Annotated in this window: 44 protein-coding genes and 2 tRNA genes (1 of these 46 only partly in view); 25 read left to right on the top strand and 21 right to left on the bottom strand. The window is 62.9% G+C overall.

The genetic code is table 11. The features are described from left to right. The 5 genes from LZ518_RS13485 to rpsM all read right to left on the bottom strand — a co-directional run. On the bottom strand, positions 1–840 hold an 840-nt coding region (locus tag LZ518_RS13485; RefSeq protein ID WP_283938202.1), incomplete at its 3' end, for an Ig-like domain-containing protein. A gap of 206 nt (positions 841–1,046) precedes the next feature. After that, a complete protein-coding gene (gene rplQ / locus LZ518_RS13325; protein WP_249916455.1) occupies positions 1,047–1,463 on the bottom strand; it encodes a 50S ribosomal protein L17 in 417 nt (138 codons plus the stop codon). Positions 1,464–1,585: 122 nt separating this feature from the next. Then, entirely contained in the window at positions 1,586–2,665 is a 1,080-nt protein-coding gene (locus LZ518_RS13320; protein ID WP_249916454.1) for a DNA-directed RNA polymerase subunit alpha, read from the bottom strand. A 101-nt stretch (positions 2,666–2,766) separates the two neighbouring features. Then, entirely contained in the window at positions 2,767–3,156 is a 390-nt protein-coding gene (rpsK, locus tag LZ518_RS13315) for a 30S ribosomal protein S11 (RefSeq protein ID WP_025502672.1), read from the bottom strand. A 47-nt stretch (positions 3,157–3,203) separates the two neighbouring features. Beyond that, positions 3,204–3,572, bottom strand: a complete 369-nt coding sequence (gene rpsM, locus LZ518_RS13310) for a 30S ribosomal protein S13 (RefSeq protein ID WP_235068418.1) — start codon at positions 3,570–3,572, stop codon at positions 3,204–3,206. Between the two features lie 198 nt (positions 3,573–3,770). Between rpsM and LZ518_RS13305 the strand changes: the two genes are divergently transcribed. From LZ518_RS13305 to LZ518_RS13275, 7 genes are read left to right on the top strand one after another with little or no spacing between them, the layout of a single operon-like run. Then, positions 3,771–4,961 (top strand): dipeptidase, encoded by a 1,191-nt coding sequence (locus LZ518_RS13305; RefSeq protein WP_249916453.1) that lies wholly within the window; start codon positions 3,771–3,773, stop codon positions 4,959–4,961. Then, positions 4,958–5,896, top strand: coding sequence for a bifunctional riboflavin kinase/FAD synthetase (locus LZ518_RS13300; protein ID WP_249916452.1), 939 nt, complete (start codon positions 4,958–4,960; stop codon positions 5,894–5,896). The genes LZ518_RS13305 and LZ518_RS13300 overlap by 4 nt, the downstream gene beginning before the upstream one ends. A gap of 11 nt (positions 5,897–5,907) precedes the next feature. Beyond that, positions 5,908–8,790 (top strand): isoleucine--tRNA ligase, encoded by a 2,883-nt coding sequence (ileS, locus tag LZ518_RS13295; RefSeq protein ID WP_249916451.1) that lies wholly within the window; start codon positions 5,908–5,910, stop codon positions 8,788–8,790. Next, the gene (gene lspA, locus LZ518_RS13290) at positions 8,783–9,286 is read left to right on the top strand and encodes a signal peptidase II (RefSeq protein ID WP_249916450.1); all 504 of its coding nucleotides are present in this window, start codon (positions 8,783–8,785) and stop codon (positions 9,284–9,286) included. The genes ileS and lspA overlap by 8 nt, the downstream gene beginning before the upstream one ends. Further along, the gene (locus LZ518_RS13285; RefSeq protein ID WP_249916449.1) at positions 9,279–9,689 is read left to right on the top strand and encodes a DUF3035 domain-containing protein; all 411 of its coding nucleotides are present in this window, start codon (positions 9,279–9,281) and stop codon (positions 9,687–9,689) included. The genes lspA and LZ518_RS13285 overlap by 8 nt, the downstream gene beginning before the upstream one ends. A 20-nt stretch (positions 9,690–9,709) precedes the next feature. After that, the gene (locus LZ518_RS13280) at positions 9,710–10,261 is read left to right on the top strand and encodes a winged helix-turn-helix domain-containing protein (RefSeq protein ID WP_249916448.1); all 552 of its coding nucleotides are present in this window, start codon (positions 9,710–9,712) and stop codon (positions 10,259–10,261) included. Positions 10,262–10,314: 53 nt separating this feature from the next. Continuing rightward, the gene (locus LZ518_RS13275) at positions 10,315–10,704 is read left to right on the top strand and encodes a hypothetical protein (RefSeq protein WP_249916447.1); all 390 of its coding nucleotides are present in this window, start codon (positions 10,315–10,317) and stop codon (positions 10,702–10,704) included. On the opposite strand, the gene LZ518_RS13270 is transcribed toward LZ518_RS13275, so the two are convergent. Further along, on the bottom strand, positions 10,701–11,534 hold the full coding sequence (locus LZ518_RS13270; protein ID WP_249916446.1) for a sulfurtransferase: 834 nt from the start codon (positions 11,532–11,534) through the stop codon (positions 10,701–10,703). The two genes, LZ518_RS13275 and LZ518_RS13270, sit on opposite strands and share 4 nt — an antisense overlap. Before the next feature lie 90 nt (positions 11,535–11,624). Here LZ518_RS13270 and ung point away from each other — a divergent pair, with 90 nt between their 5' ends. Genes ung through LZ518_RS13255 form a run of 3 tightly spaced genes read left to right on the top strand, consistent with a single transcriptional unit; the run spans position 11,625 to position 13,784 of the window. Further along, positions 11,625–12,317, top strand: coding sequence for a uracil-DNA glycosylase (ung, locus tag LZ518_RS13265; protein ID WP_249916445.1), 693 nt, complete (start codon positions 11,625–11,627; stop codon positions 12,315–12,317). 10 nt (positions 12,318–12,327) lie between these two features. Continuing rightward, a complete protein-coding gene (gene queF / locus LZ518_RS13260) occupies positions 12,328–12,780 on the top strand; it encodes a preQ(1) synthase (RefSeq protein WP_249916444.1) in 453 nt (150 codons plus the stop codon). Then, complete coding sequence (locus LZ518_RS13255) at positions 12,735–13,784, top strand: 2-dehydropantoate 2-reductase (protein ID WP_249916443.1); 1,050 nt, start codon at positions 12,735–12,737, stop codon at positions 13,782–13,784. The genes queF and LZ518_RS13255 overlap by 46 nt, the downstream gene beginning before the upstream one ends. Here the strand turns inward: LZ518_RS13255 and LZ518_RS13250 are convergent. The 9 genes from LZ518_RS13250 to hflK form a co-directional block, all read right to left on the bottom strand. Then, positions 13,781–15,820 (bottom strand): OPT family oligopeptide transporter, encoded by a 2,040-nt coding sequence (locus LZ518_RS13250; RefSeq protein WP_249916442.1) that lies wholly within the window; start codon positions 15,818–15,820, stop codon positions 13,781–13,783. The two genes, LZ518_RS13255 and LZ518_RS13250, sit on opposite strands and share 4 nt — an antisense overlap. A 2-nt stretch (positions 15,821–15,822) precedes the next feature. Then, positions 15,823–16,173, bottom strand: coding sequence for a hypothetical protein (locus LZ518_RS13245; RefSeq protein ID WP_249916441.1), 351 nt, complete (start codon positions 16,171–16,173; stop codon positions 15,823–15,825). A 2-nt stretch (positions 16,174–16,175) separates the two neighbouring features. Next, positions 16,176–17,387 carry a M20 metallopeptidase family protein gene (locus LZ518_RS13240; protein WP_249916440.1) on the bottom strand — a complete coding sequence of 404 codons (1,212 nt, stop codon included), beginning with the start codon at positions 17,385–17,387 and terminating at the stop codon, positions 16,176–16,178. Positions 17,388–17,418: 31 nt separating this feature from the next. Continuing rightward, a complete protein-coding gene (locus tag LZ518_RS13235; protein ID WP_249916439.1) occupies positions 17,419–17,733 on the bottom strand; it encodes a hypothetical protein in 315 nt (104 codons plus the stop codon). A gap of 80 nt (positions 17,734–17,813) precedes the next feature. Next, positions 17,814–18,212 (bottom strand): nuclear transport factor 2 family protein, encoded by a 399-nt coding sequence (locus tag LZ518_RS13230; protein ID WP_249916438.1) that lies wholly within the window; start codon positions 18,210–18,212, stop codon positions 17,814–17,816. Beyond that, positions 18,202–19,854 carry a helicase HerA-like domain-containing protein gene (locus LZ518_RS13225; protein ID WP_249916437.1) on the bottom strand — a complete coding sequence of 551 codons (1,653 nt, stop codon included), beginning with the start codon at positions 19,852–19,854 and terminating at the stop codon, positions 18,202–18,204. Before LZ518_RS13225 ends, LZ518_RS13230 begins: the two co-directional genes overlap by 11 nt. Positions 19,855–20,406: 552 nt before the next feature. After that, positions 20,407–21,981, bottom strand: a complete 1,575-nt coding sequence (locus LZ518_RS13220) for a Do family serine endopeptidase (RefSeq protein WP_249916436.1) — start codon at positions 21,979–21,981, stop codon at positions 20,407–20,409. 79 nt (positions 21,982–22,060) lie between these two features. Next, positions 22,061–22,918, bottom strand: a complete 858-nt coding sequence (hflC, locus tag LZ518_RS13215) for a protease modulator HflC (RefSeq protein WP_249916435.1) — start codon at positions 22,916–22,918, stop codon at positions 22,061–22,063. Next, the gene (gene hflK, locus LZ518_RS13210) at positions 22,915–24,006 is read right to left on the bottom strand and encodes an FtsH protease activity modulator HflK (RefSeq protein WP_249916434.1); all 1,092 of its coding nucleotides are present in this window, start codon (positions 24,004–24,006) and stop codon (positions 22,915–22,917) included. Before hflK ends, hflC begins: the two co-directional genes overlap by 4 nt. Positions 24,007–24,077: 71 nt before the next feature. On the opposite strand from hflK, the gene LZ518_RS13205 reads away from it, so the two are divergent. The 3 genes from LZ518_RS13205 (at position 24,078) to LZ518_RS13195 (ending at position 26,467) form a co-directional block, all read left to right on the top strand. Further along, positions 24,078–25,040, top strand: coding sequence for an Mrp/NBP35 family ATP-binding protein (locus LZ518_RS13205; RefSeq protein ID WP_249916433.1), 963 nt, complete (start codon positions 24,078–24,080; stop codon positions 25,038–25,040). 27 nt (positions 25,041–25,067) lie between these two features. Beyond that, positions 25,068–25,505, top strand: coding sequence for a CoA-binding protein (locus tag LZ518_RS13200; protein WP_249916432.1), 438 nt, complete (start codon positions 25,068–25,070; stop codon positions 25,503–25,505). A gap of 98 nt (positions 25,506–25,603) precedes the next feature. Beyond that, on the top strand, positions 25,604–26,467 hold the full coding sequence (locus tag LZ518_RS13195) for a hypothetical protein (protein ID WP_249916431.1): 864 nt from the start codon (positions 25,604–25,606) through the stop codon (positions 26,465–26,467). A 3-nt stretch (positions 26,468–26,470) separates the two neighbouring features. On the opposite strand, the gene LZ518_RS13190 is transcribed toward LZ518_RS13195, so the two are convergent. Genes LZ518_RS13190 through LZ518_RS13180 form a run of 3 tightly spaced genes read right to left on the bottom strand, consistent with a single transcriptional unit; the run spans position 26,471 to position 29,442 of the window. Beyond that, complete coding sequence (locus LZ518_RS13190; protein WP_249916430.1) at positions 26,471–27,817, bottom strand: TldD/PmbA family protein; 1,347 nt, start codon at positions 27,815–27,817, stop codon at positions 26,471–26,473. An 18-nt stretch (positions 27,818–27,835) separates the two neighbouring features. Next, positions 27,836–28,684 carry a 4-hydroxybenzoate octaprenyltransferase gene (ubiA, locus tag LZ518_RS13185; RefSeq protein ID WP_249916578.1) on the bottom strand — a complete coding sequence of 283 codons (849 nt, stop codon included), beginning with the start codon at positions 28,682–28,684 and terminating at the stop codon, positions 27,836–27,838. A gap of 56 nt (positions 28,685–28,740) precedes the next feature. Beyond that, positions 28,741–29,442, bottom strand: a complete 702-nt coding sequence (locus LZ518_RS13180; RefSeq protein ID WP_249916429.1) for an HAD family hydrolase — start codon at positions 29,440–29,442, stop codon at positions 28,741–28,743. Positions 29,443–29,587: 145 nt separating this feature from the next. Here LZ518_RS13180 and LZ518_RS13175 point away from each other — a divergent pair, with 145 nt between their 5' ends. From LZ518_RS13175 to pip, 5 genes are all read left to right on the top strand, one after another. Further along, positions 29,588–30,328, top strand: a complete 741-nt coding sequence (locus LZ518_RS13175) for a 16S rRNA (uracil(1498)-N(3))-methyltransferase (RefSeq protein ID WP_249916428.1) — start codon at positions 29,588–29,590, stop codon at positions 30,326–30,328. A gap of 70 nt (positions 30,329–30,398) precedes the next feature. Further along, positions 30,399–31,769, top strand: a complete 1,371-nt coding sequence (locus tag LZ518_RS13170; RefSeq protein WP_249916427.1) for a glutamate--cysteine ligase — start codon at positions 30,399–30,401, stop codon at positions 31,767–31,769. 153 nt (positions 31,770–31,922) lie between these two features. Continuing rightward, positions 31,923–34,229 (top strand): TonB-dependent receptor, encoded by a 2,307-nt coding sequence (locus tag LZ518_RS13165; RefSeq protein WP_249916426.1) that lies wholly within the window; start codon positions 31,923–31,925, stop codon positions 34,227–34,229. Between the two features lie 69 nt (positions 34,230–34,298). Further along, entirely contained in the window at positions 34,299–35,303 is a 1,005-nt protein-coding gene (locus tag LZ518_RS13160; RefSeq protein ID WP_249916425.1) for an ATP-grasp domain-containing protein, read from the top strand. 56 nt (positions 35,304–35,359) lie between these two features. Continuing rightward, complete coding sequence (gene pip / locus LZ518_RS13155) at positions 35,360–36,310, top strand: prolyl aminopeptidase (protein ID WP_249916424.1); 951 nt, start codon at positions 35,360–35,362, stop codon at positions 36,308–36,310. 4 nt (positions 36,311–36,314) lie between these two features. Here the strand turns inward: pip and LZ518_RS13150 are convergent, their stop codons facing one another. The 3 genes from LZ518_RS13150 to ku are packed head-to-tail and all read right to left on the bottom strand — an operon-like array spanning position 36,315 to position 41,876. Further along, the gene (locus LZ518_RS13150) at positions 36,315–38,459 is read right to left on the bottom strand and encodes a penicillin acylase family protein (protein ID WP_249916423.1); all 2,145 of its coding nucleotides are present in this window, start codon (positions 38,457–38,459) and stop codon (positions 36,315–36,317) included. 36 nt (positions 38,460–38,495) lie between these two features. After that, entirely contained in the window at positions 38,496–40,991 is a 2,496-nt protein-coding gene (ligD, locus tag LZ518_RS13145; protein ID WP_249916422.1) for a DNA ligase D, read from the bottom strand. Positions 40,992–40,994: 3 nt separating this feature from the next. Next, positions 40,995–41,876 (bottom strand): non-homologous end joining protein Ku, encoded by an 882-nt coding sequence (gene ku / locus LZ518_RS13140; protein WP_249916421.1) that lies wholly within the window; start codon positions 41,874–41,876, stop codon positions 40,995–40,997. Positions 41,877–41,984: 108 nt separating this feature from the next. Between ku and LZ518_RS13135 the strand changes: the two genes are divergently transcribed. The 7 genes from LZ518_RS13135 to LZ518_RS13105 form a co-directional block, all read left to right on the top strand. Further along, positions 41,985–42,314: a hypothetical protein gene (locus LZ518_RS13135; protein WP_249916420.1), complete on the top strand. Its 330-nt coding sequence runs from the start codon at positions 41,985–41,987 to the stop codon at positions 42,312–42,314. 54 nt (positions 42,315–42,368) lie between these two features. Then, positions 42,369–42,442: transfer RNA gene (locus tag LZ518_RS13130), tRNA-Gly, on the top strand. A 168-nt stretch (positions 42,443–42,610) separates the two neighbouring features. After that, positions 42,611–42,697: transfer RNA gene (locus LZ518_RS13125), tRNA-Tyr, on the top strand. 185 nt (positions 42,698–42,882) lie between these two features. After that, positions 42,883–43,458 (top strand): helix-turn-helix domain-containing protein, encoded by a 576-nt coding sequence (locus tag LZ518_RS13120; protein ID WP_249916419.1) that lies wholly within the window; start codon positions 42,883–42,885, stop codon positions 43,456–43,458. A gap of 73 nt (positions 43,459–43,531) precedes the next feature. After that, positions 43,532–43,876 carry a hypothetical protein gene (locus LZ518_RS13115; RefSeq protein WP_249916418.1) on the top strand — a complete coding sequence of 115 codons (345 nt, stop codon included), beginning with the start codon at positions 43,532–43,534 and terminating at the stop codon, positions 43,874–43,876. 52 nt (positions 43,877–43,928) lie between these two features. Next, a complete protein-coding gene (locus LZ518_RS13110) occupies positions 43,929–44,351 on the top strand; it encodes a hypothetical protein (protein WP_249916417.1) in 423 nt (140 codons plus the stop codon). A gap of 33 nt (positions 44,352–44,384) precedes the next feature. Beyond that, a protein-coding gene (locus LZ518_RS13105) for an ATP-binding protein (RefSeq protein ID WP_249916416.1) crosses the window boundary here: on the top strand, positions 44,385–44,450 show its beginning. 939 nt of this gene lie beyond the right edge of the window; only the first 66 of its 1,005 coding nucleotides appear in the window; its start codon is at positions 44,385–44,387; the stop codon falls past the right edge of the window.

Raw genomic sequence — 44,450 nt, 5'->3', positions numbered from 1 at the left:
GCTGTCGCCCACGATGTCGGCCACCGCGTTCACGGTGACGTTGACCGTCGCGGTGTCCGTAAGCAGGCTGCCGTCCGAAACGGTGTAGTTAAATGACGTCGTGCCGTTGAAGTCGGCGTTCGGTGTAAAGGTGAGTTTGCCATCCGCGCCCAGCGTCACAATGCCGCCGGTGACTGCAACCGAACCTCCGACGACGATGGCCTGGCCCTCAACCTTGGTGATCGTCAGGGCGTCGCCGTTACCATCCGTGTCATTGGCGAGGACGTTGATGACGACGGCACCATCCTCATTCGTCGTCGCGCAATCGTTCTTGGCGTCGGGGGAATTTGGATCCACCCCATAGCTCGCGTTCTCGACTGCCGAGACCTTGAGATTGATCGTTTGAAAGGTGAATTCGGTCTGGTCGGCCTGGCCCGTGTTGCGGTTGAGATGCGCCGCGATAAACAGCTGATACTGCGCCCATTCCGCCGTGAACGCGGCCATAAACGAAGCGTTGTTCCACTGGTCATTGCTCAGATAGACGACGAGAGTGTCAAGCTCGGTCCCGGTGGTCCCGGCCTTCACCGCACCGTTGCCGCCGTCATAGCGGTCATAGGAAAGGTAGGTGCCGGTTGCGCTGCCCCAGAGATTCTCCCAGGCGCGATAGATCAGCCGATCCGCACCCGAGCCGCCGAGCACAGTGTCTGCGCCTGAACCGCCGTCGAGCGTATCGTTGCCCGAGCCGCCGTTAAGATTGTCGCTGCCCGCCCCGCCGCTAAGCAAATCGTTGCCAGAGCCGCCAACCAGATTGTCATTGCCCGACGTCCCAGACGACGTCGTCGTGCCGCTTGCGCCTGCCATGTCCGTCCCCCCAAAATACTCACACAAGGGCTCAGCGCGACTCGCCGTTGCGTTAAACCCGCGTTAACTATGTGTGATAATAATGGGTTAGGAAAGCATCACGGCGAAAAACCGTCCCCTTTTGGGACAGTCAACTTGCCGGACGCAAGAAAAAGGGCCCGCAAGCGATCCGCCTGCGAGCCCGAATTTCTTCGGTTGATTGAAGCTTAGGCCTCGGCCTCGTCCTCGATCATCTCCGGGCCGCTGTCCTGGCCCTTGGCGCTGACATCGCGGTCGACGAATTCGATGATCGCCACCGGCGCCGCATCGCTCGAGCGGATGCCGGCCTTGATGACTCGGGTGTAGCCGCCGTTACGGTCGGCGTAACGCGGACCGATGACGTCGAACAGCTTCACCAGCTGCGTATCGTCCATCAGCCGCGCATGGGCCAGGCGGCGGTTCGAAAGACCGCCCTTCTTGGCCAGCGTGACCAGCTTCTCGACGTAGGGGCGCAGCTCCTTCGCCTTGGCGGTGGTGGTGGTGATCTGCTCATGCTTGATGAGCGCAGCCGCCATGTTGCGGAACATGGCCGCGCGGTGGCTGGAGGTGCGCTGCAGCTTACGGCCGGCGACTTTATGACGCATTGTTCTTTTCCTTCGTTCGTAGGGGGCCCGTATGAGGTAGCCCGATCCAGGCGGTGTTTACGGGCACCGCCCAAACCCGAGAGGCACTCGCCTGTCCGGGGGACAGGCGAGCGCCGGACAGTTTAGCCCAGGAGCTCCTGCTCCAGTTTCTTGGCCATCTCTTCAATATTCTCCGGCGGCCAGCCGGGGATGTCCATGCCAAGGCGCAGGCCCATCGAGGCAAGGACTTCCTTGATCTCGTTGAGGCTCTTGCGACCGAAGTTCGGCGTGCGGAGCATCTCGGCCTCGGTCTTCTGGACCAGGTCGCCGATGTAGATGATGTTGTCGTTCTTGAGGCAGTTGGCGCTGCGGACCGACAGTTCCAGCTCGTCGACCTTCTTCAAAAGGTAGCGGTTGAGCTGGTTGGTGTCGGCGGCGGTGCCTTCGACCGGAGCGCCGCCCATGCCGGGGGCGCCGGCCATCGCCGCGGTCGGGATGGCACGGATCTGGCTTTCGTCGAAGTGGACGAACAGCTGCAGCTGGTCCTGCAGGATGCGGGCCGAATAGCCAAGCGCATCCTCCGGCGTGACGGTGCCGTCGGTCTCGATGGTCAGCGTCAGCTTGTCGTAGTCCAGCTCCTGGCCGACGCGGGTGTTTTCCACCTTATAGGCGACCTGGCGGACCGGGCTGTACAGCGCGTCGACCGGGATCAGGCCGATTGCGGCGTCGGCCGGGCGGTTGGCGGCGGCCGGGACATAGCCCTTACCAACGTCGGCGGTCAGCTCCATGTTGAGCGTCGCGCCATCGTCGAGGTGGCAGATGACCAGCTCGGGATTGGTGATCTCGATGTCGCCCGACGTGGCAATCTGGCCGGCGGTGACTTCGCCCGGACCAGTAGCCGACAGCTGAAGCCGCTTCGGACCCTCGCCCTCCATCTTCAACGCGATCTGCTTCACGTTGAGGATGATGTCGGTAACATCCTCGCGGACCCCCGCGAGGCTCGAGAACTCATGCAGCACGCCCTCGATCTTGATCGAGGTCACCGCCGCGCCCTGCAGCGACGACAGCAGCACCCGGCGCAGCGAGTTGCCGAGGGTCATGCCGAAGCCGCGCTCCAGCGGCTCGGCGACGAACGCTGCCTTGCGGCGCACGTCGGTTCCCGGCTTGCGCTCCAGCGCGTTCGGCTTCTTGAGTTCCTGCCAGTTCTTTGCGTTGACGGCCATTTTTCTTCCTTGGCAGAGCGGAGTTGCGGCGTCCCGCTAAACTCCTGATTTTGAAACTTTCTTCCTGAAACTTCGGCCAAAGTGAGACTTTGGCCGGAACTTCAGACGCGGCGGCGCTTCGACGGGCGGACGCCGTTGTGCGGGATCGGAGTGACGTCACGGATCGAAGTGATCTGGAAGCCGACCGCCTGCAGCGCACGAAGAGCGCTTTCGCGGCCCGATCCGGGGCCCTTGACCTCGACCTCAAGGGTGCGGACGCCATGCTCGGCGGCCTTGCGGCCGGCGTCTTCGGCTGCAACCTGCGCCGCGTACGGTGTCGACTTGCGGCTGCCCTTGAAGCCCATCATCCCGGCCGAGCTCCACGCGATGGCGTTGCCCTGGGCGTCGGTGATGGTGATCATGGTGTTGTTGAAGCTGGCGTTCACATGCGCGACGCCGGCGGTGATGTTCTTGCGCTCGCGACGGCGAAGGCGCTGGGGTTCACGTGCCATTGGAAATCCCTAATCTCTCTAAGTCGAGGAGAAGTAGCCCTGGGGGCTTACTTCTTCTTGCCGGCAATCGGCTTGGCCTTGCCCTTGCGGGTGCGCGCATTGGTATGCGTGCGCTGACCGCGGACCGGCAGGCCCTTGCGATGACGCAGACCGCGATAGCAGGCGAGGTCCATCAACCGCTTGATGTTCATCGCCGTCTCGCGGCGCAGGTCGCCCTCGACGGTGTAATCAGCGTCGATCGCCTCGCGGATGTGCAGCACTTCCTGGTCGGTTAGGTCCTGGACGCGGCGCTCCGGCGCAATCGACAGCTTCTCGGTGATTTCCTTGGCTTTGGCCTGGCCAATGCCGTGGATATATTGCAGCGCGATAACCACGCGCTTGTTGGTCGGCAAGTTAACGCCGGCGATACGTGCCATTAAGCAATTCTCCTAGCTCCACAGGGCGGCGGGCACCCGACCGCCCCATCTCAAAGCGTTAGCCCGTTCCAACGGAAAAACGGCGCGCGCAAGGAATGCGCCGCCGTGACCGATAAAACGGGATGGCGGCCATGTAGGTTCGGGCAGGATCAGAGTCAAGCGTCTGGACTTGCAACTGAAGTTCGCTACCGCTTGGCCATGCGCAAGCTGGGGTGGGCACTCGCCATAGTCGTCATATTGGTCGCGGCCGCGGCGTTAATGCTGCCCGGCTATATCGAGCGCGGACAGAACCAGATCGACGGCAACCGGCTGATCCCGGTCAGCCCGCAGGCAAAGCAGCTGCACGCAAGCCTGACCATTGTCGATCTGCACGCCGACACGCTGCTGTGGAAGCGAAGCCTGCTTGACGGCTCGGACAGGGGCCACATCGACCTGCCGCGCCTGCAGCAGGGCAATGTCGCGCTTCAGGTCTTTTCGTCGGTGACCAAGTCGCCCAAGGGCCTCAATTACGACCGCAACAGCGCCGATGCGGCCGACGACATAACCTTGTTGTCCATCGCCCAGGCGCAGCCGGTGCGAACCTGGAATTCGCTGCTCCAGCGCTCGCTGTGGCAGGCGCAAAAGCTTGACCGTGCGGTTGCCGCATCCAACGGCCAGCTGAGGAGCGTCGGCAATGACGCTGACCTCGACGCCCTGCTTGCCGATAGGGTGCGCGCGAAACCCATCGCCGCCATGCTCAGCATCGAGGGGCTGCACGACCTGGAGGGCAAGGCGGAGAATCTCGACAAACTCTATGCCGCCGGTTTCCGCATGGCCGGCCTGACCCATTTCTTCGACAACCAGCTGGCCGGATCGATGCACGGCGAAAAGAAAGGCGGCCTCACCCCCTTCGGCCGCCGGATCGTCCGGGCGATGGAAGCCAAGGGCATGATCGTCGACATCGCCCATTGCAGCCACAAATGCGTCGCCGACATCCTCGGCATGGCCCGCCGCCCGGTCGTTTCCAGCCATGGCGGGGTGCAGGCTACCTGCAAGGTCAACCGCAACCTCACCGATGAGGAGATACGAGGAGTTGCACGGACCGGCGGAGTGATCGGCATCGGCTATTGGGACGCCGCGGTGTGCGACATTTCTCCGCGCTCGATTGCCAAGGCGATGCGCTACGTTCGCGACCTGGTTGGCGTGTCTTATGTGGCGCTGGGCAGCGACTTTGACGGATCGACCACGACCCGCTTCGACGTCGCGCACCTCGACCAGGTCACGCAGGCGCTGCTCGACGAGGGCTTCACGCCGGATGAGATCCGCGCGGTGATGGGCGGCAACGCGCTGCGCGTGCTCCGCGCCGGGCTGGTGCCGATGCCAGCGCCTGTGCCATTGGCCGCGCGATGAAGCGACTGTTCCATGACCAGCCGATCCCAGACGATCTTAAGGGCGCGATCATTGCGCTCGGCAATTTCGACGGCTTTCACCTCGGTCACCAGGCAGTGGTCGGGCGGGCCGTCCAGCGCGGCGCACATGAACGCCGTCCGGTAATCGTCGCCACCTTCGATCCCCATCCGGTCCGTCACTTCAAGCCCGATACGCCGCCGTTCCGCCTCACCACCCTCGAGCAACGCCAGCGGCTGTTCGACCATGCCGGCGCCGACGCCATGCTGGTCTTCAACTTCGGCGCCGAACTGGCCTCCATGACCGCCGAGGACTTCATTGCCAGGCTGCTCGCCGGCCATCTCGGTGCGGCGGGCGTGGTCACTGGCGAGGACTTTATTTTCGGGAAAGGCCGCGGCGGCAACATCGACGTGCTGCGTGAGGTTGGCGCAAGTCACGGAATTACGGCCGAAACCGTCGGCGCGGTCGAGCTCGACGGAGTCCGCATTTCCTCCGGCCGGATCAGGGAGGCGCTTCAGGCCGGCGATCCGCATGCCGCAACGCAGCTGCTGTCGAGACCCTTCGCGATCGAGGCCGAGGTGATCCACGGCAACAAGCGTGGCCGCGATTTCGGCTGGCCGACCGCCAACATGAAGCTCGGCCCCTATCTTCGCCCGGCATTCGGCGTTTACGCGGTCCGGGTGCGCTTGCCGGACGAAAGCGAATATGATGGCGTCGCCAATCTCGGCCATCGCCCGATGTTCGAGCCGGACGAGCTGCTCGAAGCCCATTTGTTCGGCTTTTCTGGAGACCTCTACGGTCAGAAGGCCGAGGTTTCGCTGCTCCATTATCTTCGCCCGGAAGCGGCGTTCGATTCCAATGACGAGCTGATCGCCCAGATCGGGCGCGACGCGGAGGAGGCAAAGCGGCTGCTTGCCGCTGGCGCGACCCTCGCCTAAGGCCCGCCGAAATGTCCGACGCCCCCGATAACAAACCCGACTACCGTTCGACCGTTTTCCTGCCCAGGACCGACTTTCCGATGAAAGCCGGCCTGCCGCAGAAAGAGCCGGCGATTGCCGAGCGCTGGAAGGCGGAAAACCTCTACGGCCAAGTGCGCAAGTCGCGTGCCGGCCGGGACAAGTTCATCTTCCACGACGGTCCGCCCTACGCCAACGGCGACATCCATATCGGCCACGCACTCAACAAGACGCTGAAGGACATGGTCGTCCGCACCCAGACTTTGCTGGGCAAGGATGCGCCCTATGTGCCCGGCTGGGACTGCCACGGCCTGCCGATCGAATGGAAGATCGAGGAGCAGTATCGCAAGAAGAAGCTCAACAAGGACGAGGTTCCGGCCAGGGAATTCCGCGCCGAGTGCCGCGCCTATGCCCAGCATTGGGTCAATGTGCAGAGCGAGCAGTTCCAGCGGCTCGGAATCACCGGCGACTGGGACAAGCCTTACCTGACGATGGACTTCGCCGCCGAGGCGACGATCGTCAACGAGCTCTACAAGTTCGCCGAAAGCGGCCAGCTCTATCGCGGTGCCAAGCCGGTGATGTGGTCCCCGGTCGAAAAGACCGCGCTGGCCGAGGCCGAGATCGAATATGAGGATATCGTCTCGACGCAGATCGACGTGGCGTTCGAGATTGTCGAAAGCCCGATCCCCGAGCTGGTCGGCGCCCATGCGGTAGTGTGGACGACAACGCCGTGGACGATCCCGGTCAACCAGGGAATCGCCTACAATCCTGAGGTTGAATACGTCGTCTACTCACGCCAGCAGCTAGACGACCCGAGCAATCGCAAGAATTACCTGATCGCTTGCGATTTGAGGGAAGCGTTCAGCGCTCGTGTCGATAAAGCGCTTGGTGAACAAGGATTGTGGGCGTCTGAATTTTTCGTCGGAGGCAAATCGCTCGCCGGCACCATTGCCCGCCACCCGATGCACAAGCTCGGCGGCTTCTTCGCCAAGCCCCGCCCCTTCCTGCCCGGCGACTTCGTCACCACCGACAGCGGCACCGGGTTGGTCCATATGGCGCCCGACCATGGCGAGGATGATTTCGAGCTGTGCAAGGCCAATGGCATCGAACCGGTGTTCGCGGTCGAGGGCGACGGGAAGTATCGCGAGGATTGGCTGTGGCTTGGCGGTCAGGGCAGCGTGATCAACCCTAAGTTCAACGCGCCCGACGGCCCGATCAATTCGGACCTGCGCGAGGCGGGCGCGCTGCTCGCCGCCTCGACCGATTACCAGCACAGCTATCCGCACAGCTGGCGTTCCAAAGCCAAGGTCATCTACCGCTGCACCCCGCAATGGTTCATCGCCATGGACAAGCCGCTTGGCCACCAGCACGCCAAGACCCGCGCCGAGAAAAGGTGGGAGAATGAGGGCGGCGCGCTGGTCAATGGCGCACACCTGACTGACGACGAAAATGCGACCCTTCGCCAGCTGGCGATGAAGGCCATCGCCGAGACCCGCTTCGTCCCCGACAAGGGCCGCAACCGCATCGGGTCGATGGTCGAGGGCCGCCCCGACTGGGTACTCAGCCGCCAGCGCGCCTGGGGCGTGCCGATCGCCGTGTTCGTCGAAAGGAAGACCGGGCAATTGCTGGTCGACCATGACGTCAACCAGCGGATCGTCGCCGCGATCCGGGCCGAAGGCGTCGACGCGTGGGACGAGGTCCGCGCCCAGGACTATCTCGGCAACGGCTTCAAGGCCGCCGACTATGAGATGGTCACCGACATTCTCGATGTCTGGTTCGACAGCGGCTGCACCCATGTCTTCACGCTGGAAAGCGGCCACTGGCCCGAACAGCGTTGGCCGGCTGACCTCTACCTGGAGGGCAGCGACCAGCATCGCGGCTGGTTCCAGTCGTCGCTGATGGAAAGCTGCGGCACCCGCGGCCGCGCGCCCTACGACCAGATATTGACCCACGGCTTCACCATGGATTCGAAGGGCATGAAAATGTCCAAGAGCCTGGGCAACACCATCGACCCGCTGAAGGTGATGGAGGTGAACGGCGCCGACATCATCCGCCTGTGGGCCCTGTCGGTCGACTTCACCGAAGATCACCGCATTGGCGACGAGATATTGAAGGGCGTCGGCGACCAATATCGCAAAATTCGCAACACTTTCCGCTATCTCTTGGGTGCCCTCGACGGGTTCAGCGCGGAAGAGCGGGTGCGGCCCGAGGAAATGCCCGAGCTGGAGCGCTACATGCTGGCGCTGACCGCCCAGCTCGATGCGCGCCTCAGGAAGGCCGTCGATGATTACGACTTCAACGACTACACCCGCGCGCTGACCGATTTCTGCAACGAGGACTTGAGCGCCTTCTTCTTCGATATCCGCAAGGACAGCCTCTATTGCGATGCGCCTTCGGACGCGAAGCGCCGGGCCTATCGCACCGTGCTCGATATCCTGTTCGAGGCCCTGGTCCGCTGGGCCTCGCCGGTGCTGGTGTTCACCGCCGAGGAAGTGTGGGGCACGCGCTATCCCGACTCGGGCAGCGTCCATTTGCTCGAATGGCCGCTGATCGACACCGATTGGCGCGAGGATAGGGGTCTTTTCGCCAAGTGGAGCGAGCTTCGCTCCCTTCGCGAACAGGTTACCGAGGCGATTGAGCCGCTGCGCCGCGACAAGGTGATCGGTTCCAGCCTGGAAGCCCAGGTGACGGTGCCGAGCGACGCCGATCCGGCCTTGCTCGCCGAGCTGTTCATCGTCTCGTCAGTGAAGCGGGGCGATGCGCTGGCCGTGACCAAATCGGGCTTCCACAAATGCGGCCGTTGCTGGCGGCTTCTGCCCGAGGTCAGCCAGGATGGAGATCTGTGCGCGCGTTGCGACGAGGTGGTGAATGGGTAACCGGGCAAGCGCCTATCTGTTCGCGCTGATCATCTTCGCGGCCGACCAGATTTCCAAATGGTTCGTCACGGGCCCGCTCGGGCTGGTACTTGAGGGGCAGCAGTTGAAGCTGATCCCGATTTTCGACCTCACCCGCGTCCACAATTACGGCATCAGCCTCGGCCTCGCCCAGGCGCAGAACGACACACACCGCTGGCTGCTGGTCGCGGTCACTGCCGCCATCGCCCTCGGCGTCGCTTGGTGGATTCGCAAGGAGGAGCAGCGCGGCGACCAGCTGGCGCTGGCGATGATCCTCGGCGGAGCGTTGGGAAACATCGTCGATCGGGTGCAATTCGGCTATGTCGTCGACTTCCTCGACTTGCATTTTGGTAGCTGGCGGCCCTTTTATGTCTTTAATGTCGGCGACGCGGCGATTAGCATTGGCGTCGTCATCTTGCTGCTCCGCGCTTTCCTGCTTCGAGAGAAGGCGCCTGAAGGAACGAACGAACATGCGTAAAGCCCTGATCCTCATCGCCCCGGCGATCCTGCTGGCCGGCTGCGGCGCCTTTGGCGGCAACAAGCCCAGCAAGCTCGATGAGTTCGCCGTTGCCCGCAACGCGCCGCTGGTCATCCCGCCCGACTATTCGCTGACCCCGCCGGTGTCTGGCACCGTCAGCATGTCGGCGCAGGACGCGCAGACCCAGGCGGTCGAGGCGCTGTTTGGCGGCCCGGCTCCCCGCAGCGCGACCGAAACCTCGGTGCTGGAGCGCGCCGGACGCGACCGCGCAGCGCTCGGCGTCCGATCGACCGTTGGCGACCCCGACACCCGGGTGGTCGACAAGGGACAGACGACGCAGACGATCCTGTCTGCGCCGGAATCAAGCACCGCGGAGGCGTCGGCCCAGACGCCCGGCCAATAAGCCGCTACGGAAGGGGGAGCATGAGTTCGGACAATCTATCTGCCCGACTGGTCGAGATTGAAGCGATGCTCGACCGCTCGCGCCGCCGGTTCGAGGAAGGCACGCGCCTGGTCGAGGAAGCTCACCAGTCGCTGGCCGAGATCCAGCAGCTGCTGATCGGCTCTCCGGTCACTCTGTCGGCCGAAGACAATGAGGAAGCGGCTTCGCGCCTGCTCGCCAGCCTCAAGGCCAGCGGCAGCGAACTGCCCGAAACGCTGTGCGGTGGCCGGCTGGCGGTCGATCCCGTCCAGCGGCTGATCCGCATCGATGGCCATCCGATCGGCATTACCGAGATGGAATATCGCGTGCTCGAGCTGCTGGCCTTTGCCCGCAACAATGTCGTCACCCGGCAGATGCTGCTGAAGCATCTCTACCGCCGCGCCGACGACCAGCCGCAGCCCAAGATCATCGACGTGTTCATCTCCAAGCTCAGGAAGAAGCTGCGTTCGGCCAGCGGCGGAGCGGAATTCATTGAGACGATCCCGCAACGCGGCTGGATTTTGCGCGACATCGAGACGGCGACCGCGGCGTAAACCTTTTCCGTTCAAATGGAATGATTCACCGAAGATTTACCGTCTCATGGCAAATGGGTCGGATGATTCACTTCATCCCCGAATCGCCCGAGACGGCGCAGGAGATGCAGGCAGCGGAAGCGCTTGGGCCCTATGCCGAAGCGGTCGCGCGGCTTGCTTCAATCCGCCAGGCACTGGCCTGCATCGAGCAATATGCCGGGGACGAAGCCTCCGACAGCATGGCCGAGGCCAAGCTGGCCGCCGGCTGGCCGGCCGCCTCGCCCGCCAAGCAGCGTGTCTATGATGCGCGCTCGGCAAAGGTCACAGCCGCGGCTGCCGCGGGCCTGGAACTGGTCGCGCGCAGCCAGGAAGCCGGCAAGGAGCCCCATCCGGCCGCGATCGAGCGACTGAAGCGCGAACTGGGCGACGGCATCGGTTCGATCGACCAACTGTTCAGCCTCTAGGCGGGACCCTTCGCTTTCGGAGTTTCGGGGTCAGCCCCCCATTCGCTCCAGCTGCCATCATAAAGCTTACCGTGCCGGCCGCCGAGGCGGTGGGCGACGAAGATGATCGAGTTAGCGGTCACCCCCGATCCGCAGCTGGCGATGAACGGCGCCTCGGGGTCGATGCGCAGTGCGTCGAACGCTTCGCGCAGCTCGCTATCCGGCCTCAGCGTGCCGTCCTCGCGATAGAAAGTGGAGAACGGCAGATTCCTCGCTCCTGGAATATGGCCGGTGGCGACATTGGGCCGGGGGTCGGGCTCGCTCCCCTCGAACCGCGCTTTCCCTCGTGCGTCGAGTATCGGCATCTCAACGCCGGCCATGATCTGCTGCTTGGCGATCACTTCGCCGCTTTGTTCCCGGGCATCGAACCGCCCCTGGCGAGGTGTCGCCTCTCCGCTTTCGACCGGCCGGCCCTCGCTGCGCCATTTCTGAAAACCGCCGTCGAGAATGGCGACCCGCTCCGCACCGAAGTGGCGGAACATGAACCAGCCGCGGGCAGCGGTCCGGAGCGGGCTATTGTCATAGACGATGATCCGGTCGTCGCGGCCAACGCCCAGCGCCGCCATCGCCTCGCCGAACTCGGCGGCGCTGGGCAGCATGTGCGGCGTGGGGCTTGACCGGTCGGCAACCTGGTTGATGTCGAGGAAGCGGGCGCCGGGAATATGGGCCTCGGCGAATTCGGCGACCGGATTGCGGCCATCAGTGGGCAGGAAGGCGCTACTGTCGACAATCGCAATGTCGGCTTGATTGAGGTTGCGGGCCAGCCATTCGGTGGTCACCAGCGTGTCCATAGTCCCTATTCCTGTCATTGCGAGCGGAGCGAAGCAGTCCAGCGGGTTTCTGGATTGCCACGGGCTTCCAGCCCTCGCAATGACGGTTGAATGAGCATCAAGCTTGATTCCAGCTGGCTGGAGCCGCTCCAGACCGAGTTCGACCAGCCTTATATGGCCGAGTTGAAGCGCTTCCTCCTGACGGAAAAAGAGGCCGGGAAGCACATCTTCCCTGCCGGCTCCAACTGGTTTCGAGCCCTCGACCTGACCCCGCTGGACAAGGTCAAGGTCGTCATCCTCGGCCAGGATCCGTACCACGGCCCCGGCCAGGCGCATGGCCTCTGCTTTTCGGTGCCTGGCGGAGTCCGTCCCCCGCCGAGCCTGGTCAACATCTACAAGGAACTGCTGAGCGATCTTGGAATTCCCGCGCCCGCCCACGGCTTTCTCGAGCATTGGGCCAGGCAGGGGGTGCTGCTCCTGAACAGCGTGCTCACTGTTGAAATGGGCCAGGCCGCATCGCATCGCGATCGCGGCTGGGAGCGTTTCACCGACGCCGTCATCCGGCTGGTCAACGCCAGGCAGGAGCCGGTCGTGTTCATGCTGTGGGGAAGCTACGCCCAGAAGAAAGCGGCTTTCGTCGATACGTCGCGCCACCTGGTCCTGAAGGCGCCGCACCCCTCGCCGCTGTCGGCGCACAACGGCTTCCTCGGCTGCAGGCATTTTTCCAAGGCCAACGCCTTCCTGGAGGGCCACGGTCTCGCCCCGATCGACTGGGCGTTGCCCGAATGCGCCGTCAGCGACTAAGAGGCGCCGCATGTCCACGCCTCCAAAACATCTCGGCCAGGCCAGTGCCCTCCCCGCCTCACCGGAGGAAGCCGAGCTCGATTATGTGCCCAACCCGCGCCCGGGCTCGCTCTATCTGGTGCGGTTCGCGGCGCCGGAATTTACCTCGCTCTGCCCGGTCACGGGCCAGCCGGACTTCGCGCATCTGGTCATCGACTATGCGCCCGATGAGACCATCGTCGAATCCAAAAGCCTCAAGCTGTTCCTCGGATCGTTCCGCAACCACTGCGGCTTTCATGAGGATGTGACGGTTGGCATCGGCCAACGTCTTGCCTTGGAAATGAAGCCGAAATGGCTGCGGATCGGCGGCTATTGGTACCCGCGCGGCGGAATGCCGATCGACGTTTTCTGGCAATCTGGCCCGCCGCCCGAAGGACTATGGTTGCCGGACCAGGGCGTGGCCGCCTACCGGGGCCGCGGCTGAGCAGGGTCACCGTCCTCGGCGCCGGTTCGATCGGCTGCTTTGTCGGCGGCTGTTGGCAGGCCGCCGGGCTCGACGTCAGTTTCATCGGCCGCCCTAGTTTCGACCGCGACATCGCCGACCATGGCCTGACCCTGTCGGACTATAGTGGCTGGGCCGCCAGCCTGCCGCCAGATCGGGTCGACTACCGTACCCGGCCCGATACGTTGGCCAGCGCCGATATAATCGCACTTTGCGTCAAGAGCGGCGCAACCGCCGACGCTGCCCGGGAAATCGCGACCAATGGCAGGCCCGGCACCACCGTCATCAGCTTCCAGAACGGCATAAGCAACGTCGACGTTCTCGAACGTTTGCTGGGCGACCGCTTTACCGTTGTCCGCGGCATGGTGCCTTACAATGTTGCTTACCTAGGCGATGGCCGCTTCCACAAGGGCGTCGCCGGCGTACTCTACGCCGAGGACTGTCCCGAAACGCGCAGCCTCGCAGCCGCTATCGGCCAATCTCCCGCCGCCCTGAAACTGTCGGATGATATGCTAGGCATTGCCTGGGGCAAGCTGCTGATCAACCTCAACAATGCAGTCAATGCATTGTCGGGGCGGACGCTGATCGAGCAGTTGCGCGAGCGAGATTACCGTCGGGTGGTCGCCGCCTGCCAGCGCGAGGGTCTGCGCCTGTTGAGGCGCGCCGGGATCGAACCTGCCAAGGTCGGCGCGGTCGGCCCCGGCCTGCTGCCTTGGGTGATCGGATCGCCCAACTGGCTGTTCCGCAACATTTTCATGAAGTCGTGGAAGATCGACGCCAGGGCGCGCTCCTCGATGGCCGACGACCTTGCGGCGGGGCGGAAGACGGAGGTCGACTATATCAATGGCGAACTGGTCAAGCTGGCCGACCGGCTGGGCATCAGGGCACCGGTCAACGGCAGGATCGTCGAGCTGATCCGCAACGCAGAAGGCGGCGCGCCTCCGCTGGCCCCCGCTGCCCTCCGCGCTGCCGTGCTGGGTAACTAGCGCACAGTAGCCTCTGTCGGCGGGAATGCGGAGTCGCCCGGGGCGGGCGCATCCGTCGCCCGGCTCTTGGTCCAGTAATAAAGCGCCCCGATGGCCGCCGCGAAGACAACCATGCTGACCAGCATCACGGACGAATAGGGCTCGACCAGCGCGAAGACATTGGCGCTATCGGGCGATCCGGCCTTCTCCGCCCCGGCGACGGCCGCTGCGAACACCACGCCCATCAGGCTCTCACCGACGATGAGGCCCGTCGCCATCAATACGCCCATCCGTTCGGCGAAGGCCGGGCTCTTGGATTGCATTGCCCAGCGATTGTAGAACCATCCCAGCACGGCCCCGAGCGGGATCAGCAAATCCGCTTCCAGCGGCAGGTAAATGCCCATTCCGATCGCCAGCGGCGGAAGGTGCAGGCGCTTGCCCGACGAACGTTTCAGCAGCTCATCGACGATCACAGCGACGACACCGATGATCGCACCCTGGCGGATCAGGCTCCAGTCGAGGCTGCCGCCGAGCACGCCCTGCGCGATCGTCGAGATGATCGCTGCCTGCGGGGCTGCCAAGGCGGTTGCCTTCGCGCCCGGCGCTCCTTCGAATGTGAAGGCGGTGTTGAGGAGGTCGAGAATCGGCGGAATGACCAGCGCTCCGAACACCACACCGAGGACCAGCGCGACTTGCTGCCGCCACGGCGTGGCATCGACCAATTGACCGGTCTTCAAGTCCTGCAAATTGTTGTTGGAGATGGTGGCGACGCCGAAGATGATCGCCGTCACGAACAGGGCGAAGGCGACCAGGGCCTTGGTCTCGTCGCCGCTCACGCCCGGGAACAGCGCGACGAGGATCAACGAGATGCCCAGTACCGAGAGAATTCCGACGCCGGAGATCGGACTGTTCGACGCGCCGATCAGGCCGGCCATGTAACCGCACACCGCAGCGATCACCACGCCGGCGATCAGCACGTAGAAAACGCTGACGATGATAGTTGTGGTCGGTTCGGCCGAGATGGGCGCCGTGTTGCCGAAGGCATAGAGCAGCAGGCCGATGGGAATCATCGACAGCAGGATGGTTCCGGTCACAATGCCGATCGGAATATCGCGCTCGGTGAGCGGCAGCTCGGCGCCGCGTCCGGCTTTGCGCTCCTGATTGGCGATCAGGGCCGAGCGAATGCCCGCGACGATCGGGCCGATAATTTTCAGCAGCGTCCAGATCGCGGCAACGCCGATGGTGCCGGCGCCAACCATCCGGGCTTTCTGCCGGAATGCCGCGCTGACCAGCGCCTCCAGGTCGCCGCCGATCTGGGCGGCGAATCCGGCATCCTGGGTCCAGTGCGGAACGATGACTGCCCAGGTGATCAACATTCCGACCACCATCGCCGCACCGACTGCCACGCCGACCAAATGTCCGACGCCAATCAGAGCCATCGACAGGCTGGCTGAAATCGCCGAGCCGCCTGTGCCGACCTTGAACACCTTGCCGACGGTATCGGTCAGCAGCCGTGTCTTGGCGACGATGAAATAGAGCGCGGCAACCACGGTTGAACCGCCGATCAGCACCAGCCCGCGCCGGTTTTCCTCGGCGCCGCCGACGCCGCTGCCGACCTTCAGCACCTCGGCCGCGGCGACGCCCTCGGGATAGGGCAGGTCAGTGCCGGTGACCAATGCGCGCCTCAGCGGCACCGAGTACATCACGCCCAAAATGCCGCCGATCCCGATGACCGCCACCGACAGCCAGTAGGGAAAGCCGGTCCACCATCCGACCATGATCAGGCCAGGCAGCACGAAGATGATCGCCGACAGCGTGCCTGCCGCCGACGCGATCGTCTGGACGATGTTGTTTTCCTGGATGGTCGCGTCGCGGAACGCCTTGAGGATCGCCATGGAAATTACCGCGGCCGGGATCGAGGTCGCAAAGGTAATGCCGATCTTGAGCCCGAGGTACACGTTGGCGGCGGTAAACACGACGGTGATGAGTGCGCCGAGGATGATCCCGCGAAGGGTGAGTTCCTTGATGCCGCTGGTCGTTGCTGCCGAGCTCGCCATCCCTACTTCTCCAGATTCTTATTCTTGTTGGCGGGCGCGGGAAGCTCCTCGCGCTCGAAACGGATTACTGTGTCGTAACGGCTGAGCAGCAACCGGTCACCATCGATTTTGAGCGGCTGCCGGGTGAAGTTGGGCGACTTGTAGGCACCCACCATTTTGGTCGCGGTCAGGTAGACGTTTGCGCCATCCGACGACCAACTGCCCTCGGCACTTTCGGACACCGCGCCATAGTCCAGCTGGTATTGAAACTTGCCATCGGAATCGAGTTCCAGAGCGGCGCCGATTTCCATCTGGTTGGAAACATAGAAACCGGCTGGTGGCGCGTCAGCCGCGACCAGCAACAATGCAGCCAAAATCATTCCCACCCTCTTTCCAGAAAACGCATCGCAAAGGCGCAGTGCATGGCAACTCCGCGCGGCAGCACGGCTTCGTCCACCATCATGCTTGGGTTATGAAGCGGTGCCCGTTCGGCGGCATCGCTCCCCGGCGGTGCGACGCCAAGAAACGCCATCGCTCCTGGCACTTTTTGCAGCACATAGGAGAAATCCTCGGCGCCCATGATTGGCGCAGGCATGTCGAAATAGGCGGCTTCGCCAAATTCCTCGGCTGTCAGTTGGCGAACCATGGCGACCGCGCGCGGGTCGTTGATCGTCGGCGGATAGCCTTCCTCGATCCAGGCCCCCGCGGACGCCCCATGAGCTTCGGCAATCTTGGTAACGATCCGCTCGAACGCCTCTCCCAGCGCCTGGCGCATCTTGGTCGAAAGCGTGCGCATGGTGCCCAGAAGCTCGACGTCGTCGGGGATGACATTATGTGCGGAACCGGCGGAAATCTTGGTGATCGACAGGATCGCCGGATCGGTGAAGGTCGTCCGCCGCGCAATGTAGGATTGCAGGGCAACCACGGCTTCGCAGGCTATCGGCACCGGATCGATCGCATCATGCGGCATGGCCGCGTGACCGCCCTTTCCGCTGATCATCGCGCCGACCTTGTCGGCCGAGGCCAGCATGGCGCCGGGGCGGCAGGCAATGGTCCCTCCCGGCAGCGCATTTGGGAAGACATGCAGGGCGAACGCGGCCTCCGGCGCGGGATCGTCGAGCAGACCCTCGTCGATCATATACCGTGCGCCGTGCATCCCCTCTTCGCCGGGCTGGAACATGAACAGGATCGTACCGGCAAATTCGTCGCGGCGGCCGCACAGGATCCGGGCCGCGCTGGCCAGCATCGCCGAATGGGCATCATGGCCGCAGGCATGCATCTGCCCGTGCAGATGCGAAGCAAAGTCCAGCCCGGTTTCCTCGACGATCGGCAACGCATCCATATCGCCGCGCAGCAGCACGGTCCTGCCGGGCCTGGCGCCGTCGAGCCGGGCGATGAAGCCGCTGGTGCTTTGGCTGTCGCTGATTTGAAGCGGAAGGCCGGCAAGCGCCGCCTTCAGCTTCTCCGTCGTTCGCGGGCAATGAAGCCCAAGTTCCGGCTCGGCGTGGATCGCCCTTCGGAGCGTGACCAGTTCATCCAGTCCGGCTTCGGCGACGGTCGTCCATCTGGTAGGCGTGGCGACATTCATCGCCCGAGCCTAGCGCCCGATCCCGCCAACCTCAATTGGACATCAGGTCGCGGTATCGCTCGTCGCTGGTGAGCCGATAATCTTCGACGTCGCGCTGGGCGTTGGCGAGTGCTGCCGGTCGCTTTGTTCCCATTGCCGTGTCGAACTTGACCAGCGCGTCTTCCAGGGCCGCTGCTTCAGGCTGGCAGGCCGACTTGACGGCCGTCGAATAGCTATCGGCGGCAACCTTTGCCTGGCGCTGGTTGGTTTCAAAGCTCCGAAGGCAATCCTGGAATGCCTTGCGCGGAGCGTCGATTATCGCCGGATTGGGCGCTGCCAGGGCAAGCGCTATTACAAACGCGATCATACCCGTCCCCTCTTACGGACATATCAACGTCTTGGCAGAATGGCTTATCCCAACAAAAAATCAACCGTGACGCGAAATTGTCAGTCGATTTTCACTCCGGCGGGCACTGGCGAGCTGTGGCGACGGATAACCCGCCACGTTTCACCCTCGCGCACCCAGACATCGGTCAGGAGCACGCGCTCGTCGATCAATTGTCCAAGGTAGCGAACCTTCCATTGGGCATCGACCGTGGCGACGATTGTGTTTTCAAGCGCCACGCATTCCGTAACGCGCACTTCAAGGCTGGCAATGTCCATCCGATTGAGGGCGTCAATCCATTGCGGCAGGTCGACCGCAACCGAACCGGTCGAACGAACTCCGACCAGCTTGAATTGCGGATGGATCAGGCGGCGGAGGACATCCTCATCCTTCGCGATCAGCGCGTCGCGCCATTCGCGCTCCAGGTCCCGGACGTCGAGGCAGGGCGCGTCAGCGGCCACGTAGCAAGCCTCCGAAAATGCCGCGGAGCAGCGAATTGCCGAGCTGACGCCCAACCGACGAGGCAATCGAGCGGCCGGCCGATTGAATCATCTTGTCGGCCATCGTCGGCTTGGCAGCTTCGCGGGCGCGGCGGGCCTCCTCGCGTTCAAACTCGCGTTGCCGCTGGGCCTCAAGCCGGTCGGCCTCGCGCTGCTGGCGTGCAGCCTCCCGGTCGGCGGCAACGCGCTCCCGGGCCGCTGCCTTGTCGGCGATCGCCTGCTGCCGCGCGGCCTCAGCTGCCTCCTTCTGCGCCTCGGTATCGGCCTGGACCTTGGCCGCCGCGGCTGCCGCCTCATCGCCCTTGGCCTTCAATATCTCCTCAGCGCTGTCGCGGTCGAGCAGCGTGTCATATTTGGCGCCGATCACGTCGGTCTGGATCAGGATCGCTCGCTCCTGCGCGGTCAGGGGCCCTACCCGAGAACGCGGCGGCTTGATCAGCGTGCGCTCGACCGGAGACGGCGACCCGTCGGGCAACAGCAGCGACACCAGCGCCTCACCGATCTTGAGCTCGGTGATCGCACTGGCGACATCGATTTCCGGGTTGGGCCGGAAGGTGTCGGCCGCCGATTTGACCGCCTGCTGGTCGCGCGGCGTGAAGGCATTGAGCTTGTGCTGCACCCGGTTGCCAAGCTGTCCCGCGACCTTGTCGGGGATGTCGATCGGGTTTTGCGTAATGAAGTAGACGCCAACGCCCTTGGAACGGATCAGCCGGACGACCTGTTCGACCTTTTCCTGCAGCGCCTGCGGAGCATCCTCGAACAGCAAATGGGCTTCGTCGAAAAAGAAGGCGAGCTTGGGCTTGTCCGGGTCGCCAACCTCGGGAAGCAGCTCGAACAGCTCGGACAGCAACCACAGCAGGAAGGTCGAATAGAGCCGCGGGGACGACATCAGCTTGTCGGCCGCGAGGACGTTGATGATCCCCTTATTGGCCTCGTCAAGCTTCAGGAAATCCTCGAGATCGAGTGCCGGCTCGCCGAAGAAATGGTCGCCGCCCTGGGCCCGAAGCTGGAGCAGGGAGCGCTGGATCGCGCCGACGCTCATCTTCGAAACATTGCCATATTCCAGCGTCAGCTCGTCGGCCCGTTCGCCGCAACTGACCAGCATGGCCTGCAGATCGTCGAGATCGAGGAGCATCAACCCCTCCTTGTCGGCGACGGTAAAGGCGATTTGGAGAACGCCTTCCTGGACATCGTTGAGGTTCATCAGCCGCGCCAGCAGCAACGGCCCCATTTCGCTGACCGTAGTGCGTACCGGATGCCCAGCCTCGCCGAACAAGTCCCAGAACTGGACCGGGTAACCGGCATAGGACCAGTCGGTATAGCCGATTTCCTGTGCCCGGGCGGTGAAGGCCTCGTGCGGCTTGGCGGTCGCGGCGCCGGGCATGGCCAGGCCGGCAAGGTCGCCCTTCACGTCGGCGACAAACGTCGGCACGCCGGCGTCGGACAAGCCTTCGATAATGCCCTGCAGCGTGACCGTCTTGCCGGTGCCCGTAGCCCCGGCGATCAGGCCGTGGCGGTTGGCCCGCTTCAGCTCGAGTTGCTGGGGTTTTGCGCCGCCCGGTCCCGCGCCGATGAAGATGCTCGTCGTCGGATTACTAGCCATGCGGTTACGAGACTCCCTCAAGCCAAGCAGCAGTAACTAGGCCGAAGGAGTGTCAGCAACAAGACGGGCTTTTACCGACTGCTAATGGCGACCCCGAAGAACGCTTCGGGCGTCTGTTCGGGCCACAAGGGCAACGCGATGGACTCTTCGCCATTTTGGATGGCGACAGTAGCTCAGCAATTGCCAATATTCAATTTGCCGAAATGCCAAAATGGAGCGTTCGATGCGTACACCAGGATATCTAGCACTCGCTACAATGATTGCGTTTCTTCCAAGTTCCTCAAATGCCAGAACTGTATTCAGATGTCCAAACAGCTGTGTTTTACTATTTACTGGAGTGTGCAGTTGTACTGCCTCGACGCCAACAAGCTCAAAATCATGCAACGACGAGCCGATTTCACGCTCAGTTCGGCCGGACTACAAGCCCGCATTAATCGTACAAACCGATTTGGGTAAGGATTCCGTAGAGCCACGGCAGCATTCGAACATGGATAATATTCAATAACGAAAGGCAGGCCGGCTGTTCTAACGCCGACCTGCCAAACAGTTTACTTAATTTGTGATTTTGATCCCCACAAATCTTTCCGGTGCGGTGCCGCGCTTGATTAGTACCAAAACACTTACTCGGCCGGCCTTTCGCGCCGTGTCGACTGCCGCAAGCACCGCTGCTGGAGTGGTCACCTGCTGGCGGTTGATCGACAGGATCACGTCGCCACGGCGAATGCCCTGCTCCGCGGCGTCGCTGTTCGGGTCGACCGAAGTGATCACTACGCCGCGAAGCGTTTCGGGCAGGCTGAGCGCCCGCGCGATCTGCGGATTAACTGACTGTAGCGATAAGCCGAGAGCAGTTCCCGGCGCCACCGGCGATTCCTGGCCCAGCGCCTGGTCCTGGTCCTGGCCGCCGCCAGACTGCTTGGCGAGGTCCTCCTCGGTCGGCCGCTGACCGACCTGCGCCTGTAGAGTCATTCGACGTCCATCGCGGATGATTTCCAGCGGAACCCGACTGCCGACCGACGTATTGGCGATGATGTAACTAACGGTTTCGTCCAGCGTGACATCACGGCCGTTGACCCGCAGGATCACGTCACCCTGCTGCAGGCCGGCCTTGGCGGCGGCCTGACCGGGCACCACCGAACGTACCAGCTCGCCCCGGTCCTTCGGCAGGCCCAGGCTGTCGGCGATGCTCTCGTCGAGCGGTTGGAGGCCGACGCCCAAATAACCTCGCTGTGGCAATTGCCCGCGACGCAGGGAATCGATCACCGGCTTGGCCGCCTCGGCGGGGATGGCGAGGCCGATGCCGACGCTGGCGCCGGTCGGCGAGATCAGTGCCGAATTGATGCCGATGACGTTGCCGGACATGTCGAACATCGGTCCGCCCGAATTGCCCATGTTGATGCTGGCATCGGTCTGGATGTAGCGGTCATAGGCGCCGCCGCCAGTGATCCCGCGATGGAGCGCGGAAATGATGCCCGCCGTAACCGTGCCGCCAAGGCCGTAGGGGTTGCCAATGGCGACGACCCAGTCGCCGACCCGCGCCTGGCGTGAGTCGCCCCAGTTGACGTACGGCAGGTTCGATCCTTCGATCTTCAGCAAGGCGAGGTCCGATGCCGTATCGCGGCCGATGATCCGGGCCGGATATTCGCGGCGGTCGGCCAGTATCACAGTCACGCTATCGACCGTGCCGGTGCCGTTGACGCCCTGGATAAGGTGGTTGTTGGTAACGATGTAGCCGTCCGGAGACACCAGAAAGCCGGAGCCGAGCGAGCCCGCCTCACGGGTCTGCGGGCTATCCTGGCCCTGCCCCTGCCCCTGGCCCTGCCCTTGTCCCTGGCTGTCGGGAACCTGGCCGCCGAAGCGGCGGAAGAATTCCTCGAACGGGTCGACCTGGCGGCGGACCGGGATGCGCTGCTTGGTCGAAATGTTGACCACCGCTGGCGCGAGCCGCGCGGCAAGGTCGGCGAACGATGTCGGCGCGCCGGCCCGCGGGGCGATCGTCGAGGGCGCGTTCTGCGCCACCTGAGCTCCAGCCTCGCCGGTCGCAACCGAAAATGCGGTTCCTCCGAGCAGCAGGGCCATGGCGACCCCATAGGCATAACGCACGGGTCGAAACTCCTTAGTCGGCTTCATTTACATTCCTCGCTTGGCTTTCGCATCCCGCGGCGACGCTAGGTCAAGCGCATGAACGCGAATTGAACAGGGCTGGCTCCTATCGTCCAGTAAATTCCTTCAAATATTCATCGTTGGGCGACAGGATTATGTTGGTTGCCGCAGGCTTGCTTCCGTTGACGCCCAGGAAGGTCGTCTCATAGCTCTGCATTGCCCGGTAGAAATTATAGAATTCAGGGTCCCTGCCGAACGCTGCGGCATAGGTCCTCGCTGCCTCCGCATCCGCCTCGGCGCGAATGATCTGCGCATTTTTGAGGCCGGCGGCCTCGATCGAGCGAGCCTCCTGCTGCCTTGCGGTCCGCATCCGGTCGAACGCCGACTGGAGCGGGGTTCCGTCGGGCAGATCGGCTTTCTTGATACGCACGTCGATAATCTCGGCGCCATATTGACGCGCGACCCGATCGAGCCCGCGGCGGATATTGCCCATCACGCCTTCGCGCTCCGGCGAAAGCAGCGAGGCAAACGGCCGCTTGCCCAGTTCATTGCGTAGCTGCGATCCGAGGATCGGCGCCAGCGAGCGTTCGAACTGATCTGTCGAGCGAGCGCGGATATACATCCGCAGCGGATCGACCACCCGGTAGCGGGCAAAGGCGTCGACCTCGAGCCGTAGCTGGTCGGTCGACAGCACTTGCTGCTTGTCCATCTCGATATCGCGGACGCGCTTGTCGATCCAGTCGATGCGATCGACGAACGGGATCCGGATGGCCAGGCCGGCGCCGACCTGCCCGATCTGCGCGCCGTCCTTGTAGCGGTTGATGATCCGGACCGGCTTGCCGAAGCGGGTGATGATCCCCTGCTTGGTCTCGGGCACGATCGAAATGCTGCTGACCAAAGTCATCAGCAGGAAAAAGCCGATCAACAGGGACATGATCGGATGGCGGCGAATGGCGTCGGTCATTGCTCGGTCGCCTTTGGCGTGCTGCGCCGAAGTTCGCCGAGCGGCAAATAAGGCGTCACCCCCGGCGTCTCGACGATGGTCTTGTCGACGTTCTGCAGGATTCGCTCCATCGTTTCATAATACATGCGCCGCTTGGTCACCCCCGGCGCCAGCTTGTACTGCTCGTAAACTTTCTCGAACGCGGTCGCGTCACCCTGCGCCTTCTGCCGCAACTGCAGCGCATAGGCATTGGCCTGGTTGATATAGCTCTGAGCCTTCTGCTGGGCGGCATTGACCTCCTTGAAGGCGTCATTGACCGCCGCCGGCGGATCCGCCTGGCGAATTGCGATGCCCTGGATCACCACTCCGGACTGATAGCCGTCGAGGGTTTGCTGCATCTCTTCCTGCACCCGCGATTCGATGTCGCCGCGCTTGACGCCGATCGCGTCCTGCAGGGTCACCTGGGCGACGATCTGCCGCATGGAGCTTTCCGCCACCTGCCGGATCGTCTCCTCGGGTTCGGCCAGCTCGTAGAGAAATTGCTCGGGGTCGCGGATCAGCCAGCGGACCTGGTAGGCGATGTCGATGATGTTCTGGTCGCCGGTCAGCATCAGCGTTTCCTCGGCGGCCGAACCGATGTCGATGTTACGGGTCTCGCCGACGTTGACCTTTTGCACCCGGTCGATCGGCGACGGCAGCGTCAGGCCTATACCGGGCGCCAGCGTATGGCTGTAACGGCCGAAGCGAGTCACAACCCCGCGCTCCTCCGGGGCAATTCGGTGCATTGTGGTCACCAGCATCCAAAGCGCCGCCAGGGCAACGGCGGCCCAAAATATCAGCGATCCGTTTGGCCGGCCGCCGAAGCTGATGCCGCCGCCTCCGGGTCCTCCGCCGCCCAACCGCCCCCGGCTGCGCTTCAGGAAATCGTCGAGCGAAGTCACCGGCGCGGGACGGCCTCCTCGCTTCTTGGGCGGCTCGCCCCAGGGTCCTGCCGGCTCGTCGCCGGGAGGCGGATCGTCACCGCCAGAGCCCGGAGGCGAACCCCATGGACCCTTGTTGTCGCTGAAAAAGGCACGCCCGCGGGCGCCCCACCCGGATAAAATCGACATGGCCCCATAATAAGTAGGGTTTCGCCGAAAAACAGTGCCGCCTGTCGAAAAGGCGATTAAGGGCGCCCGACATGGCCGCTGACGAACTTCTAAATAGCTTGGACGATCTGCCCGACGCGGACCGAATCCGGTCTCGAAAGCTGGTCGGCGACATTGTAACAATCGTTGCGGATGCGTCAGGACTTAATGATCCTGAACGCAGCGCTTTGGAAAAAAGGCTAAAAGACGGAGCTGTGTCGCTGCCCGGCATTCGCGAAGCCCGGGTAGCACTGACCGCTTCCAAACCCGGCCGAACCTATATTGCGATCGGATCGGGCAAGGGCGGCGTCGGCAAGTCGACGCTCACGACCAATCTCGCAATAAGCCTGGCGCGGATGGGCAGGAAGGTTGGGATCGTCGATGCCGACATCTATGGCCCGTCGCAGCCGACGCTGCTCGGAACGAACGAAAAGCCCCACGCCGAGAATGACAAGCTGGTGCCGATCGAAGTCCAGGGGGTAAAGCTGCTGTCGGTCGGGCAGTTGGTGCCCCCCGGCCAGGCGCTGGCGTGGCGCGGCCCGATGGCGTCGGGCGCACTCAATCAGCTGGTTGAGGGCGACTGGGGCGATACCGAAATCATCCTGATCGACCTGCCCCCGGGGACCGGCGACGTTCAGCTGTCGCTGGTCCAGAAGTCGCGGCCCGCGGGCGCGGTGATCGTCTCCACGCCCCAGGACCTGTCACTGATCGATGCAACGCGGGCGATCGACCTGTTCGGCAAGACAAGCGTGCCGGTGCTTGGCGTGATTGAAAATATGGCCGGCTACCAATGCCCACATTGCGGTGAGAGCAGCGATCCCTTCGGGCACGGCGGTGCCGAGACTTCGGCTGCCAAATTGGGCGTTCCCTTTCTTGGTCGCCTGCCGCTTTCGCCCAGCCTGCGCGAGGCCTCTGACGCAGGCCGGCCGCCGGCTGCCGAGCACGGACCGGCCGCCGACGCCTTTGCAGCCCTGGCCCGCCGCCTGCTTGAAGAGCTGGAGAAAGTTGCCACCTGAAGCATTGATGCATTCAGGAGGACTGCCATGCCGCTGACCGCCGACGGGGATATTGCGGAGCTTTTGCTTGGCGCCCGCACCATTGCGATGGTCGGGGCATCGGACCGGCCCAATCGCCCGTCGAACCGGGTGATGAGCTTTCTCCAGGGCCAAGGTTACCGGGTCATCCCGGTCAATCCGCAGATCACCGGCGAGCATATCCACGGCGAATATGTCTGGCGCGAGCTTGCCCAGATCGGCGAGCCGATCGACATCGTCGACATCTTCCGCCGGTCGGAATTTGCCGGCGAGGCGGTCGATCAGGCCATCGCGGCCGGGGCCAAGGCGGTGTGGATGCAGCTTGGCGTGGTCGACGATGCCGCGGCCGCCCGCGCGGAAGCGGCGGGGCTCAAAGTGGTGATGGACCGCTGTCCGGCGATCGAAATCCCAAAACTGGGAATTGCTCCTTTAAATCCAGTCGCTTGACTCAAAAGTAGATTCGGCAGACCTTCCGCTCGGATGCGCGGCCTATCGGGGGCCGGTCAGGGCGGCGCAGGGGTCATTCACCGGCCGAGGGGCAAGCGATGAAACGACTGATCGTGCGTGCCGCGCTACTGTCGGGCGCGGTGGTGGCTCTCAATCCCGCATTCGCCAACCATAGTTGGGGCGGTTATCATTGGGCTCGGACCAGCAATCCCCTCAAGCTGGACGTCATGACGGCGATCACGACTTCGAAATGGGGATCCTCCGTCGGAACGTCGGTCAGCGACTGGGAACAATCCCCTGTGCTTAGCCTGACGCAGAAGGCCGCAACCGGCGTCATTGCCAAGAAATGTACCGCGATCCCGGGCAAAATTCTGGTCTGCAACGCGGCCTATGGACAGCGCGGCTGGCTTGGCATCGCCAGCATCTGGCTAAATGGCAGCCATATCACCCAGGCCACGACCAAGCTTAACGACAGCTATCACGACCTGGCGCCGTACAATACTGCACCCTGGCGCGCGCTCGTCGCCTGCCAGGAAATCGGACATGATTTCGGGCTGGCCCACCAGAACGAGCAGTTCGATCCGCCCAATCTGGGCAGCTGCATGGATTATACCAATGATCCCGACGGCGGCGGAGCCTATGGGCCCAGCAACATGCATCCGAACCAGCACGATTATGACCAGCTGGCCGCGATCTACTCGCACGTCGATTCAACCAACACTTCCTCGGCGCAGACCACGAATTTCGGCGCGCGCGTTCCGGGCCGGGCGCCGACGACGCCGCCCGGATTGGAAAATGAGCCTGGCGACAGCCCGGCGGAATGGGGCTCGGCGATACACTATGACGGCAAGGGCCGCCCGGATGTCTTCGTCAAGCAACTGGCAAAGAGTAAGAAGGTCACCCACGTCTTCTGGGCACCCGGCGAAGGTCCGCCGGGCCAACAGAAGCATCACGACGACTAGGCTTCAGCCACTTGCCACCGTCATTTGCGGCACCAGTAGCGTCGGGCTGTCGACGCCGCGCCGGAAACGCAGGTCGTTAGCGGGCTCCAGGATCGCGAACATCTGCTTGAGGTTCGAGGCAATGGTGATCTCCCCGACTGCCGGACCTATTTCGCCATTGCTGATCAGGAAGCCCGCAGCCCCGCGCGAATAGTCACCGGTAACCCCGTTGACCCCCTGCCCGATCAGCTCGGTGACCAGGATGCCATGTTTGATATCGGCAATCATTTCTTCGCGGCTACGTTTGCCGGATTGGAAATAAAGATTGGAAGGCCCCGCGCCCGGAGCACCCGACACTCCGCGCACCGCATGGCCCGTGGGCTCAATCCCGAGCTGGCGTGCCGACGCGCTTTCCGCCAGCCATGTCGTCAGAACCCCGTCACTGACCAGGTCCATCGGTTTGACCGGCAGCCCTTCCCCGTCGAATGCGCGGCTTCTGAGGCCGCGCTGACGGAACGGATCGTCATGGATGGTGACTCCAGGGGCGAATAGCTGAGTTTCGAGCGCGTCGAGCAGAAAGCTCGATTGGCGGGCGATTGCGGCGGCGCTGATCGCGGCGACGAAATGACCAAGCAAGGTCGTGGCGACTCGCGGATCGAACAGCACCGGCATTGGGCCCGCCTTGATGCTGACCGGCGCAAGGCGCGCCACGGCACGCTCACCTGCGCGGGTGCCAATCTCATTGGGCGCTTCAAGATCGTCGCAGTGACGCGCGGAGTGCCAGGCATAATCGCGCTGCATCGCCCCCGCTTCCCCGGCGACCACGCTCGCCGAATTGCTGTAGCCGGTTGCACGGGTCGCGCCTGAGAAACCGGCGCTGGTGGCGATCGCAAAAATCGAGGCCGACGCCGAGGCGCTGGAGCCGTTGCTGTTGGTAACGCCGTCAATCGATCGAGCGGCGTCCTCCGCGGCCAGCGCCCGCTGCTTTAGCTCGGCGGGGTCGGGATCGCCGCCGTCATCGAGATCTAGGTCGATGGGGTTGCCCCGGAACAGAAGTTCTTCGGGCGCCAGCCCAGCATATTGGTCCTCGGGCGCTTCACCGGCCATCGCCAGCGAACGTTCGACCAGCGCCGCCAACGCATCCGGCGACAGGTCGGACGAGGCGATGGTTGCGCTCCGCTTGCCGACGAACACCCGAAGGCCGATTTCCTCGCCCTCGCTGCGGTGGACATCCTCGAGCGCGCCGAGACGGACGCTGACGCCTTGCGATCGTTCGCCGACATAGACTGCATCGGCCGCATCGGCGCCCTGCTTGCGTGCCTGTTCGATGAGTGAGACGGCCCGGTCACGGGCAGCTGCGGGGGAAAGCATGGCGGTGCGGTTAGGCGCTCAACCGGCCGACGACAAGCCGACGACGAGGAAGCCGGCGAACAGAAGAAGCCCCGTGAACCGGTTCGACCGGAACAGGGCGAGCGCCTTGGCTCCATTGTTGGGATTGGCCCTGGCGACTTGAACAGCAAGATGGATTGCGCCGGGCAACAGGGCCAACAGGGCGAACCAGTCTGGCCGGACCAGCCAGAGCGCAGCCGCCCAGCCGGCCACGGCCAGAAGATAGCAGACTCCGACACCGATCCTGGCGTTCGAGCCCAGTGCGCGAGCGCTCGACTTTACGCCGACCAGCTCGTCGTCCTCGATGTCCTGGATCGCGTAAAGCGTGTCATAGCCAATCACCCAGAAGATACTGCCGAGCCACAGGACGAGCGCGGGAAGCTCGAACCTTCCGGTTACGGCCGGCCACCCGACCAGCGCGCCCCAGCTGAACACCAGCCCGAGCCAGGCCTGCGGCCACCAGGTGATGCGCTTCATGAAGGGATAGGCCGCGACCGGGAAAATGCTGATCAGCGCGACGGCCTGGGCGACCCGCGGCAATTGTAGAAGCACGACCAGGCCAATCAGCGACAGTCCAATGGCCAGCACCCAGGCCGCCGCGGGAGAGACCCGCCCCGATGCCAGCGGCCGCAGCCGGGTCCGCTCGACCCGCCGGTCGAGGTCGCGATCGACGATATCGTTATAGACGCAGCCCGCCGAGCGCATTGCAAAGGCCCCGAGAAGTAGCCAGCCATAGAGTATCCACTCGCCCTGCACGCCAGCGAGCGCCACGCTCCAGGCGCAGGGCCAATAGAGCAGCCAGGTTCCGATTGGCCGATCGATCCGCATTAGCGATGCGTAGGGCCGCATTGCCGTCGGCAATGCGCCGATGAGTCCCGTCCGCTCGCTATCCGGAACGAGGTCCGTCACGCCGCCTCGGCGCGATCGAGCCAGTTCACCAGCGCAGCCAGCGACGGCAATTCGATGAAGCGCGGATGGTCGGCAGGCGCGGGCCGCTGCTCATGGCTCCAGCCGAGCGGCTGCGGGATATAGGCCGCCCAGGCACCCACCTCGAGTGCCGGGAACACGTCGGATCTCATCGAATCCCCGGCCATCAGCGCTTCCGACGGTTCGACCCCGTTGCGCTGGAAAATTCCGGCAAAGGTGGCGGCCTGCTTGTCGCTGACGATCTCGATGCCCGAGAAATGGTCGCCGAGCCCCGATGCGGCGAGCTTTGCCTCCTGATGGAACAGGTCGCCCTTGGTCACCAGCACCAGCCGCGCCCGGTCGGAGAGCGCAACCAGCGTCTCCTCGATGCCGTCGAACAGCTCGACCGGATGGGCGTGAAGCGCTTTACCCGCATCCAATATGTCGCGGATGACGGAGGCCGGCACCTCATCGCCGCCAAGCTCCAGCGCCGTCTCGATCATCGACAGGGTGAATGCCTTGGCTCCGTATCCGAACAGGTTCAGGTTACGGATCTCGCAAGCTTCCAGTGCGGACCGGGCGATGCCGGCGTCGGCGAACGGCTCAAGCATCCGCACCAGCGCGTCCTGAGTCTCGTGGAAGAAACGCATATTGTGCCAGAGCGTGTCGTCGGCATCGAGGCAGATGAGGTCGATGGGCATGGGTCTAACTAACCCGCTTCGTCATCGCCGCGAAATGATGAAAACGGACCATGCCCCACATGGCCCTGGTTTTCATCATGGGACCTAGCGCGAGCAAAGAAAAATCTGGGTTCCCGCTTCCGCGGGAAAGACGATAGTGAGGGAAATGCCCGCCACTCCCGCCTGGCCGCCAAAAAGCTTGCCACGCCTTTATGTCGCGGCGCCGCTCGGCGCCGGCGCGAGGGTCGAGCTTGACGCTGCCCAATCCAATTATCTTGGCAATGTCATGCGCCTCAAGGAAGGCGACCAACTGCTGTTGTTCGACGGGATGTCCGGGGAATGGCTAGCCGCAATCGCCGAGGCCGGAAAGAAACGGATGACGTTACTGGTCGACGAGCCGACTCGTCCGCAAGAGGCGGTGCCGGACCTTTGGCTGGCCTTCGCACCTGTCAAGAAAGGCCGGGTCGACTGGCTGGTCGAAAAGGCGGTCGAGCTTGGTGTCGCGCGCCTGCTTCCCGTTGTCAGCCAACGGACGATCGTCGACAAATTGAATCTCGACCGGATGCGCGCTCACATCATCGAGGCGGCCGAGCAGTGCGGCCGTACCGCGCTGGCCGACATCGACGAGGCGATGAAGCTGGACAGCTTTCTCAAGGTGCGCGACCCAGCCCGCACGCTCTACTTTGCCGACGAAACCGGCGGCGAGGCCGCTTCCAAAGCGTTCAAGCCCGGCCCGGCGCTGGTCCTCGTCGGGCCCGAGGGCGGTTTCACCCCCGGCGAAGCGGCCGCGATCCGGTCCGCGCCCAATGCCTTGCCGGTCAGCCTTGGCCCACGCATCCTTCGCGCCGAAACCGCAGCACTGGCTGCGGTCGCCGCCTGGATGGCCGCTGTCGGAGATTGGCAATAAGCCCGGCTGGGCCAACCATAAGCAGGAAGGGCTGGCGCGGGTTCCGCCGCGCCGCTAAGCCCGCCGCCGCATGACTACCCGCACCGACCTTTCGGCGAGCCCGCTGATCGAAAGCCGCGACGATCTACTCTCCGTATTTCAGGGCGGAGAGAAGCAGCGCGAGGCGTGGCGGATCGGCACCGAACATGAGAAGTTCGTCTATCGGCTGAGCGATCACCGCGCACCGAGCTGGGACGAGCCCGGCGGCATCCGCGATCTGCTTGTCGGCCTGACCGAGTTCGGATGGCGACCGGTCGAGGAAAATGGCAAGATCATCGCGCTGACCGGCGTGGACGGCACCATCAGCCTGGAGCCAGCCGGCCAGCTCGAACTGTCGGGCGCGCCGCTCATGGATCTTCACCAGAGCTGTGCAGAGAGCGGCCGGCACCTCGAACAGGTCAAGGCGGTCGGAGACCGGCTCGGCCTCGGATTCCTCGGCCTCGGCATGTGGCCCGACAAGGCGCGAAGCGACCTGCCGATCATGCCCAAGGGCCGGTACGAGATCATGCTCCGGCACATGCCCCGGGTCGGTACGCTCGGCCTCGACATGATGCTTCGGACTTGTACCATACAGGTGAATCTGGACTATTCATCTGAAGCCGATATGGTGAAGAAGTTTCGGGTTGGCCTGGCTCTGCAGCCGGTCGCGACAGCTCTCTTCGCCAACTCGCCCTTCACCGAAGGCAAGCCTAATGGCTACCAGAGTTTCCGCAGCCACATCTGGGAGGATACGGATCCCGCGCGAACCGGAATGTTGCCGTTCGTGTTCGAGGATGGGTTCGGTTACGAGCGCTACTGCGACTATGCGCTCGATGTGCCGATGTATTTTGTCTTCCGGGACGGCAAATATATCGATGCAGCAGGGCTCAGCTTCCGCGATTTCCTGGATGGAAAGCTCTCCGTCCTGCCGGGCGAAAAGCCGACAATCGCCGATTGGACCGACCATCTCTCGACCGCCTTCCCCGAAGTGCGCCTGAAGAGCTTCCTTGAGATGCGCGGCGCCGACGGCGGCCGCTGGGGTCGCATCTGCGCCCTCCCCGCCCTGTGGGTTGGGCTGCTATATTCCTCGACCGCGCTTGATGCTGCGTGGGACCGCGTGAAGCATTGGTCGATCGAGGAACGCGAAACGCTTCGCCACGCGGTCCCGCGCCAGGCGCTCGACACCCCGGTTCCCGGCGGTGGCAATGTTCGCGACCTGGCAGCGGAAGTGCTCGATATCGCGTCTGCGGGATTGACCGAGCGGGCCGAACTCAACGCCGCCGGAGACAATGAGGGCGGCTTCCTCGATCCGCTGCGCGAAGTGGTCGCCAGCGGCAAGACTTTCGCTCAGAAGATGCTCGACCGCTACCATGGCGAGTGGAACGGCGATGTGAGCCAGGTCTACGGCGAGTTCAGCTTTTGATCTCTGTGGCGATTCCGCCGCAACGCTCGTGAAAAAATCGCGTAACGGCCCCGTCACATTGACTCGGCTGTAAGCACGCGTAGAGGCGCCAAGGCATAGGGGGGCGGGGCGAGAGAAAAGGCCCGTCCAAAAGCCTTTTCAAGAAAGACGCCCATGCGCCGCACCTCGCAAACCTCGCTCATCGCGTTGGCCACAGCCAGCGCCTTCGCCCTGTTCGCCACGCCGGCATTCGCCCAGGCAACCGGTGACACCGACACGCCCGCCGCCGATGCAACGCAGGCTGCGGCGGAGCCGACTGGCGGGGTTGGCGAGATCGTCGTCACGGCCACCCGCCGGAGCGAGAACCTGCAAGACATTCCGCTGTCGGTCGCGACGATCGGCGACGAGACACTGGCGGCGATCAATACCGGCGGTGCCGACATCCGCGGCCTGTCGGGACGCGTCCCAAGCCTCAACATTGAAAGCTCATACGGACGCACCTTCCCGCGCTTCTACATCCGCGGCCTCGGCAATACCGATTTCGACCTTAACGCATCGCAGCCGGTCAGCCTGGTCTATGACGATGTCGTCCTCGAAAACCCGATCCTGAAGGGTTTCCCGGCATTTGATGTCGACCGGATCGAGGTGCTCCGCGGACCGCAAGGCACGTTGTTCGGCCGCAACACGCCGGCCGGCATCGTCAAGTTCGATTCGGTTAAGCCCGGCCAGGGTCGCAACTATGCGCGGATCAGCTGGGGCAGCTACAATACGATCAACGCCGAAGGCGCGGTCGGCTATCAGTCGAGCGACGAGTTCGCTGTCCGCCTGTCGGGCCTTTGGCAGCACCGCAGCGACTGGATCGACAATCTTGACGAGCCGGGCGACAACGATCTCGAGGGCTATAACGATCGCGCTCTGCGTGGTCAGATCATGTGGAAGCCGGCCGAGGATCTTACGCTTCGGCTGTCTGGACAATATCGCAACATGGACGGCAACGCCCGCATCTTCCGGGCGAACCTGTTCGCGACGGGCTCCAACGATCTCGTCGGTATTGACGAGAACGGCGATGCAGGCGGCAAATTCCATCGTGACGAAGTCCGCGCCGACGGCATCAACTTCCAGCATTTGAAGACATGGAATGCCGCCGGCACCATCGAATATGATTTAGGGCCGGCCACGATTTATTCCGTCACCAGCTATTGGAATGGCGAACTCACCAGCCGTGGCGACATTGATGGCGGCTTTGGCTGCAACGTAGGGCCATTTTGCCCTGGTGGCGGACCGGGAACCATCCCATTCTCCGCGCATACGCAGGACAATGTTCCGAGCCTTGACCAGTTCACCCAGGAATTGCGGATCGCGTCGAACAATAGCACTGGCCTAGGCTACCAGGCCGGCATTTTCTACTTTGACGAAGATCTCGACATTGAATCCTTCGATTTTACGGGACCACAGTCAACGACCGTCTGGGCCATTGCGACGCAGCGCCAGGAAAGCAAGGCGCTGGGGATCTTCGGATCCGTCAATTACAAGTTTGAGAATGGTCTGACCGTCCAGGCCGGAGCCCGCTACAATCACGACAAGCGGAAGATGGTGGCAGCCCGGCCGCTCGACACGCGCCCATTCTTCCCGGGCTTCCCAGTCGACCCGGTCGAAGAGAAAGTCAGCGCCAGCGTTCTGACCTGGGACTTGAGCGCGATCTACGAACTCAATCAGGACGTCAACGTGTTCGCCCGCGTTGCCAAGGGCTATCGGGCGCCTTCTCTGCAGGGACGCTTGCTGTTCGGTAGCGAAATTTCGGTCGCCGACCCCGAGAAGACCATGTCGTACGAGGCCGGGTTGAAGTCGATCCTGCTCGACCGCCTGCTGCGCTTGAACGTGACGGCTTATTATTTCGACACCAAGGATCTTCAGCTGACCGCGGTTGGCGGCGCTTCAAACTTCACTACCCTGCTCAATGCTGACCATGTAAAGGGTCACGGTGTCGAAGCCGAGCTCGAAGCACGTCCGGCGACTGGCCTGACCCTGACCGCCGGCGTCAGCTACAATTACACCAAGATCGATTCTCCGGGCCTCGGCGTTGCGATTTGCGGCGCCCCTTGCACGGTAACCGATCCGATCATCGCGCCGGGGATTGCATCGATCGACGGCAATTCACTGCCTCAGGCGCCCAAATGGACGCTCAACTGGACCGCGGGTTACGAGCATCCGGTTGGCCCAGGTTCGGTCTATGTGTTCACCGACTGGTACTATCGCTCGAAGGTCGACTTCTTCCTCTACAAGTCGGTCGAATTCTCGGACGACCATTTGCTCGAGGGCGGCCTGCGCATCGGCTACAAGACCGATCGCTACGACATTGCCGCCTTTGCCCGGAATATCAACAACGACAAGAGCGCCGTCAGCGGCATCGACTTCAACAATTTGACCGGAATGGTCAACGAGCCGCGGATCTTCGGCATCGAGGCCGGCATCAAGTTCTAAAGGTCGACACTTCGAACTTCAGACGGGCGGCGGGCTTCAACTCGCCGCCCGTTCGTTTATCGTGGCGCCATGCCCACTTCGCTTCCGATCACCGACGCCAAGTTGCTGCTCGCATTCGGCGCCGATCGCGAAGACCAGTTCAAAGCCAGGCACGGACGAGTCAGGCTAGACGGGTCCACGGACCTGTTCGAGCTGATCGACCCTGCCACTCCGCACCATCGACTGCAGGTTACCCGCCAATTCCTTCGGCAGAAGCGGCGGCCCAACCTTACGCCCTACCGCCACATCCTGAACCTGATCACCGAGCCCGAGCGCAATGACAAGGTGCTTGAAGTCCTCCGCCTCCTGTTGCGCGGCGTGCCTGGGAAGGTGATCAACCGACCCGAGGCCGTGCTTCGGTCGAGCCGCGACCAAATGGCCAAGCGGCTTGCTGATATTCCCGGCCTGCTGGCGCCAAAGGTTGTTCGTTTGAAGGGATTGGCTGCCCCGGCCCGTATCGTGGATGCATTGGAACGGGCGGGCATTGAGTTTCCGCTGATCTTGCGCCAGCCGGGAACTCATTTGGGAACCACCCAGGCCCTGGTCGACGACCTCGAGCAACTGATCGCAGCAATGGCCGGCGGCGCCGAATTCTTCGCGACCCAGTTTGTCGACTATCGAAGTGGTGATGGTCTATATCGCAAGTATCGCGTGTGGTTCATCGGCCCGCACACCATCTTCAGACACATGTTTGTTTCCGACCATTGGAACGTCCACAACAAGGACGGCATCCGGTTCATGGCCGATCGACCCGACTTGCTGGCGGAAGAAAAGGCGCTGTTTGCCCAGCCAGACGGAGCCTTCTCAGCGGACATCCGGCAAGTGCTGGTGGCGATGCGCGAACGCGTCGATCTCGATTTCTTCGGCCTCGACTTCGGAATCATGCCCGACGGCAGGATGATTCTATTCGAAGCCAATGCGACGATGAACTTCTTTTCGACCTTGCCCAACGAACAGTTCGCCTATGTGCGCGCCTGCGTCGCTCCGGCGAGGGCGGCATTTCGCGAGCTGATCGGCCTTACCAACGAACCCTAGTCGCCAAGACCTCAGCCATACGGTAGGGCAGCCGCGCATATTTTCCGGAGATGCCGATGACCGAGCGCCGCACCCTTTATCCTGAAGTCGAACCCTATGCGTCCGGGATGCTCGACGTCGGCGATGGCCATTCGCTCTATTGGGAGCGCAGCGGGACGCCGGGGGCCAAGCCGGCGGTGTTCCTGCATGGCGGCCCGGGCGGAGGCATAAGCCCGAACCACCGCCGCCAATTCGACCCGGCAAAATATGATGTGCTGCTGTTCGATCAGCGCGGCGCGGGGAACTCGACGCCACATGCCGATCTCAACGCCAACACCACCTGGCATTTGGTCGAGGACATCGAGCGCCTGCGTGAAATGTGCGGCGTCGAGAAATGGCTGGTGTTCGGCGGAAGCTGGGGTTCGACGCTGAGCCTTGCCTACGCCCAGACCCATCCCGAGCGCGTGACCGAGCTGGTGCTGCGCGGTATCTTCCTGTTCGGGCAGAGCGAGCTCGACTGGCTCTATCGCTATGGCGCTTCCGAGCTGTTCCCCGAAGGCTGGGACGAGTTCCTGGCACCCGTTGCCCAGGAGGAGCGCGGCGACCTGGTCGGCGCCTATCGCCGGCTGCTGACATCGGATGATTTCGCAACGAAGCTCGAGGCAGCCAAGGCATGGAGCAAATGGGAGGGGTTGACCGTCACGCTCCTTCCCGATCCCGAGATGATGGCCGAGTTCACGGAGGACCAACATGCCATCGCCATCGCCCGCATCGAAAACCACTATATGCTGCACAAGGGATGGCTTGAGGAAGGACAGTTGTTAAAGGGGGCCGAGAAGCTGCGCGGCATTCCGGGTGTCATCGTCCAGGGTCGCCACGACTGCTGCACTCCGCCCCGCGCCGCCTGGGAGCTGAAGCGCGTGTGGCCCGAAGTCGAGCTCAACATCGTCCCCGACGGTGGCCATTTGTACAGCGAACCGGGAGTGCTCGACGGCCTGATCCGCGCTACCGACAAATTCGCCGGGTGATCGCTCACTCTCCCGGGTGATAACGGCGCTCGATATGGCCCAGCAGGTCCTCGGGATAGAAATAGACCGGCCGCAAGTCGCCGGCAGCATAGCGGCCGGCCTGGTCGTTGAAATGTTTTGACGACGGATCGCCGCTCTGGCCCCCGGTGCTTACCGCCCGGGCTGTAACGCGGTCGCCGAATTCGACTACCGCGACGAAACTGTTGCCGCTGGTCCCGTACCAGCGTTTCGACCCGTTGCGCGGCGCAGCGTTGGACGACGCGAGCGATCCGTAGATGCCATAGGCGAACGGCACCGGCAGGCTGGGCGCGGAGTCACTGAACGGCTGGGCGATTGCCGGTGAAATGCGCTGGTAGCGGTTGATTTCGCCCCACGGCACCTGCCAATTTCCGAAGTCCCGCTGAAGTCGCGCAATCGCCTGTTCCAATGCTGCCAGCTTCTGTTCGGCGCTAGTGTCGCGGCCGAGCCGCATCATCACCTTGTTGCTTGGCTCGCTTTCCGGCGCGTTCAATGCCTTGCGCAGCGCCTCGCCCCAGAAGATGGCGAGACTCTGAGCCTCCGACTGGCCGCTCCATCGATAATCCCATTGGCGTAGGCTATTGACCGGCTCCGCGAGCGCTTCCTTACGCGGCCCCTCCGCCAAGCCGTCCCAGGCGGCAACCAGTTGCGGCACAAGCACCGCAAAGCCCGGCTGATCGCTGTCATATGCCGCGCGTTGCAGCCCCTCCAAGGTCCAGCCGCGGCTCCTTTCAAGCAGCTTCTGCGCATGAATTCCCCGATAATTTTCGCCGAAGCTATCCATGTATTTGGGAAACATCTGCGGCTTGGCGCTGAAGGCGCCAGCAGCCGAATAGGGCCAGTTGTTGCTGTTCGTGACCCAGCCATTGGGCGGACTGATCACGCTCGGCAAATCGGTCAGCCCATGCAGGCCGCCCCAATCGGTTGCCGGGTCGCTGCCATCGACCACCTTCGTGTAATCGAAACGGTCATTTCGGGTCGGCACGAACTGCGGGTGAAGATATGCGACGCGGCCATCGGCATCGGCATAGATTGTGTTGTTCGAACTATTGGCCTGAAGCCGGGCAACGCTGAGGAACGAGCTCAAATCGGTCGCCCTTGTCCGCAAGAAGCTTTGCTGCAGAGCCTGGACCGGCCGATCCATCATCGCGAAAGCGATCCAGCGGCCATTCTCAGCCCTGACGATTGGCCCGCGATGAGTCCGCCAGCTAGTGAAGCTGCGGCTGGCCAGCTTGCCATCGGCCAGACGGTACCGGATCGTGACCGGTCGCGCCGACATCGGCCGCCAGACATTCCCGTAGCGGTAGCGGGGCTGCTTGCCCGGGCTCACATCGAAAGCGAACTCATCGACATTGTCGACGCCACTCGAGGTATGCATCCACCCCGCCCGGCCATTGAACCCCTGATAGATGAAGAATTGTCCCCAGGTCGCTGCGCCATAGGCGTTTAGTCCCTGCCCGCTGGTGACCTGCTGCTCCGCGCGGAAAAAGAAGCTGGTGTGCGGATTGATCAGCAGCAGCGCCTTGCCGTCCTTGGTTAGCCCCGGAGCAATGGCGATGCCGTTGGAGCCGCGCGGGTCGGGGTCGAACGGCACCGCCGCGGTCTTCGCGGTCCCACCGTAAAATCGTTCAAGCTGTTGAAGATCGATCCGCTCAATGTCGCCGCCGATGCTGCCTTCCGTGAATGACAGTGCCATCCACGGTTCGAACCGGGTTAGCACCCGCGGTTTCACCGTCGGGTGCGTTGCAAGATAATAGTTGAGGCCTGCGGCCCAACTATCCATCAGCTTCTTCAACCAATCAGGGCTAGCCGAATAATCCGCCTTCAGCTCTGTCTCGCTAACGTACAGCCGCACCCGCAAATCCTGCCAGATAGCGCCCTCACCATCCGCTTCGGCGGTCCGGCCCAGCGCGGTAAGGTAATTGGCCTCGATCCTCGGAAAATCATCCTCTGCCTGCGCATAGATCATGCCGAACACCGCATCGGCGTCGGTCGGACCTTCGATGTGGGCAATGCCCCAGTCGTCGCGAACAATTGAAACTCGGGCGGCCTGCTCCTTCCAGAGGGAGGCCTCCGGCGCAGGCGCGGCGGCGATGAGGAGAAAGGCTGAGGAAATAAGGAGCGGGCGCATGCTCACTTGCTAAGCAGCACCAGCCATGAAGCCAAGTCAGGCTTTTGGTAGTTTCTGTTTGGCCTGACCCCAGCCTGCCAGCAGCTTCGAGCCGGCGCGATCTAGTAGTTCATCTGCGTCACGGATCGAATAGGCGGCACCGCTCCTGATTTTGTCGAGCTCTTCCCAGGCGATCGGCGCCGCCACTGGAGCACCTTCACGAGCGCGTGCCGAAAAAGGCATTACCGCCGTCGCCCCGCGCTGGTTTCGTAGCCAGTCGAGGAAGATTCTGCCCTTGCGCTGATTCTTGCGGATATTGGCGGTGAACATTTCCGGCTCGGCCGCTGCGACGGCCCGGCTGAACCGTTCGGCAAAGCTTTTCACCTTTTGCCAATCTGCCGTTGCATCGAGCGGCGCAATTACGTGGATGCCCTTGCCTCCGGTCAACATCGGGAAGGTGACGAGGCCCAAATCGGCCAGCAACGCACGGAGCCGAACGGCGGCAGTTTTCACTTCATTGAAATCGAGTCCCTCGTCGGGGTCGAGGTCGAACACCAGTCGGTCTGGAAATTCCAGCTTGCTCGCCCTGCTGCCCCAGCCATGGAATTCGATCGTCCCCATTTGCACGCAGGCGAGGATGCCCTTCGCGTCCTGGACATATAGATAGTCCTGGACCTCCCCGTCGCTTTCTTCGACCGGCACATGTTTGACGTGCGGGCCCATCGCGCCGCTGTCGTGCTTCTGGAAAAAACATTCCTTGGCCCGGCCCTGGGGACAACGGACCAGGCTGATCGGGCGCTTGGCCATGTCGACCAGCATCAGTCCTTCGATCGCCGCATAATAGTCGGCGAGATCCCCCTTCGTCAGGCCATTCTCGGGATAGATGACGCGGTCGCGGCTGCTGATCTTTATGCCGAAGGGGTTGGTTGAATCCTGCTTGGTCGTATTGGCCCTGGCCGTAACCTTTGACAGCTTTTCGGGCTTTTCCAGCACCACCTCCCTGGCCGGCTTGTCCTCGCGCAGCGCGACGAAGCTCGGGTGGCGGAGCGTAGCATCCCTGGTGAACTCCGTGAACGCAACTTCGCCGACTAGCTTGGGCGCGATCCAATGCGAGCCGCGCCGTGCGGTGAGAGGCACTTCGACCGCAGGCTCAGCAATCTCAAGCGGCCGCATTCGATCGGCAAGGTCGTGAATCGTCTTCAAATCGAAGCCGGTCCCAACCTTGCCGGCATATTTGAGCTTTCGGCCCTCCTGCGCCGCGAGATGCAATGAGCGAAATCCGTGCCGCTTGTCGCTGTCCTGCCAGCCGACAATCACGAATTCCTGGCGTTGGATGCATTTTGTCTTCAGCCAATTTTTCGTCCGCGTGCCCTTGTACGGGGCCTTGGCCTTCTTGGAGATGATCCCTTCGCCGCCCTCCTTGCAAACAGCGTCGAACAAGGCTTCTCCCTTGCCGATGACATGATCGCCGTAGAGGATCGGCGGGCTGGCGGCCTTGAGCAGCGCGGCCAATCGCTCCTTTCGCTCGATGTTGGGAAGGGCGGTTATGTCTTCGCCCTCATCAACCAGCAGGTCGAACGCATAGAAGGCGAGATCGCCATCGCCGCCCTTCAGCAATGTCTGCAGCAATTGAAAGCTCGGCTTGCCTTGCTTGTCGAGCGCGACCGCCTCGCCGTCGATCAAGCAGCCGGCCGGAAGCCTCGCAGCTGCCCGAACGATCGAGCGGAACTTGTCGGTCCAGTCGTTGCCGTTGCGCGTCCATGCGGTCGCGGCGCCGCCAGCCGTAGCGATCAACAGCCGGTATCCGTCATACTTATACTCATGCAGCCAGTCGTTGCCGCTTGGAACGGCATCGACCAACGTCGCCTTCTGGGGTGGCCGGAATTTTGGGGGACCAACGCCGGCTTTGCGCTTGGCGCGGCCCGTCTTGCCGGTAGCTTTGCGATTGCTGTGCCAGACGTCAGCGCCGGCAGCGATCTCGGCCATGCTGCGGTCGGTCGCGACACTGGTCACGCAATGTTCGACCAGTGCATCACCCTCGTCGGGCTTGGCGAATTCGTCGTCGACCTTTTTGAGCATCCACGGTTCCTGCCGCTCGCCGGGCTTGCCATTCAGCCGGAACATTACCCACTCACCCTTCATCCGCTCGCCTTCGAGCGTGAAGTGCAGATGGCCCTCCTCTATGGTCTTGCTGGGGTCCTTGCCGGGCTCCGGGTCCCAGTGGCCCCGGTCCCATAGCATCACGGTGCCACCACCATATTCGCCCTTGGGGATGACGCCCTCGAACTCGCCATAGTCGAGCGGATGATCCTCGGTGCGGACCGCGAGTCGCTTGTCTTCCGGAGCAAGCGATGGCCCCTTCGGCACCGCCCAGCTTTTCAGCACACCATCTAGTTCGAGCCGAAAATCCCAATGCAGCCGCGAGGCATCATGCTTTTGGACGATGAAGCTGTCGCCCTTCCCCTTGAGCTTGCGGCCCCGTGGCTCCCCGGTTTTCGAAAAGTCGCGCTTGCGGTTGTATGTCGCGATATCGAGCTTGGGCTTGCGGGCCATGGCTCAGGCCCGCTTGCGTGCCCGGGTCGCGGCCTTCTTCGCCGGAGCGCGTCGTGGCGCCGGCTTTGCGGAAGATCGCCGCGCAGCAGGTTTCTTGTCGTCGCCGAGGCTCTTTTTCAGAGCAGCCATCAGGTCGACGACATTGGAACCCTTCGGGATCCGATCCGGCTCATCGTCCTGGATGACCCGCTTGCCCTTCTTCTTCTGTTTCTCGGCGATCAGCTTTTTCAGCGCATCAATGTAGCGGTTCTCGAACTCCTTGGCATCGAATTCGCTGGTCTTCTTTTCGATCAGCGTCTCGGCCAGGTCGAGCAGGTCCGGATCGGGCTTGGCATCGCCAATGTCGCGGAAATAGCTCGCCGCACGATGAACCTCGTCGGCATAACGAAGAGTTTCCAATACCATGCCGCGGCCGCAGGGTTTCAGGCTGACGACATATTCCTGGCCGCGCATGGCAAGCTGGCCAATGCCGACCTTCTTGGTCTTCTTGAGCGCGTCGCGCATGACTACGAACGCTTCCTCGGCGAGGTCGTCTGCAGGCGCGACGTAATATGGCTTGTCGAAATAGATGGGATCGATGTCGGACAGCTCGACGAACTGGGTCAGCTCGAGCGTCTTGCGGCTTTCCAACTTGACCTTCTCAATCTCCTCGGGGTCGAGCAGCACATATTCCCCCTTGGAGACTTCGTAGCCCTTGAGGATCTCGTCGCGATCCACGGGCCCGATCCCGGGCACGACCTTTTCGTAGCGAACACGCTGCCCGGATGGCTCGTGGACCTGGTGGAAGGCGATCGACTTGCCAGCCTTGGTCGCCGGATAGATTTCGACCGGGATTGATACCAGCGCCAGCTTGATCACCCCTCGCCACGTGGGCCGCGCCGCCATTCATCGTCTCCATCTTCGAATTGCCGCGGATTCAATCGACAGGCCACTGAGTCGTTCCGTTGGCAGGGCCGAACCTGATGGTTAGGATGATGTTCAAGGAGTTGAAGGATGTTCAATCCGGCAATCACCGCAGCCTTGCAGGTGGCATCGAACGACGAAGAGTCCGAGGAGTTTATCCAAACCCGGCTCAAGGAAGCGAAGGCCCTGGGCGCCTCCGCGGCCATTTCACTGGACCTTAATGAGAAGCAGCAAAAGCTGTTGGACAAGGCGCTTTCCAGTGGCACCGTCGTCAAGACGGTCGACGGCCGCTTCTATCTTAACGAGCGCGCGGTCTCCGATCGAAGGGAAGGCAATGGGTTCATGGCCTTGCTGATCCTGCTGGTAGCCGCTTCAGTGATCGCATCGGGAGCGATTTTGGCGGCACGGGCCGGCGGCTGACCATTGACGTAGCGCGCCGGCCAATGGCAAAGGCGCCCGGCCCAGCGCTGATGGGCGGGTGTAGCTCAATGGTAGAGCAGCAGCCTTCCAAGCTGAATACGAGGGTTCGATTCCCTTCACCCGCTCCAAATTCCAACAATCCGGGGGATTGATGGAATTTGGGGCGCGCCGAGCGTTAGCGAGGCGGCGACAGTAGGCGTGTCACGTCGGTTGACAGCAGCCCTACGGGCCGCCATTGGCGCGGCCTGCCCGCCATGCTCGACCTTCCCCCGGATGGTCTCAGCGTGGCAACACCTGGAGAGGTGGCCGAGTGGTTAAAGGCAGCAGACTGTAAATCTGCCGGGCTTCGCCCTACGCTGGTTCGAATCCAGCCCTCTCCACCACTTTCATACGTGATCCCGCCGCCGGGCCCGTTCGCGATACATCCAAAATGGAAGTTTTCTGCCAACCATGCTTGACGATAGGTTAGCCAAACGGATTTGAGGAAAGGCGCGCTTTCCGCTAAATGCGTAAAAGTAAATGCAGTTTGCGCAACATTCCGTGCTCGGAAGGAATGACGTTGCAGCCGATGCCATCTCGCGAGGCTAACAGTGCGGCAACCGGGATCGACCCGGCTTCGCCAGTGGCGCGGCTGAGCGATGGCCAGATCGAATGCCTGCTGCTGGTTGACCAGCATCACAACAGCAAGGAAATCGCCGCTCGCCTGGGCATTAGCCCGCATACCGTCGACCAGCGCATTCGCGGAGCTTTGGAGAAGCTTGGCGTGGAGCGTCGTGGCGAAGCCGCACGGCTGGTCGTCGCCGCCTTGCCACTTGGTGAAGCAGCATATCAACGTTTGATACATCAATCACCGTACATCGACCGCATCCCGCCAACCGGACAGCAAGAGGGCACGGTCCGCACTTCGATTCGGCACGCTGACCGTGCAGGGGAGGTCAATCCTCCCGGTCACTTGACCGAGCAAAGCCCGGTTGGAATTGGCTCTCCCCTGCAACTGCCGTTTGCAACGAGGAGCCATCCCAGCAACGAGATGAGCGTCGGTCTCCGGCTGCTCTGGATCGTACTCATCGCCATGGGCGCGACATTTTCGGCGGGGATGTATCTCGCTGGACTTGAGAGTCTCTCCAGGATGATCAGCGGCTAAACCGCTCGCTCGCAAGACGACATTGCCGGCAATAGTTCCTCGCGGGTCTACCCGCGCCAAGGGGAGAAAAGTCATGCGCAAACAATTGATCGAATCCGCCGCATTTGAAGTTGCGACCCAAGTCCGCGCTGTCGAAGACGCGATCGAAGCAGCACTGGCCGAAATTACCGAGCTCCAAAGCCGTATGATTCGGGCCCGCGCGACCTGCGGGATCGCCACCGCCACAGGCCATGAAGCGTTCGAACAGCTGGCCGACGCCACCAGGCGCCTTGTCCAGGCGCGCGGCGGGATGGCCCATTGCCATCTGACCCTTAAACAAACCACGCAACTCGTGCCTGGTCTTCGGACGACAGCCTTCGGCGATGCTCAGGAATGCCCGCCGCAGCAAGCGCGCGCCGACCTGCGCGTCGTTGCCTGAACTGAAAAGGAATTGACCGGGCCACGGTCTCCGTGGTCCGGTTTCCAGCCCCATGCTAGGCGCCACCATCTTCATTCCGCTGCTTTTCGCAGTGTGCTTCTACGCCTGGCTGCGAGGCGGCGGCGACGAACGGCTCGTGGCGGCCACCTGCCTGGCCGGCACTGCCGCAACCCTCTTGGTAGTTTCGCCGCTCCGGCAGCGATACAGTGGCGTCGAAGGCGGATTGATGCTGGTCGACCTCGCGGTACTGGCGGGATTCGTCACGGTCGCCCTGCGATCGAAGCGCTTCTGGCCGCTGTGGGTTGCGGGCCTGCAATTGACCACGTCCCTTGGTCATATTCTAAAGGGAGTCGACCAGGACCTGCTGCCGCGGGCCTACGGCGCGGCGCTGCAATTCTGGAGTTATCCCATCCTGATCATCTTGGCGGCTGGAACGTTTCGAACGCATCGCCGCCTGAAGCAATCCGCGGCCTAGCGTGTTGTCCGCGCGCGGATTAGGTTCCGCGCCGTGTCCGACAACAACCACCTTTCCCTTTCCATCCTCGAAGCAATCGAAGAGCCCGCCTTGATCATT

Origin of the sequence: Sphingomonas brevis (assembly GCF_023516505.1) — a bacterium.
Lineage (GTDB): Bacteria > Pseudomonadota > Alphaproteobacteria > Sphingomonadales > Sphingomonadaceae > Sphingomicrobium > Sphingomicrobium breve.
The sequence above is the reverse complement of the archived record's forward strand: the minus strand, read 5'-3'. Positions and strand labels throughout refer to the sequence as shown.

Coding starts and splice junctions, on each gene's coding strand:
- ung (WP_249916445.1), top strand. CDS start 11,625: ATGAGCATCAAGCTTGATTCCAGCTGGCTGGAGCCGCTCCAGACCGAG.
- LZ518_RS13180 (WP_249916429.1), bottom strand. CDS start 29,442: ATGCCCATCGACCTCATCTGCCTCGATGCCGACGACACGCTCTGGCAC.
- LZ518_RS13320 (WP_249916454.1), bottom strand. CDS start 2,665: ATGGCCGTCAACGCAAAGAACTGGCAGGAACTCAAGAAGCCGAACGCG.
- LZ518_RS13285 (WP_249916449.1), top strand. CDS start 9,279: ATGCGTAAAGCCCTGATCCTCATCGCCCCGGCGATCCTGCTGGCCGGC.
- ligD (WP_249916422.1), bottom strand. CDS start 40,991: ATGGCCCGCAAGCCCAAGCTCGATATCGCGACATACAACCGCAAGCGC.
- LZ518_RS13175 (WP_249916428.1), top strand. CDS start 29,588: ATGCCCGCCACTCCCGCCTGGCCGCCAAAAAGCTTGCCACGCCTTTAT.
- LZ518_RS13270 (WP_249916446.1), bottom strand. CDS start 11,534: ATGGACACGCTGGTGACCACCGAATGGCTGGCCCGCAACCTCAATCAA.
- LZ518_RS13110 (WP_249916417.1), top strand. CDS start 43,929: ATGCTAGGCGCCACCATCTTCATTCCGCTGCTTTTCGCAGTGTGCTTC.
- LZ518_RS13115 (WP_249916418.1), top strand. CDS start 43,532: ATGCGCAAACAATTGATCGAATCCGCCGCATTTGAAGTTGCGACCCAA.
- LZ518_RS13170 (WP_249916427.1), top strand. CDS start 30,399: ATGACTACCCGCACCGACCTTTCGGCGAGCCCGCTGATCGAAAGCCGC.
- queF (WP_249916444.1), top strand. CDS start 12,328: ATGTCCACGCCTCCAAAACATCTCGGCCAGGCCAGTGCCCTCCCCGCC.
- ileS (WP_249916451.1), top strand. CDS start 5,908: ATGTCCGACGCCCCCGATAACAAACCCGACTACCGTTCGACCGTTTTC.
- LZ518_RS13205 (WP_249916433.1), top strand. CDS start 24,078: ATGGCCGCTGACGAACTTCTAAATAGCTTGGACGATCTGCCCGACGCG.
- LZ518_RS13250 (WP_249916442.1), bottom strand. CDS start 15,820: ATGGCGAGCTCGGCAGCAACGACCAGCGGCATCAAGGAACTCACCCTT.
- LZ518_RS13275 (WP_249916447.1), top strand. CDS start 10,315: ATGGGTCGGATGATTCACTTCATCCCCGAATCGCCCGAGACGGCGCAG.
- rplQ (WP_249916455.1), bottom strand. CDS start 1,463: ATGCGTCATAAAGTCGCCGGCCGTAAGCTGCAGCGCACCTCCAGCCAC.
- ku (WP_249916421.1), bottom strand. CDS start 41,876: ATGGCGGCGCGGCCCACGTGGCGAGGGGTGATCAAGCTGGCGCTGGTA.
- LZ518_RS13150 (WP_249916423.1), bottom strand. CDS start 38,459: ATGCGCCCGCTCCTTATTTCCTCAGCCTTTCTCCTCATCGCCGCCGCG.
- LZ518_RS13195 (WP_249916431.1), top strand. CDS start 25,604: ATGAAACGACTGATCGTGCGTGCCGCGCTACTGTCGGGCGCGGTGGTG.
- LZ518_RS13135 (WP_249916420.1), top strand. CDS start 41,985: ATGTTCAATCCGGCAATCACCGCAGCCTTGCAGGTGGCATCGAACGAC.
- hflC (WP_249916435.1), bottom strand. CDS start 22,918: ATGACCGACGCCATTCGCCGCCATCCGATCATGTCCCTGTTGATCGGC.
- LZ518_RS13190 (WP_249916430.1), bottom strand. CDS start 27,817: ATGCTTTCCCCCGCAGCTGCCCGTGACCGGGCCGTCTCACTCATCGAA.
- hflK (WP_249916434.1), bottom strand. CDS start 24,006: ATGTCGATTTTATCCGGGTGGGGCGCCCGCGGGCGTGCCTTTTTCAGC.
- LZ518_RS13280 (WP_249916448.1), top strand. CDS start 9,710: ATGAGTTCGGACAATCTATCTGCCCGACTGGTCGAGATTGAAGCGATG.
- LZ518_RS13160 (WP_249916425.1), top strand. CDS start 34,299: ATGCCCACTTCGCTTCCGATCACCGACGCCAAGTTGCTGCTCGCATTC.
- lspA (WP_249916450.1), top strand. CDS start 8,783: ATGGGTAACCGGGCAAGCGCCTATCTGTTCGCGCTGATCATCTTCGCG.
- LZ518_RS13225 (WP_249916437.1), bottom strand. CDS start 19,854: ATGGCTAGTAATCCGACGACGAGCATCTTCATCGGCGCGGGACCGGGC.
- rpsK (WP_025502672.1), bottom strand. CDS start 3,156: ATGGCACGTGAACCCCAGCGCCTTCGCCGTCGCGAGCGCAAGAACATC.
- LZ518_RS13305 (WP_249916453.1), top strand. CDS start 3,771: ATGCGCAAGCTGGGGTGGGCACTCGCCATAGTCGTCATATTGGTCGCG.
- pip (WP_249916424.1), top strand. CDS start 35,360: ATGACCGAGCGCCGCACCCTTTATCCTGAAGTCGAACCCTATGCGTCC.
- rpsM (WP_235068418.1), bottom strand. CDS start 3,572: ATGGCACGTATCGCCGGCGTTAACTTGCCGACCAACAAGCGCGTGGTT.
- LZ518_RS13165 (WP_249916426.1), top strand. CDS start 31,923: ATGCGCCGCACCTCGCAAACCTCGCTCATCGCGTTGGCCACAGCCAGC.
- LZ518_RS13235 (WP_249916439.1), bottom strand. CDS start 17,733: ATGATCGCGTTTGTAATAGCGCTTGCCCTGGCAGCGCCCAATCCGGCG.
- ubiA (WP_249916578.1), bottom strand. CDS start 28,684: ATGCGGCCCTACGCATCGCTAATGCGGATCGATCGGCCAATCGGAACC.
- LZ518_RS13300 (WP_249916452.1), top strand. CDS start 4,958: ATGAAGCGACTGTTCCATGACCAGCCGATCCCAGACGATCTTAAGGGC.
- LZ518_RS13200 (WP_249916432.1), top strand. CDS start 25,068: ATGCCGCTGACCGCCGACGGGGATATTGCGGAGCTTTTGCTTGGCGCC.
- LZ518_RS13240 (WP_249916440.1), bottom strand. CDS start 17,387: ATGAATGTCGCCACGCCTACCAGATGGACGACCGTCGCCGAAGCCGGA.
- LZ518_RS13255 (WP_249916443.1), top strand. CDS start 12,735: ATGGTTGCCGGACCAGGGCGTGGCCGCCTACCGGGGCCGCGGCTGAGC.
- LZ518_RS13220 (WP_249916436.1), bottom strand. CDS start 21,981: ATGAAGCCGACTAAGGAGTTTCGACCCGTGCGTTATGCCTATGGGGTC.
- LZ518_RS13120 (WP_249916419.1), top strand. CDS start 42,883: ATGCCATCTCGCGAGGCTAACAGTGCGGCAACCGGGATCGACCCGGCT.